General features: G+C 40.4%; 56 protein-coding genes and 4 tRNA genes (1 of these 60 running past the window's edge). 11 read left to right on the top strand and 49 right to left on the bottom strand.

Going from position 1 to position 57671, the window contains the following annotated elements:
• Positions 1 to 817 carry the 3' portion of a LiaG family protein gene (gene liaG / locus AB986_RS10730; RefSeq protein WP_048311161.1) on the top strand. Its footprint begins 38 nt before the window's first position, so the window shows 817 of its 855 coding nt (coding positions 39–855); its start codon lies beyond the left edge, outside the window; its stop codon occupies positions 815 to 817.
• A 112-nt stretch (positions 818 to 929) separates the two neighbouring features.
• Here the strand turns inward: liaG and AB986_RS10725 are convergent, their stop codons facing one another.
• From AB986_RS10725 to nagA, 4 genes are read right to left on the bottom strand one after another with little or no spacing between them, the layout of a single operon-like run.
• On the bottom strand, positions 930 to 1673 hold the full coding sequence (locus AB986_RS10725; RefSeq protein WP_048311160.1) for an SIS domain-containing protein: 744 nt from the start codon (positions 1671 to 1673) through the stop codon (positions 930 to 932).
• 15 nt (positions 1674 to 1688) lie between these two features.
• Entirely contained in the window at positions 1689 to 2411 is a 723-nt protein-coding gene (locus AB986_RS10720; RefSeq protein WP_048311159.1) for a GntR family transcriptional regulator, read from the bottom strand.
• Between the two features lie 32 nt (positions 2412 to 2443).
• The gene (nagB, locus tag AB986_RS10715) at positions 2444 to 3160 is read right to left on the bottom strand and encodes a glucosamine-6-phosphate deaminase (protein WP_048311158.1); all 717 of its coding nucleotides are present in this window, start codon (positions 3158 to 3160) and stop codon (positions 2444 to 2446) included.
• A gap of 12 nt (positions 3161 to 3172) precedes the next feature.
• Positions 3173 to 4351, bottom strand: coding sequence for an N-acetylglucosamine-6-phosphate deacetylase (gene nagA, locus AB986_RS10710; protein WP_048311157.1), 1179 nt, complete (start codon positions 4349 to 4351; stop codon positions 3173 to 3175).
• A gap of 185 nt (positions 4352 to 4536) precedes the next feature.
• Here nagA and nagE point away from each other — a divergent pair, with 185 nt between their 5' ends.
• Positions 4537 to 6393: an N-acetylglucosamine-specific PTS transporter subunit IIBC gene (nagE, locus tag AB986_RS10705; protein WP_048311156.1), complete on the top strand. Its 1857-nt coding sequence runs from the start codon at positions 4537 to 4539 to the stop codon at positions 6391 to 6393.
• A gap of 47 nt (positions 6394 to 6440) precedes the next feature.
• Here the strand turns inward: nagE and AB986_RS10700 are convergent, their stop codons facing one another.
• The 23 genes from AB986_RS10700 to AB986_RS10595 all read right to left on the bottom strand — a co-directional run bounded on the left by AB986_RS10700 (position 6441) and on the right by AB986_RS10595 (position 28338).
• Entirely contained in the window at positions 6441 to 7007 is a 567-nt protein-coding gene (locus AB986_RS10700; protein ID WP_048311155.1) for a hypothetical protein, read from the bottom strand.
• A 12-nt stretch (positions 7008 to 7019) separates the two neighbouring features.
• Complete coding sequence (locus AB986_RS10695; RefSeq protein ID WP_048311154.1) at positions 7020 to 8207, bottom strand: ParM/StbA family protein; 1188 nt, start codon at positions 8205 to 8207, stop codon at positions 7020 to 7022.
• A 439-nt stretch (positions 8208 to 8646) separates the two neighbouring features.
• Positions 8647 to 10188 carry a malate dehydrogenase (quinone) gene (mqo, locus tag AB986_RS10690; RefSeq protein WP_084006516.1) on the bottom strand — a complete coding sequence of 514 codons (1542 nt, stop codon included), beginning with the start codon at positions 10186 to 10188 and terminating at the stop codon, positions 8647 to 8649.
• Between the two features lie 339 nt (positions 10189 to 10527).
• A complete protein-coding gene (gene rlmH / locus AB986_RS10685; RefSeq protein WP_048311152.1) occupies positions 10528 to 11007 on the bottom strand; it encodes a 23S rRNA (pseudouridine(1915)-N(3))-methyltransferase RlmH in 480 nt (159 codons plus the stop codon).
• 110 nt (positions 11008 to 11117) lie between these two features.
• Positions 11118 to 11282 carry a CxxH/CxxC protein gene (locus AB986_RS21695; protein ID WP_084006515.1) on the bottom strand — a complete coding sequence of 55 codons (165 nt, stop codon included), beginning with the start codon at positions 11280 to 11282 and terminating at the stop codon, positions 11118 to 11120.
• Between the two features lie 80 nt (positions 11283 to 11362).
• Positions 11363 to 12571: a S1C family serine protease gene (locus tag AB986_RS10680; protein ID WP_048311151.1), complete on the bottom strand. Its 1209-nt coding sequence runs from the start codon at positions 12569 to 12571 to the stop codon at positions 11363 to 11365.
• A gap of 94 nt (positions 12572 to 12665) precedes the next feature.
• A complete protein-coding gene (locus tag AB986_RS10675; RefSeq protein WP_048311150.1) occupies positions 12666 to 13460 on the bottom strand; it encodes an MBL fold metallo-hydrolase in 795 nt (264 codons plus the stop codon).
• A 24-nt stretch (positions 13461 to 13484) separates the two neighbouring features.
• Positions 13485 to 14387, bottom strand: coding sequence for a two-component system regulatory protein YycI (locus AB986_RS10670; RefSeq protein ID WP_048311149.1), 903 nt, complete (start codon positions 14385 to 14387; stop codon positions 13485 to 13487).
• Entirely contained in the window at positions 14374 to 15750 is a 1377-nt protein-coding gene (locus tag AB986_RS10665; RefSeq protein WP_048311148.1) for a YycH family regulatory protein, read from the bottom strand. Before AB986_RS10665 ends, AB986_RS10670 begins: the two co-directional genes overlap by 14 nt.
• Positions 15747 to 17549, bottom strand: coding sequence for a cell wall metabolism sensor histidine kinase WalK (gene walK / locus AB986_RS10660; protein WP_048311147.1), 1803 nt, complete (start codon positions 17547 to 17549; stop codon positions 15747 to 15749). Before walK ends, AB986_RS10665 begins: the two co-directional genes overlap by 4 nt.
• Before the next feature lie 7 nt (positions 17550 to 17556).
• Positions 17557 to 18264, bottom strand: coding sequence for a response regulator YycF (gene yycF, locus AB986_RS10655; protein ID WP_048311146.1), 708 nt, complete (start codon positions 18262 to 18264; stop codon positions 17557 to 17559).
• 665 nt (positions 18265 to 18929) lie between these two features.
• A complete protein-coding gene (locus AB986_RS10650; protein ID WP_048311145.1) occupies positions 18930 to 19634 on the bottom strand; it encodes a M23 family metallopeptidase in 705 nt (234 codons plus the stop codon).
• Positions 19635 to 19673: 39 nt separating this feature from the next.
• Positions 19674 to 20327: a hypothetical protein gene (locus tag AB986_RS10645; RefSeq protein ID WP_048311144.1), complete on the bottom strand. Its 654-nt coding sequence runs from the start codon at positions 20325 to 20327 to the stop codon at positions 19674 to 19676.
• A 228-nt stretch (positions 20328 to 20555) separates the two neighbouring features.
• A tRNA-Phe gene (locus tag AB986_RS10640) sits at positions 20556 to 20628 on the bottom strand.
• A gap of 4 nt (positions 20629 to 20632) precedes the next feature.
• Positions 20633 to 20708: transfer RNA gene (locus tag AB986_RS10635), tRNA-Asp, on the bottom strand.
• 132 nt (positions 20709 to 20840) lie between these two features.
• Positions 20841 to 20917, bottom strand: a tRNA-Met gene (locus AB986_RS10630).
• A gap of 73 nt (positions 20918 to 20990) precedes the next feature.
• Positions 20991 to 21066: transfer RNA gene (locus AB986_RS10625), tRNA-Lys, on the bottom strand.
• 118 nt (positions 21067 to 21184) lie between these two features.
• The gene (locus AB986_RS10620; protein WP_048311143.1) at positions 21185 to 21622 is read right to left on the bottom strand and encodes a PilZ domain-containing protein; all 438 of its coding nucleotides are present in this window, start codon (positions 21620 to 21622) and stop codon (positions 21185 to 21187) included.
• Between the two features lie 125 nt (positions 21623 to 21747).
• A complete protein-coding gene (locus AB986_RS10615; protein ID WP_048311142.1) occupies positions 21748 to 23034 on the bottom strand; it encodes an adenylosuccinate synthase in 1287 nt (428 codons plus the stop codon).
• A 535-nt stretch (positions 23035 to 23569) separates the two neighbouring features.
• Positions 23570 to 24931, bottom strand: a complete 1362-nt coding sequence (dnaB, locus tag AB986_RS10610; protein WP_048311141.1) for a replicative DNA helicase — start codon at positions 24929 to 24931, stop codon at positions 23570 to 23572.
• 48 nt (positions 24932 to 24979) lie between these two features.
• Complete coding sequence (rplI, locus tag AB986_RS10605) at positions 24980 to 25423, bottom strand: 50S ribosomal protein L9 (RefSeq protein WP_048311140.1); 444 nt, start codon at positions 25421 to 25423, stop codon at positions 24980 to 24982.
• Complete coding sequence (locus AB986_RS10600) at positions 25420 to 27396, bottom strand: DHH family phosphoesterase (RefSeq protein WP_048311139.1); 1977 nt, start codon at positions 27394 to 27396, stop codon at positions 25420 to 25422. The genes rplI and AB986_RS10600 overlap by 4 nt, the downstream gene beginning before the upstream one ends.
• A gap of 15 nt (positions 27397 to 27411) precedes the next feature.
• Positions 27412 to 28338: a YybS family protein gene (locus tag AB986_RS10595; protein WP_048311138.1), complete on the bottom strand. Its 927-nt coding sequence runs from the start codon at positions 28336 to 28338 to the stop codon at positions 27412 to 27414.
• Positions 28339 to 28804: 466 nt separating this feature from the next.
• On the opposite strand from AB986_RS10595, the gene AB986_RS22725 reads away from it, so the two are divergent.
• On the top strand, positions 28805 to 28984 hold the full coding sequence (locus tag AB986_RS22725; RefSeq protein ID WP_048311137.1) for a hypothetical protein: 180 nt from the start codon (positions 28805 to 28807) through the stop codon (positions 28982 to 28984).
• A gap of 570 nt (positions 28985 to 29554) precedes the next feature.
• On the opposite strand, the gene AB986_RS10585 is transcribed toward AB986_RS22725, so the two are convergent.
• From AB986_RS10585 to AB986_RS10550, 8 genes are all read right to left on the bottom strand, one after another.
• Positions 29555 to 29854: an HPr family phosphocarrier protein gene (locus AB986_RS10585; RefSeq protein WP_048311136.1), complete on the bottom strand. Its 300-nt coding sequence runs from the start codon at positions 29852 to 29854 to the stop codon at positions 29555 to 29557.
• A gap of 158 nt (positions 29855 to 30012) precedes the next feature.
• The gene (gene rpsR, locus AB986_RS10580; RefSeq protein WP_048311135.1) at positions 30013 to 30249 is read right to left on the bottom strand and encodes a 30S ribosomal protein S18; all 237 of its coding nucleotides are present in this window, start codon (positions 30247 to 30249) and stop codon (positions 30013 to 30015) included.
• Between the two features lie 63 nt (positions 30250 to 30312).
• A complete protein-coding gene (ssb, locus tag AB986_RS10575) occupies positions 30313 to 30825 on the bottom strand; it encodes a single-stranded DNA-binding protein (protein WP_048311134.1) in 513 nt (170 codons plus the stop codon).
• A gap of 26 nt (positions 30826 to 30851) precedes the next feature.
• Positions 30852 to 31148 (bottom strand): 30S ribosomal protein S6, encoded by a 297-nt coding sequence (gene rpsF, locus AB986_RS10570; RefSeq protein WP_048311133.1) that lies wholly within the window; start codon positions 31146 to 31148, stop codon positions 30852 to 30854.
• 362 nt (positions 31149 to 31510) lie between these two features.
• Entirely contained in the window at positions 31511 to 32611 is a 1101-nt protein-coding gene (gene ychF / locus AB986_RS10565) for a redox-regulated ATPase YchF (protein WP_048311131.1), read from the bottom strand.
• Positions 32612 to 32807: 196 nt separating this feature from the next.
• Positions 32808 to 33005: a DUF951 domain-containing protein gene (locus AB986_RS10560; RefSeq protein ID WP_048311129.1), complete on the bottom strand. Its 198-nt coding sequence runs from the start codon at positions 33003 to 33005 to the stop codon at positions 32808 to 32810.
• 13 nt (positions 33006 to 33018) lie between these two features.
• A complete protein-coding gene (locus AB986_RS10555) occupies positions 33019 to 33891 on the bottom strand; it encodes a mechanosensitive ion channel family protein (RefSeq protein WP_048311128.1) in 873 nt (290 codons plus the stop codon).
• Positions 33892 to 33916: 25 nt separating this feature from the next.
• A complete protein-coding gene (locus AB986_RS10550) occupies positions 33917 to 34939 on the bottom strand; it encodes a YkvI family membrane protein (RefSeq protein WP_048311127.1) in 1023 nt (340 codons plus the stop codon).
• A gap of 130 nt (positions 34940 to 35069) precedes the next feature.
• Here AB986_RS10550 and yyaC point away from each other — a divergent pair, with 130 nt between their 5' ends.
• Positions 35070 to 35696, top strand: a complete 627-nt coding sequence (gene yyaC / locus AB986_RS10545; RefSeq protein WP_048311125.1) for a spore protease YyaC — start codon at positions 35070 to 35072, stop codon at positions 35694 to 35696.
• 350 nt (positions 35697 to 36046) lie between these two features.
• On the opposite strand, the gene AB986_RS10540 is transcribed toward yyaC, so the two are convergent.
• The 13 genes from AB986_RS10540 to rpmH form a co-directional block, all read right to left on the bottom strand.
• Positions 36047 to 36763, bottom strand: a complete 717-nt coding sequence (locus AB986_RS10540; RefSeq protein WP_048311124.1) for a DUF554 domain-containing protein — start codon at positions 36761 to 36763, stop codon at positions 36047 to 36049.
• A gap of 11 nt (positions 36764 to 36774) precedes the next feature.
• The gene (locus AB986_RS10535; RefSeq protein WP_236690369.1) at positions 36775 to 37950 is read right to left on the bottom strand and encodes an aminotransferase class V-fold PLP-dependent enzyme; all 1176 of its coding nucleotides are present in this window, start codon (positions 37948 to 37950) and stop codon (positions 36775 to 36777) included.
• A 55-nt stretch (positions 37951 to 38005) separates the two neighbouring features.
• A complete protein-coding gene (locus AB986_RS10530; RefSeq protein WP_048311122.1) occupies positions 38006 to 38851 on the bottom strand; it encodes a ParB/RepB/Spo0J family partition protein in 846 nt (281 codons plus the stop codon).
• On the bottom strand, positions 38844 to 39605 hold the full coding sequence (locus AB986_RS10525; protein ID WP_048311120.1) for a ParA family protein: 762 nt from the start codon (positions 39603 to 39605) through the stop codon (positions 38844 to 38846). Before AB986_RS10525 ends, AB986_RS10530 begins: the two co-directional genes overlap by 8 nt.
• Before the next feature lie 161 nt (positions 39606 to 39766).
• A complete protein-coding gene (gene noc, locus AB986_RS10520) occupies positions 39767 to 40606 on the bottom strand; it encodes a nucleoid occlusion protein (RefSeq protein WP_048311118.1) in 840 nt (279 codons plus the stop codon).
• A 118-nt stretch (positions 40607 to 40724) separates the two neighbouring features.
• Complete coding sequence (gene rsmG / locus AB986_RS10515) at positions 40725 to 41438, bottom strand: 16S rRNA (guanine(527)-N(7))-methyltransferase RsmG (protein ID WP_048311117.1); 714 nt, start codon at positions 41436 to 41438, stop codon at positions 40725 to 40727.
• 19 nt (positions 41439 to 41457) lie between these two features.
• The gene (mnmG, locus tag AB986_RS10510) at positions 41458 to 43341 is read right to left on the bottom strand and encodes a tRNA uridine-5-carboxymethylaminomethyl(34) synthesis enzyme MnmG (protein WP_048311116.1); all 1884 of its coding nucleotides are present in this window, start codon (positions 43339 to 43341) and stop codon (positions 41458 to 41460) included.
• A 24-nt stretch (positions 43342 to 43365) separates the two neighbouring features.
• On the bottom strand, positions 43366 to 44742 hold the full coding sequence (gene mnmE, locus AB986_RS10505) for a tRNA uridine-5-carboxymethylaminomethyl(34) synthesis GTPase MnmE (RefSeq protein WP_048311115.1): 1377 nt from the start codon (positions 44740 to 44742) through the stop codon (positions 43366 to 43368).
• 529 nt (positions 44743 to 45271) lie between these two features.
• Complete coding sequence (jag, locus tag AB986_RS10500) at positions 45272 to 45892, bottom strand: RNA-binding cell elongation regulator Jag/EloR (RefSeq protein WP_048311113.1); 621 nt, start codon at positions 45890 to 45892, stop codon at positions 45272 to 45274.
• The gene (gene spoIIIJ / locus AB986_RS10495; protein WP_048311112.1) at positions 45889 to 46656 is read right to left on the bottom strand and encodes a YidC family membrane integrase SpoIIIJ; all 768 of its coding nucleotides are present in this window, start codon (positions 46654 to 46656) and stop codon (positions 45889 to 45891) included. Before spoIIIJ ends, jag begins: the two co-directional genes overlap by 4 nt.
• A 58-nt stretch (positions 46657 to 46714) precedes the next feature.
• Positions 46715 to 46936 (bottom strand): membrane protein insertion efficiency factor YidD, encoded by a 222-nt coding sequence (gene yidD / locus AB986_RS21690; RefSeq protein ID WP_084006513.1) that lies wholly within the window; start codon positions 46934 to 46936, stop codon positions 46715 to 46717.
• Positions 46933 to 47307, bottom strand: a complete 375-nt coding sequence (rnpA, locus tag AB986_RS10490) for a ribonuclease P protein component (RefSeq protein ID WP_152670979.1) — start codon at positions 47305 to 47307, stop codon at positions 46933 to 46935. The genes yidD and rnpA overlap by 4 nt, the downstream gene beginning before the upstream one ends.
• 77 nt (positions 47308 to 47384) lie before the next feature.
• Complete coding sequence (gene rpmH / locus AB986_RS10485) at positions 47385 to 47519, bottom strand: 50S ribosomal protein L34 (RefSeq protein ID WP_048311109.1); 135 nt, start codon at positions 47517 to 47519, stop codon at positions 47385 to 47387.
• Positions 47520 to 48157: 638 nt separating this feature from the next.
• Here rpmH and dnaA point away from each other — a divergent pair.
• From dnaA to gyrA, 7 genes are all read left to right on the top strand, one after another.
• Positions 48158 to 49510: a chromosomal replication initiator protein DnaA gene (gene dnaA, locus AB986_RS10480; protein ID WP_048311108.1), complete on the top strand. Its 1353-nt coding sequence runs from the start codon at positions 48158 to 48160 to the stop codon at positions 49508 to 49510.
• Between the two features lie 196 nt (positions 49511 to 49706).
• Positions 49707 to 50849 (top strand): DNA polymerase III subunit beta, encoded by a 1143-nt coding sequence (gene dnaN, locus AB986_RS10475; RefSeq protein WP_048311106.1) that lies wholly within the window; start codon positions 49707 to 49709, stop codon positions 50847 to 50849.
• Positions 50850 to 51047: 198 nt separating this feature from the next.
• Positions 51048 to 51260 carry a S4 domain-containing protein YaaA gene (gene yaaA, locus AB986_RS10470; protein WP_048311104.1) on the top strand — a complete coding sequence of 71 codons (213 nt, stop codon included), beginning with the start codon at positions 51048 to 51050 and terminating at the stop codon, positions 51258 to 51260.
• Positions 51261 to 51274: 14 nt separating this feature from the next.
• Positions 51275 to 52393, top strand: coding sequence for a DNA replication/repair protein RecF (gene recF, locus AB986_RS10465; protein WP_048311103.1), 1119 nt, complete (start codon positions 51275 to 51277; stop codon positions 52391 to 52393).
• 9 nt (positions 52394 to 52402) lie between these two features.
• Positions 52403 to 52681: an extracellular matrix regulator RemB gene (gene remB, locus AB986_RS10460; protein ID WP_048311102.1), complete on the top strand. Its 279-nt coding sequence runs from the start codon at positions 52403 to 52405 to the stop codon at positions 52679 to 52681.
• Positions 52682 to 52751: 70 nt separating this feature from the next.
• A complete protein-coding gene (gene gyrB / locus AB986_RS10455; protein WP_048311100.1) occupies positions 52752 to 54686 on the top strand; it encodes a DNA topoisomerase (ATP-hydrolyzing) subunit B in 1935 nt (644 codons plus the stop codon).
• 156 nt (positions 54687 to 54842) lie between these two features.
• A complete protein-coding gene (gene gyrA / locus AB986_RS10450; RefSeq protein ID WP_048311099.1) occupies positions 54843 to 57401 on the top strand; it encodes a DNA gyrase subunit A in 2559 nt (852 codons plus the stop codon).
• Between the two features lie 48 nt (positions 57402 to 57449).
• Here gyrA and AB986_RS22720 read toward each other — a convergent pair.
• The coding region (locus tag AB986_RS22720; protein WP_236690368.1) for a hypothetical protein at positions 57450 to 57671 on the bottom strand (222 nt) is incomplete at its 5' end.

Here is a 57671-nt window from a genome sequence, read left to right as displayed (position 1 = left end):
AGTTGGTGCTGTTCTATTAATTTTGTACGAGAATACATCACTATTCGCAGGTGGAAGCGCGGAAAACAGCATTCCAACATCAGAACGGATCGATCAAATCAGCATCATTACTCACAGTAGTCATATGACAATTATTCCAGAAAGTCGCAATGACGTTAAAGCCACGTTAAATGGAAAAGGGGAGCTAGCTGTGAGGAAAAAAGGCGATACGATCGAAGTGGAAGTTAAACGCAAATGGTATGAATTCTTTAATTTTCAAGAAGAATCAGATGTTAGCGTCTATTTTCCTAAAGATTTTAATAAGGACCTCAAGCTTGAGGTTGGTTCTGGAAAGGTTGAATTAATGGATGACTCTTCACCTCTCGTACTAAACGAAGTAGATCTTGATATGAGCTCGGGTAAAGTCGAACTCTCTAACGTCAAAACAAAACGCTTCAAGCATGATGGCTCTTCAGGAAAGCTTATAGTCGATCATCTCACAACGGAGGAAGGCGAATTTGATATTAGTTCAGGTGATGTTATTCTAACCGGGTATATCGGTCCTATCATCGGAGAAATGTCTTCAGGTGAAATGAATGTCCAAATGGATAAGCTGATCGGCGATGTATCATTCGACCTAAGTTCAGGTACCGTTGCTTTAGACCTTCCAGATGAAGCTGATTTCACGCTGCAAACAGAAGCTAGTAGCGGAGATATTTCAACCGACTTCACCCTTAAGAATCAAACCGTTAGCAACAATGGCATCACAGGCGTTCACGGCTCTGGTAAATACAGCGTAACTATTTCGCTCTCTAGTGGTGACGCAAGAATCTATTAATAGGTTTGCAACGATTTAGTTTCATTACTAACCGAACAAATTATTCCCGGGGTAATAACACCTTTTCATAAAGGAAAAAAGCTCTCCTAACTATCAAGGGGAGCTTTCACATTTAACTAATGGTTTCTAATAATGGAATACGCTCTTTATAGCGCTGAATGAGTGCCTGATTTGATTCATCAGACCCATCTACATTTCCACTTTTAAAAATTGGTGGTTCAATTCCTCGATGAATTAACTTATTAATCGCTTCAACAACAATAGCATTCATCATCGTTAAACCAAGAATACTTGAGATGGAGCCGAAAGAGATATTATTCGCTTCATCATGCATTACTGCATCCCCTTGTTTAACATGATTATCAAGAACAAGATCGACCACCTCATACAAATAGGAGCCCCGTTCATGACGAGATGGCTGTCCTACTGATGCCTGCCTCGACGTTAAACCGATTACAAAAGCTCCCGTTTCCTTACTGATACGAGCTACATCAATCGGCACTGGATTACGACCTGAAGTCGAGATTACAATAACGATATCGCCTTTTCTTATATCTTGTTCAGTCATGAAAGATTCAGCGTATCCATTCTTCCGTTCATATAAAGTAGACCGTGTTCCACCTTTATGAAGCATTAAATCTTCAACGAGAATGGGATGGATCGGTACAAGTCCACCTGCTCGATAAAAGACTTCTTCAGACATCATGTGCGAATGACCACATCCAAAGACATGGATAATGCTCCCTTTTTCTATACTGTCGGCGATCTCTTCCGCTGCGTGGTTTATAGCGTTCTCTTCTGCTTTTTCTATGACTTCAAGAGCATCCGTTACGTTCGATAAGTATTCATTAATCAAATACCCACCTCCAAATTATCGCTTAAGCGTAATCGTAAATTTATAGCGGTCGCCCCGATAAGAAGATTTAACGATTTCGAGTGAGGTTCCATCCGTAAGTGTTGTATTTCGTTGGATAAGCAGAATTGGAGCACCTTTTTGTATGTTTAGATATTCTGCTTCCTGCTGCGTTGCAACAGACGACTCTAGCACCTGTGTAGCTTCATCTATCTTAATCGATAGCTGGTTTTCAATGTGGTGATACAAGGAGCTTTGCACGATTTCTTCAGTCAAACCCTTCACAAGATTAGCCGAGATGTACGTTTTCTCTAACGCCATCGGAATTCCATCAGCCAGTCGGATTCGTTTAATTTCATAGACAGGAGCATGCTCCTGAATAGTCAATTGTTCAGAAATATATGTAGGTGCAGGAACAATTTCAAAGCCCACTAACTTGCTACTTGGCTCCATTCCACGCGCTTTCATATCTTCTGTAAAACTCGTTAAGCCCATTAACTGCTGCTCAATTTTCTTCTCTGCGACGAATGTACCTACGCCTTTCTGTCGATACAAGTAGCCTGAATTAACGAGCTCTGTTATGGCCTGACGAACCGTCATACGACTAATGCTAAACCGTTCAGCATACTCTCGTTCAGATGGAAGTGAATCACCTGGTTGTAGTACTCCTTGTTCAATTAAACCTTTAATCCATTCGACCAGTTGATAATAGATCGGTAATGGGGATGTCTTATCGATCATCTTAGACATACTCCTTTCAGCTTGCTCATACCTTATAATGCTTTTTGATCAGCAATAATTGTAACATTCGGATGGCGGTTTAACACCGATGCTGGAAACGATTCTCGCACATACCCATTTAGCAGTTCCTTTAAGGCATTTCTCTTCGTTTCACCTGATACTAGTAATAGAATTTCTTTACTTCTCATAATTGTAGCAATTCCCATCGTAATGGCTTCTCGAGGCACATCCTCAATATCTGTGAAAAATCGTGCGTTTGCTTCTCTTGTGGACTGAGTAAGCTCAACAAGGTGAGTATTCGCTTCGAAAGATGTGCCCGGTTCATTAAATCCAATGTGCCCGTTGCTTCCCATTCCAAGAAGTTGGATATCAATTCCTCCATTTTCTTCAATTCGCTCTTCGTAAGCCTTGCATTCTTCCACAAGATCGATAGCGACACCATTTGGGAGGTGAACATTGTTTTCTTGGATATCCAATTCACTAAATAAATTCTTATACATAAACGCATGGTAGCTATTTGGATTATCAGGTGAAAATCCTACATACTCATCTAAATTATACGTTGTGATATCTTTATACGATGTTCCATTCATGCGGTGATCTTCAATTAGTCGTTTATACGTTCCTTCTGGTGTACCACCTGTAGCAAGCCCCAGAATTAACTCTGGATTAGTGGATATTTTTTCAATTAAATACCTTGCTGCAAGTGAACTCATATGTTCATAATCAATTGCTTCAATGATTCTCAACCTAATCACTTCCTATCTAGAATAAGCTAAAGTGCCTTTACAAAATGTCATAACTACATCTCCATCTTCGTTTAGAAGAATGAAATCTGCATCTTTTCCAACTGCAATACTGCCTTTCCGGTCAAACACACCTAGCTGCTTTGCGGGATTCTCTGCAGCCATCTTAACTGCACTCTCGAGTGTACACCCAGTATAAGCTTGAATATTACGAAGCGCATCATTCATGCTTAGTACACTCCCTGCAAGAGTCCCATTCTCTAATAATGCTTTCCCGTCCTTTACATATACATCCTGTCCGCCTAAATCATAACGCCCATTCTTCAGACACTTAGCGCGCATAGCATCCGTAATAAGGATCATTCCTTCATCTCGTTTTTGTTTATAAGCAAGCTTAATCATTTCAGGTCTTACATGATGTCCATCTGCGATGATTTCAGCCTTTAAATGGTCGCTTAATAATACAGCACCTACAACACCAGGTTCTCGATGATGGAGCCCCCTCATTCCATTAAACAGATGTGTAGCATGGGTTGCGCCATTTTCGACTGCCTCTATTACTTCTTCAAATGTTGCATCAGAATGGCCAATTGAAGCTACAATACCCTGCTCAGATAAATAGCGAACGAGGTCTCTTCCCCCTTCTTTCTCAGGTGCTAACGTAACAAGCTTAATCGTTCCTTGTGCAAATTCATTCCATTCCTTAAAAAGGTTTATATTAGGATCTAGAATAGCATGTGGAGGCTGAGCACCTGCACGTTTAGCGTTAAGGAAAGGTCCTTCTAAATGGATTCCTAGAACCTCTGCTTGGCGAGGATGAGCGTTCGATCGTATATAGTCTCCAGCATTCTTAATCGCTTTCTCTAAAAGGTGTGAATCTTGAGTGATGGTTGTCGCCAAAAAGCTTGTAGTCCCTTCTTTTGGAAGTGCTTCAGCCATCACAGTAAGCGCTTCTGGCGTTGCATCCATAGTGTCAGCTCCGTTGGCGCCATGAATATGAACATCAATCATACCAGGTAACAATGTCAGATTGTCCGGTGTTGGGTAAACAGCTTCATGATCTTGTGCTACTCCATGATTCGCTTGGCCAAAGGATTGTATTTTTCCATGTTCTACTTTTATATAACCATTTAGAATGGTTTCTCGTTCAGCATATATCGTTATATTTTCAATAATGAAGGCTTTCTCATTCATTATGTTAACCCCCTTTATGTGAGTGATTGTGTTTTAATAGTATCACCATAAAGTACAGTTGTCTATACCAGAAAAAGATCAAAAAGCTTGATGACTTCCCACATTGGTATAGACAACTATATTTAAGGTTGTTATGATAAACGTGATAAAAGACGTTTTCAAATTTTGAAAGGGGTTGAACGTATATGATAGGAGCTTTACAACGGATTGGTAAGTCATTGATGCTTCCAATTGCTGTACTTCCCGCTGCCGCTTTACTGCTTAGGTTAGGACAAGAGGACTTTCTAGACATACCCTTCGTAGCAGCTGCTGGCGGAGCGATTTTTGATAACTTAGCACTCATATTTGCCATTGGAGTAGCAATAGGCTTCTCAAAGGATGGTAACGGTGCAGCTGGCCTTGCAGGGGCAATTGGTTACCTCGTTCTTACCCAGGGAACAATGGCAATCAATGAGAATATTAATATGGCTATTTTGGGAGGAATTCTATCTGGTATTGTTGCGGGACTTCTATACAATCGCTTTCATGATATAAAATTACCTACCTGGCTCGGATTTTTTGGTGGTCGACGCTTTGTCCCGATCGTCACTGCAACCGTCATGATCGTATTAGCAGGTATTTTCGGGTTCGTATGGCCTCCCATTCAAGAGGGTATTAATGCACTAGGAGAATGGATTATTGGGGCAGGAGCTCTCGGGGTAGGCGTATTCGGATTCTTAAACAGACTACTTATTCCATTCGGCCTACACCATGTATTAAATAGTTTAGTCTGGTTTGTGTTCGGAGAATACGAGGGTGCAACAGGAGATTTGAATCGATTCTTCGCTGAGGATCCATCTGCAGGTATCTTTATGACTGGGTTCTTCCCAATAATGATGTTCGGACTTCCCGCAGCATGCTTTGCAATGATAGCCGCTGCAAAGAAAGATAGAAGAGCAGAAGTAGGCGGAATGTTAATCGGAATTGCATTTGCCTCGTTTCTGACAGGAATTACTGAGCCAATTGAGTTTGCTTTCATGTTCCTTTCACCACTTTTATACGGTATTCATGCACTCTTAACAGCAAGCTCTATGGTTTTATCTTATGTACTTGATATACATCATGGATTCGGTTTTTCAGCTGGCGCAATTGACTTTTTCCTTAATTATGGACTTGCCCAAAAACCAGCCCTCCTTCTAGGCATCGGATTGTTATACGGCATCCTCTATTTCGTTATTTTCTATTTCTTAATTAAGAAACTGAATTTGAAAACGCCTGGTAGAGAAGATGAAGATATGATCGTCCAGACTAACAAAATAGAAGGTGATAAGTACGACATTATGGCTGGACACTTTATAAGAAGTATTGGTGGAATTGATAACATTTCATCTATCGACAACTGCACAACTCGCCTTCGTTTGCAGATGAATGATATGTCAAAAGTCGATGAAGCAGAGTTGAAACGGCACGGTGCTCGCGGGGTCGTTAAAGTGAATAACCGCAACTTACAGATTATTGTTGGAACAGATGTTGAATTCGTTGCAGATGCGATGCGTGGAACAAATTCAAATCCTGCGACTAATCACAACGGCGGCACAACTGCACAAACTGCACTTGGCGAGCAAGACTTCGTAATGCCGGTGCAAGGTAAGATCATCCCCCTTACTGAAGTACCAGACGAAGTGTTCTCTTCAGGTATGATGGGTGAAGGGTTTGCGATCATGCCTGAGAATGGAAACTTCTCTTCACCGGTTGACGGCGAAGTCGTCAGCGTATTCCCTACTAAACATGCAATTGGAATTCGATCAACGCAAGGACTAGAAATATTAATTCATGTAGGTATAGATACTGTTAACCTTAAAGGTGAAGGGTTTACAACCTTAGTAAAAGAGGGTGACACAGTTAAAAAAGGACAAAAACTGATGGAAGTGGACCTAAACTCCATTAGCCGTTCTATTCCTTCACTTGCTACTCCCATCATTTTCACAAACCTAAAAACATTGAAAATAAAGAAATCAGGTAATGTAAAGCAGGGTGAGTCAGGCATACTCTCAATAGAGTAATACCAAATCAAAAAGGCAGCAGGAATGATTCCTGCTGCCTTTTCTTATTATTTATTCATCCGATCTAGAAAGCCGCCAAGTAGATCATCTGCACCCTCTTCTTCCTCTTCTACCGCTGAACTTTGCTCCTGCTTTGCCTGATTCCAATCGAAATTCATTAGATCGTCATCAGAAGCCGCTAGCGGAGCTTCAATAGTATCTGACGCTTCTCTTTGCACAGCCGAGTTTGAGACTTGTTCTTGCAAATAGAGCGCCTGATCGATATCAATCGAATTGCTAGTAAACGATGCAAGGAGTGATGCAGCGCGCAGTGGATCTGATAAAATTTGATATACGATGTTTCCAAGAAGCGCCTCTGAATGCTCATGCTTAAGCCAATCCCTTTGCGCCTTGCTCAACCCTTTTGGTAAAGGAACGGTGATGGCATCGTTGTCGCGTCTTATCGTTTGAGTAACACCATCTAACACATACTCTGCAATGCGGCTTGAGAAGTTACGCTTTTCTTCTTCTTTAAGCTTTTGCAGTTGCTTAAGAATATGATCAGGTGTGTCAGAAGGGAGGCGAAACGTGATTGCCTGTCCCCTCTGAATCCCATTCATCCCCGCCTTTTTCATCAAATCACCCTACTAGTTTTTGACCTTGTGCTTTTCTTCTCTTTTATCTTGAGGCTTATCCTTTGCATTCTTTCTGTTGAAATCAGAAATTAGCTTATAATAAGCGTTTGACATCATCCAGATGCTCTCTTTCTCATCTTCAAAGAAGTCAATGTTATAGCCATCAAGGCTGTTATTTAGTGTTTTAAGATAATCTTTCAAAACAATAGAACCGCCACCGACAAAATAGCAAATCTCAGATTGAGAGTTCTTCTGCCAAACATTACGAAGATGACGATACTGCTTCTTAGCAAGTTCAAATAAAATACGATCTGTAATATCGTGAACGCTCGTACGGCTACCGCGTACCATGATATGGTTACGATCATTCTTCTTCGTAATGATATCCACTACGTCACGACGGCTATCGAGTTCCACACCATGCTTTGAACGAATCTCTTCACGAATGGCTTCAAGCGACTCAGCTACCCCGATATTAAAGCCCTGCGCTTTGTCATCATCAACGTTTCTATTCTTAATTACAGCGATATCTGTTGAAAGTCCGCCTATATCTTGAATGAGAATACGTTTATCAATCAAGTCCTTATTAATGATATTAAGATCATTATCCATCACAAGATTAATGTAAGCAGCAAATCCTTCAGGATATACTTTTACTTCATCAAATTTAATATTTACTTTCTTCCCTTGATACTTAGGTGTCACAAGAAACTCTACCTGATGCACTGATCCTAGTAGTCTTGAGCGATAACCAACGTCCTTACCTTCTTTAACCTCGCGTAATGGAAGACCCGTTCCAAGTGTGTAATTTGCATCAACAACACCGTTCTGGTTCTTGAAGTTAGCGGAGTTCTTCTCATTAACTGCATCTAAAGCAAGGGATGCAAAAAGCATAACGAGGGTTTGATCCTCTTCAGACTTTGCACTTCCTGGATCTAATTCCATTGGGTTGTCACTTTTCGTAGCTAGATTACCAACACGATAAATCGCATTGTTATCTTTTAATGCCGGTGAATGAACACGAATGTGAATTCCGTCTAGCGGATCCTTAGTATCAAGATCCTCAATTCCAATCACTGGACGATCTTCTATATCTCTTGCGATAACGTTTGGTATGTATAGGTCAGATTCAATTTTGCCATAAATTCCTTTTAACGAGTCATTACCTACATCTACAGCCGCAATTCTTGAATTACTCATTTAACGCTCCACCCTTTCATATTTAATAGTCTAGTATTTCTACTATTAACTTCAAAGTTATAGAAATATGTGCCAATCGTCAATAAGTCAATTTATCTAGTTTACAAGTTCGTTTACATGTATACAATCCCGTTTACACGTAAACATATATTGTATACATGTAAACAATATTGTAAACACCTTATGCATCAATGTGTTTACGTTTTTGTATACTTGTAAACAACTAATGTACACAATGTATACAATTTCGTTTACAAGTATACATAAGTTGTAAACTTTTTTTAATTGAGTATTCCGTCCTCCCTAAAACTGTCGCCTCCCCCCCTCTTCTAACAGAAATATTCTCTAATCCTAGAATTCCGCAACCATAAAAAAATACGGTAGAGAGATCTACCGCATTCATCAGTTATTCGATTTTAAGGACTCTACGAAGAGATTATTAACTATGAACCGCTTCTTTTTCATATAGTCCAAGCGTTTGTGCTGTTGAGGAATGAATTTCATCAAAGAGCTCAGGATGATTACCTATTGAGACACCATAGGAAGGAATCATTTCCTTGATTTTAGCTTCCCAATCAGATAGTTGTTGTGGGAAACACTTCTCTAATACTTCTAACATAACGTGAACAGCAGTAGAAGCTCCTGGAGAAGCCCCTAGCAAAGCAGCAACAGAGCCATCTGAAGAGCTAACTACTTCCGTTCCGAATTGAAGTGTTCCTTTGCCAGTCTCCGTGTCTTTAATAATTTGTACACGCTGGCCCGCTACCACAGTATCCCAATCTTCAAGTTTAGCTGTTGGAATGAACTCGCGAACTTCTTCCATGCGTTTTTCATCCGATAGCATAACTTGCTGAATTAAGTATTTCGTGAGTCCCATTTCTTTTAAGCCTGCCGCCATCATCGTTAGTACATTATTCGGTTTCACTGTATTAAGTAGATCCATATTTGAACCTGTTTTTAAAAACTTAGGCGAGAAGCCAGCAAAAGGTCCAAAGAGTAAGGTTTTTTCATTATTAATATACCTTGTATCGAGATGTGGAACTGACATTGGAGGAGCACCAACTTTGGCTTTGCCGTATACTTTTCCATGGTGCTGTTCAATGACTTCAGGGTTTTTACAAACCATAAAGAGTCCACTTACAGGGAATCCACCGATCTGCTTGGCCTCTGGTATACCGGTCTTTTGTAGTAACGGCAGACTGCCTCCACCACCTCCGATAAAGACAAAATCAGCAGTATGATACTCTAGTTTATCGTTAGAGTGGTCATGGACTTTCACTTCCCACACACCGTCTTTACGCTTAATATCCTCTACACTATGCTTATAGTTAATCTGAACGTTATCACTCTTCAAGTGATCAAACATGAGGCGAGTCAGCGCTCCAAAATTAACATCCGTACCAGAATCGATCTTTGTAGCTGCTATCGGTTCATCAGATGTTCGTCCCTCCATAATAAGGGGGAGCCACTCCCTTAGTTTCTCGGGATCCTCAGAGAATTCCATACCCCTAAATAACGGACTCTCTGACAACGCTTCCAATCGCTTTTTCAAAAAAGCTACATTGCTCTCACCATGTACAAGACTCATATGGGGGAGAGGCATGATAAAATCTTGCGGGTTTGTAATCAAACCGTTCTTCACTAAATATGACCAAAACTGTCTTGATAGCTGAAATTGTTCATTAACCTTTACAGCTTTGCTTATATCAATTGATCCATCAGTTTTCTCGGACGTATAGTTCAGCTCGCATAAAGCAGCATGGCCTGTCCCAGCATTATTCCATTCATTCGAGCTTTCTTCTCCTGCAGAGCCTAGTTTCTCAAACACTTTAATTTCCCAATCAGGTGCTAACTCTCTAAGTAATGACCCCAAGGTTGCACTCATAACTCCAGCACCAATTAAAATAATGTCTTTTTTTTGATTGTTACCCATGATACCATTCCTTATCTCATTTATTTGTAAAAAAGAGTAGGCGCTCATGCTAAACTATCGCAAAAAGCTGGCCTCACTTAGGAACATACCTTTTTCTATCTCCATTATAACCTTATCATAGTTCGTTATCATGTTTGAAAATGAAATTTCTGCAATTATTAGATAAGTGTTGATTTTTATAAGAATTTTATAAGCAAAGACCTATTAGAAAATAGCCTTTCTTAAGGACTATTGCTATAAGAGTGGATTAATTTCCGCTCCAGTATGCTAAATGTAGTGTTATACAAATTTGTTTCAAAGACAACCATTTTTTAGAGAAGAGCCATACTAAAAAGGCAAGGAATATGTCCAATGACTTATTCCTTGCCTTTTTACTACTTTTTTAATCTATTTATGATACGGTTCCCCTCTGTTAATCTTAAAAGCCCTATAGATCTGTTCCACAAGAATTAGCCTCATTAACTGGTGAGGGAAAGTCATTTTTGAAAAAGAGAGTGTATCATTTGCTCTCTTAAGCACATTTTCACTTAGTCCAAGAGAGCCTCCAATAACAAATGCCACTTTACTCTTTCCATAGGTAGCAAGCTGATCCAAGTCGTGAGCAAGCTGTTCGGATGTTTTCATCTTTCCATCAATGGCAAGTGCAATCACATGAGCATCTGGAGAGATTTTACCTAAGATTCTGTCTCCCTCTGCTTTTTTTACTTGAATCATTTCAGTTTCACTTAAATTCTCAGGAGCCTTTTCGTCGGATACTTCAATAACCTCTACCTTTGCAAAAGGACCTAAACGCTTTGTGTATTCAGCAATGCCCTGTTTTAAGTATTTCTCTTTCAATTTTCCAACCGTCACGATACTTATGTTCATTTAGTTATCCCCACTTGTTCGCTATTTATTAAATCCACAAAAAGTGAACAGGTTATCCACAGATTTTATCCACATATACACAATTTTTATCCACATATCGTGACCGAATATTAGTTCGACACAATATATGTTGCAGTATTCTTACAGTATTCACAGGTTGTGGACAAACTGTTCTCATCTTTTTGAACCTTTTCTAACACTGGAAAATGACCCGTTTCATCAACTGCTACGTCGAGTGCTAGCTCAACATGATCTTCACAACAAAGTAATTTCATAGTACCCCTCCTTGTTCACTAGTTATCCACTGTGTATATTTTTTCAAAAGGAAACAGGAGAGTTTCCTCTCCTGTTCTTATTAAGATCTTTGCTGTTGCGCTAATTTCAGGTCCACTTCTTCTTTCGTTCCTTCTCGATAAATGGTCAGTTTCACACTATCCCCAATTTTTTTCTTTGTATATAGAAACTTACGTAGTTCTATCGAGTTTTTAATTTCGTTACCATCCATTGCGGTAATCACATCCAGTTCTTTTAAACCGGCTTGATCTGCAGATGAAGTTGGAAAAACACTCATCACAACAACGCCATAATCTATGTCCTTTGGAAGCTTTAGCGATTCACTCCAATGATAAGTTGGAATCTCAGATAGTGATTTCGTTCCAATTCCAATCTCTGGCCTTCTTACTTCGCCATAGGACTCTAGATCACTAATGATTGGCGCAGCAATATTAATTGGAATTGAGAAACCAATACCTTCTACACTCGATTGAGCAATTTTCATGGAGTTAATACCAACTAACTGTCCGGAAATGTTAATCAGTGCGCCACCGCTATTTCCTGGATTAATGGATGCATCTGTCTGAATTACGTCTGCATTCCAATCAATCGTTCCATTTTGATCGGTATCAACGGGGAAAGAACGCTCAGGATTACTGATGATTCCCTGTGTAACAGTCCCTTCAAGGAAACCAAGAGGATTTCCAATTGCGATTGCAGGTTCACCAGGCTTCAGCGTATCTGAATCACCAAACTCTGCAACTGTTGTAACCGATTCAGAAGGGATTTTAAGAACGGCAAGATCCATTAAGGGGTCAGTGCCTACAAGCTCGGCAGGAACGCGTGTCTCGGCGTTTAAACTAATCTCAATCTGTCCTGCACCTTCGACAACGTGATTATTTGTAACAACGAATGCCTGCTTTCCTTCTTTTTTATAAATAACACCCGATCCAGCACCAGCTTCACCATAGTCTTCAGCCCAGAAATCTGTCTTTTGCAAATTAATAACACCAACTACAGCTTTCCCTGCGTTCTCAACTGCAGACGTAATATCATTCGTCACATCGATACTTATGTCTTTCGTCACTACACCCTGGTTGCCCACTCCGCTCTCTTCCTCAGGCTCAGGAGCAACCTCAGGAACGACTCCAAAGTCAGATAGAGCTGGAACCGTGAAAAGAATTAACAATGCGCCTAGAACAGCCCCCAGAAGGCCAGCTATAAAGGCACCTCCACGATTACCTTTCTGCTTCTTTGGTTGATTGTAATCGTCGCCATCATAATAGCCCAATTTCTTCACCTTTCCTTTCGAATAAAAAGGAGACCTGTGCGACCGCTGAAAAGTTGCTTTTAGACAAAAGATACAAAGAGCCTAATGATAGTAGCTATAACCTTGTTACGAGCGTTGGATTCATAGGATCAGTATCGTATAAATCGATTTTATCTCCTATCGAAAAGCCATTTTGTTCAAGCGTCTGCTGGACAGAAAGTCTTGCCAGGTCTTTCATGTTATTATCTTTACTTAAATGGGCTAAATAAATACGCTTTGTTTGATCACCAATAACATCTGCTAGCGCAGCCCCAGCATCTTCGTTTGAGACATGACCCATATCCCCAAGTATTCTTCGTTTCACATTCCATGGATAACGCCCCATCATGAGCATATTAATATCGTGATTAGACTCGAAAATCATCATATCAGAGTCTCGAATGGTCCCTTTTATACGATCACTTACATAGCCTAAATCAGTTGCAATACTTAGCTTCTTTCCTTCGTGATGAAACACATAGAACATAGGCTCGGCAGCATCGTGGGATACACCAAAAGACTCAACATCAAGATCATCAAAAGTTTTAACGGTTTCCATATCGAAATGAAACTTCTGATCAACAGGAACTTCTCCAATGAGTCCACTCATCGCATCCCACGTCTTTGCATTTGCATAGATCGGGAGCTTATAACGCCTTGCAAATATTCCGAGACCTTTAATGTGATCACTATGTTCGTGAGTCACAAGCAACCCATCTAGATCCTTAGGATCAAGATGGGCTTTTGCGAACAATTCTTCTAATTTCTTGCCACTTAAACCAGCATCAACAAGAAGCTTATGCTTCTCTGTACCAACATAAATGGCATTACCTGTGCTTCCGCTTGCAAGCACGCTAAATTCAAGAGACATACTACATTCCTCTCCTACTAACTACTAATCGCCTGTGGATGATTGAGGTGTTGAAGAATCCGGATCTACGGTTTTGTCGTTACTTTCTTCTTCCTCTTCTGTATCATTGTCAGCATTTTCTTCCGTGTCGCTAAAAACCGTTTTTTCGATTGCATTAACGTAATAATACCGCAATCCAGGAAGATCATCCTTCTTATTCTCCACCACAACTCGCCATGTTGGGACAAATACAAACGTATCCCGCTCATCTTCACTTGTCACTGTATAGTAGCCAATTGATACATCTTCGACTTTATCGTAAGCTCGAATATCTTGTTGACTAACTAATAAACCAATCGTTTCAGAAATTGGATCAATCTTACGTTCTTTAACAATTTTCTCCAGATTTAAATACGTCTGAGTGTAAGAAACGACTTTATCATCTTCTAACGTCACGATTACCATTCCAGAATCTTGACTGAAAAGTGGTTTATCCTCATGTGTTTCAGCAAAGTAAACAATATTAGGATCATTTGAATCTTTCCTATAGTACTGATACTTTCCACCTTCGTATACATACGTTTCTAAGAAAATAGAATAGGCTGAAGGTGCATCTGGATCACTAATCGGAAATGGTTTTTTAAGTGTTGAGATAAGTTTCCGACCATTAAGCGTAATATCCTGACTCGTGTTCTCTTCAAGTGTCTTCTCTTCTTTATCTGTAAAGTAATGAACTTTCCCACTAATGAAAGCCATTTTCTTAGACTGAAGAGACGGATCATTATCATACGTTACATGTAAGTCTTTTAGCTGTTCATCAAGCGTAACTTGATTCTGCATCTCAAGACCACTTATATCTGTCTGCTTTTTATATAAGTCACTTGCAAGAAAGATATTAAACACAAGGAAGGTTAGAATTAGTATTGTTTTCGTTCTATTCCAGTCCAAATGCTACCCCTCCTTGTTCATTGCTGAGTGATTGAATAGGGGTCCACGTTTCGTTTAACTTAATGTACCACTGTGGAACGAGAGTGAATTCTTGGGATTGGTTAAGAGAACGATCAATCGTGAAACCGATTGTGATATTTGTTATTTCGCTTTGCTTAAAGCTCCCCTCATTCAAGAGAGATAGCACCTCATCGTAACCTGGCAACGCACGCTCATCTATTGGATGAGCGTATTGAATGTTCTTTAGCATTCGCGTATACGTACTCACTTCGTTGTTCTTAACAATCACATTAATTTCATCAAGGTCTTCAGAAGAAGAACTGAAAACAGGGTACCCTTCTGTATTTAAGCGAAATGTTATTTGATCTGTTTCATTCTTAGAGGAAGAAGCCCATTCACTAAGTAAATAATCCTCTTCGCTAAAATCATTGATGCGAAAACCGAAGTGCTTATTAATAAATCCATAAGCATTTAAAATCGGCGCTTCATTATCGACATTTGTCGTAGACGGTGGATTTTCGAACGTCATGAACTTGTTTTCTAAAAATGTTAATGTACGACTTCCATCTGTATGAACGGTTTTAATATTAAACGAGCTTTTCTCAACACGATCTTGCTCTGGAAAGAGAGCTTCTTTAAAGTTCTGTTCATTCGCTAGTTCGTCTGTGCTTACCTCATAGGTCTGTATCACTGGTTTCTGAATAGGGATGTAGAAAACAGGCAAATCTTCTTTGACTTGAAATGACTTTGCTCTTACAACTTGCTCTTCAGTTGACGCATTCTTTATATCAGAAAAAGCAAAGTTTTCTTCATACCACTTCTTCATTCCACTAGATACTTCAACTGCTGCACGCATCCCTTGCTCGCTTGACGTATTCAAGAATATAATCTCATTATTCTCCCCTGTTGCGACTGAAGGGATAATAATCCGATCAAACTTTTCAAGTGGAATATCGTTTTTTGGAACACTAATTAGCTTCTTTAAAACATTATTTGATAGTAGAGTTGGAAAAATAAGCTCAACACTATTATCGAAATCACTTACAATCTCAAGATTGTTTTCCATCGTTAAGGATTTGATTTTCGTTCCAGAGATGAAAGTTGTGTAGAAAGGGTTAATCGTTTCCGAATTGAAAGAAGTAAAATGTTGATTGTTCTTATGATAAACGATTTGGTTCGGCTTAACGACTTGATTAATGTCAACGTCTTCCACACCTACTGGACTTGCCTCTTTTGGATCGGTTTCTTTCTGATAGTCTGGTTCAAAGGTCCAAATCTGCCACGTTAGGAACAAACTCGTAAACACCAGAATATTTAACAAGATTGCTTTAAAATTCTCTATACGCTTCTTTGTAATTCTCATTTGTCCCCGACCTCCCTTATGCGTTTATAAGGGAGCGTAAAGTAGATCGTTGTACCTTGTCCCCATTTACTCTCTGCCCATATATCACCGTGGTGAGCATGAATCATCTCTTTAGCAATGGCTAGGCCCAGCCCAGTTCCCCCAAGCTCTCTTGAACGGGCTTTGTCCACGCGATAAAATCGATCAAATATTTTTGAGAGGTTGTTTTTAGGAATTCCAACACCTTGATCACTAATGCTAATCCTAATCTTCTTCCCGATCGTCCAACATCGGGCCGTGATTGTACCTCCTTCTGGAGAATACTTAATTGCATTCGAAATAATGTTATCCAGCACTTGTGTCATTTTGTCTTGATCTACTTTTGTATAGATCGCAACACGAGGGAGCTGTCTAACAATCTCAATATTTTCACGTTTAGACATTTCAAAACGATCAAGGACGTGATCAAACATCTCTACAAAATCTACCTCAGTAAACTGTAATTGATATTCTTTTTTGTCCATTTTAGATAGCTGAAGCAAGTCATTTACTAAGCGAATCATTCGCTCGGTCTCGTTCTGAGCAACACCAAGGAAACGAGGAGCAATCTCTGGGTCTTGAAGCGCTCCCTCTTGAAGAGCCTCAAGATAGCTTCTCATCGTCGTAAGAGGTGTACGCAGCTCATGTGATACATTCACAACGAATTCACGACGCTCTTGTTCAAGCTGCTCCTGCTCAGTAATATCATGCAGCACAGCTATTAAACCATTAATAGGTCCGTCCTCTTTATGGATGATTGAAAAGTTAACACGCATGATAAATGTTTGATGATCATCGCTTAAATCTAGAATCATAGAATCAGGTCCATTATAAACATCATCCCACGTCTTATCTTCAGAAAACTGTAGGATTTGATTTAAAGAAGTACCGAGAACCGTTTCACGTGAAACGCTCATCATTTCTTCAGCACGATCGTTCATTAGAATAATCATTCCTTCTCGATCCGTTGCTATAACACCATCTGTCATATAAGCAAGTACAGAAGTTAACTTGCGCCGCTCACCTTCTGTAATTGAATTTGCTTCCTGTAGCCTTCTTGTTAAATCATTAAAAGCGAGGGCGAGCTGACCTATTTCATCTTCACCATATACCTTTACTTTACGTGTGAAGTCTCCACGGGCCATAACAAGAGCTTGTTTTCTCATGTCTGATATTGGACGTGTAATCGTACGTGAAATGATTATACCCAGCAAACCAGTGAGTACTAGTGCAATAAGTGCAGATTGCGCTAGAAGATTGTTCACTTGATCAGCCTGTTCGAATACCTGCTTCATGTCAGCTTGAATGTAAACTGCACCAACTATAGAATTTGTTTCCCCTTTAATTGGGAGACTATAAGCAAAAAAACGATCTCCATCTTTATCGATAAAAATATTATTCTCTGATACTCCGTTAAGAGCACTATTAACAAACGTATTTGTAGAGCGAGACCCCTCAACGCTTTCATCATTAAGGGTTCCTACAATTTGTCCTAACGAATTTACAACGTGAATTTGACGAATTTCATCTTGCCTAAAATTCTCAATCAAATCATTGATTGTATTTTCTTCTTCATCACTTTTACTATTCACTTGACCGGAGGCACTATCAGCAAGTAGCTCAGCTCGATCCATAACGGATGAGATGTAATTGGTCTGAAACTGTTCTTCTAGCTTCTCATTAAAGTAAACAGAGATGAACTGAATAGCAATAAGGATGAGCAATACGTAAATGATGGCAAACTTAAAATGAATGGACTTAAAAAAACCAACCTTTCCCATTTACGCTTTATTGCTCCTGTTCCGGTTCACGCATGTAATACCCTACACCACGTCTTGTAATAATCCACGTCGGATGGCTTGCATTGTCTTCAACCTTCTCGCGCAGTCTACGCACCGTCACATCTACCGTTCTTACATCACCAAAGTAATCATAGCCCCAAACGGTTTGAAGGAGGTGTTCCCGAGTCATAACTTGACCGATATGTTTCGATAGATAATGCAGCAGTTCAAACTCTCTATGTGTAAGCTCAATCGATTCCTCTCGCTTCGTTACGAGATAAGCATCCGGATGAATCGTTAATGCTCCTACTTTAATTAACGAATTTGTAGAAGATTCCTTCTCAGGCTCCTGCTGACGTCTTCTCAAATTGGCTTTCACACGTGCAATAAGCTCACGAGTGCTAAACGGTTTCGTTACATAGTCATCTGCCCCAAGCTCAAGCCCAAGTACTTTGTCGATCTCAGAATCCTTTGCGGTTAGCATAATAATCGGCATCTCATATTTCTTGCGGACTTCTCTACAAACTTCCATGCCATCACGCTGAGGTAGCATAATATCGAGAAGAATCATATCAGGATTCTCCTCTTCTACCTTTGCAATCGCTTCGTCACCATCGTAAGCACAAACAACGGTAAAGCCTTCTTTTTCAAGATTAAATTGCAGAATATCTGCAATTGGTTTTTCATCATCAACAACAAGAATTTTCTTGTCCATATAAAACGCTCCTTCTTTGATATGACAATATCAGTTAAACGTTGAAATTAATCATGCATCTTTTGTCTATTTTATCATATTATGTAGGTTTTATTTACGATCTTCCCTACAGTCGTTCCCTTAACTTATAAAGCAAAAACTTTTTGGGTTGAGATTATTACCAAAAGTGCAGTGGGTGAATTTCCGCTCCAGGTTGCTCGCTTTCCGCGGGGCGGGCGGTGAGCCTCCTCGTCGCTAACGCTCCTGTGGGGTCTCACCTGTCCCGCTAGTCCCGCAGGAGTCGAGCATCCTTCCGCTACAATTAGCGAAGTTTGTCTTTATCCAATACCTCTTTCAAAACCAAAAACCTTTTAGAAAAAGCCTAAAAAATATGTAACTACATTCTCACAAAAAAATAAAAGAAGAGGCCAAAACTAAANATTGAATGTTAAGAGTAAGACCTTAGCGTAGCCAACATACGTAGACTCCTGCGGGAACAGCACGAGTCCGAAGACCCCGCAAGAAAGCGTTTTTTGCTTTCTGAGGAGACTGAGGCCGTGCCCGCGGAAAGCGAAGTATGTTGGCGAAGCGGTTGTTTATCTGTAAATTACGAAAGACCCGATCTGATTCAAATGAATTGTTCGGGTCTTTCTCATGGCTATTTACTTATGTCCCAGCCTCTACGGCTATAGGTATTTCATTGGATTTTGTAGTTTACCGTTTTTATAAACTTCGAAGTGAAGGTGAATACCAGTGGAATTACCCGTTGTACCCATTACTCCGATTTTATCTCCCTTTTGGACAGTGTCTCCAGTCGATACAGACATGGATGCAAGGTGCGAATACGTTGTTGTGAGACCGTTGTTATGGCTGATCGTAATTTGATTACCATAACCGCTTCTCGTACCTGCAGCTGTAACCGTCCCATTGTCCACTGTGCGGATTGTTTTGTTAGACACGCCAGCTATATCAATTCCTTTATGAAAAGACCCCCAGCGTTCCCCCTGCTTGCTTGTAATGGTTCCGCCTACGGCTGGCCACCCAAAAGATCCTGACCCTTTAGACGAAACTTCCTTCGTTCCAACCAATACGACTTCTGTTATAGGCTCGTTTGTTACTTCTTCCTTAATGAGTTCCTTATTAACAACTTTGCCATTTTCACGGTTAATTTGATACGTAACAGACTTCGTTCCAACTTTTCCTTGCTGTTCTACTTTTTTCGTTCCTTCTTCAAGAGAATTGCTTTTCTTGGTTTTCGTTTCATAAGTAAGCTCTTCATCTTCAACTAATTCGATCGTTTCTGCTATCGTTACGAAGCTTTGCTCTTTCAACAAGTGAAGCTTGTCACCGTGTGTAATGTCTTCTTCGTTCGAAAGATCATTACTATCCAAAATATCTTCCTTCTCAATATCGTAGGTAGTAGCGATCTCTTACAAAGAATCTCCAAGTTCTACTTCATGCTCGATTTCTTCTTCGAAGCCATTAACCAGGCGAGATACACCAGTATCCTCAGAAATGACTTCAGAAGGTTCTGTTTCAACCTTCGTAATACTTAAATTTTCTTCGTACTCTAGTGAATCCGCAGGGTGACGCACTTCACCTGTAGCCATAATGTTGTTAGTCGTTCTTTCTATTTCTTTAACTTGTTCTTTAGATAGAAATGGTTTTGCATAACTCCATAAAGCTTCTTTTGCTTGTTGCTCACTTGCAAAGACGCCCACTTTCTTATCGTCAAATGATAGCTCATAACCTTCAGCAACGAACGATAACTCTTCTTCCAAACGATTAAGAGCTTCTTCATGATCATAGGATGATCGAAATTGGGTCGTTGCTACGACTTCTACGTCATTTTCAACAGAGAGTGCGATCCCATTAACATTCTGTTCTTTTTTTAATTTATCTATGTTTTCATTTAGCGTTTCTTCCTGATCAACAATACCAATATCTTCACCATCTATATAAACGTGATAAACTGGCTTCATTAAATTGTGAACTGATGCAGAAGCCGGTTCTATCCATAGAAGCGTGCTAATGCTCGTTACAATTATTGATAGCTGAAAGAAACGACGGACTTTACTTCGCATAGTGCTTCCTCCTGAAATACCTAAAACTAACTTTTTATAAGTCACTTTTCGCACTTTATCACATAAAGGAAGCCGCATGGGTACAAATACTCAACATGTAATCTAAATGTAGTCTTTTTGTCACGATCATGGCAGACCATGGTAAGAAATTGGAATGTTCTTCATTCTGTGGTATTCTGATACAACAAAAAAAGCATATTTCCCGAAGGAAATATGCTTTATCGTAAGTGGCTCCGGACGGAATCGAACCGCCGACACGTGGATTTTCAGTCCACTGCTCTACCGACTGAGCTACAGAGCCAATATGGCGGTCTCGACGGGAATCGAACCCGCGATCTCCTGCGTGACAGGCAGGCATGTTAACCGCTACACCACGAGACCAGTATGTAAGTGTATTTCACTCATTAATGTTAGATAGGAATGATATCTAGCTGTGAGTTTAGGTTGCCCCTAAAGGGACCCCGATTAAAATTTAACGAAGAAGATTATTAGACGTTGTTAAATTTTTTAAATTGGTTGCGGGGGCAGGATTTGAACCTGCGACCTTTGGGTTATGAGCCCAACGAGCTACCGAACTGCTCCACCCCGCGACGGTATGAATAAATTAATGCTGCGCCTGCTTCATTATGCAGTGCACTGTTTCCTCCTACATGAGAAAGAAAATGGTGAGCCATGAAGGACTCGAACCTTCGACCCTCTGATTAAAAGTCAGATGCTCTACCAACTGAGCTAATGGCTCGTCTTAAATGTCTTGTAACGACGACAAGATTTATCTTATCACTGCTTTTCAGAAAAAGCAAGACTTCTTGAAAATAAAATAAAAAAACAGGTGAGAGATAAACGAAGCTGATGTTATTTTACCCCTCTGCCTGTTTTTTTAGCCGTTCTTTCATCATTTCTCGAATTTCTTGCTTGCGTCGATGGCGTTTTATTGCAAAGCGATTCACTTCTTGAAAAATAAGGGAAGATTCTTTATCGGTTTTGAGATAAAATTTCACACCAAAAAAGTGGCTTGCTCTAGTATTAGGATCGTTGGGATCGTTTGGTTTCCCCCAAACCACTTCACCTTTAATATGAAAAGGCTCATCGTTTAGTTTTATCGCAAATTCCATATCTGTATGTATCGGAACTTCCAGGTCAACAGAAAAACCAAGGCCTTCTAGTCCAATATCATGAATATAAATTTTGTGATGGAATTCCAACTCAGCTGATGACGATTTTTCTACGACTCTCATCCTTGCAGCAAGCGGCACATCAAGTTGTTGACGAAAGACCTGTCTTTTATTCCGACTCATACAAACACCTCATCAAAGCATTACAATTCTGATAGTCCAAGTTTACCACAATCTATGCTTTTCTGCAGAATTTTCCAACATCAATTCAATAAAAAAAGCCGGCAGTAATAGCCTGCCGGCATGTATTAGGCAAAAACGCCACGAATCATATTTGTTTGGTTGCGGTCTGGTCCAACCGAGAAGATCGACAATGGAATTCCAGACAGTTGTGATACACGCTCAATGTAATGACGAGCATTCGGAGGAAGATCTCCTAGATTCTTAACGCCAGTAATATCTTCTTCCCAACCTGGCATTTCTTCGTAAACAGGCTCACATTCTGCAAGGACTTTCAGACTTGCTGGAAACTCCTCAATGATTTCACCTTTGTATTTGTAAGCAGTACAAATCTTAAGTGTTTTAATTCCAGTTAGAACATCAACTGAATTAAGAGAAAGGTCAGTAATACCACTCACTCTGCGAGCATGACGGACAACAACACTGTCAAACCAGCCTACACGACGTGGACGTCCGGTGGTTGTACCATATTCATTACCAACTTCACGAATTTTGTCTCCAACTTCATCGTGAAGCTCTGTAGGAAATGGACCATCACCAACACGTGTTGTATATGCCTTAGAAACGCCTACTACGTGATTGATTTTACTTGGACCAACTCCAGATCCAATTGTAACGCCACCTGCGATTGGATTCGACGAAGTAACATATGGATAGGTTCCTTGATCGATATCAAGCATAACACCTTGTGCGCCTTCAAAAAGAACACGGCGTCCTTCATCAATAGCGTCATTTAGGACTACTGAAGTATCTACAACATACTTCGCGATCTGTTGGCCGTACTCGAAGTACTCCTCAAGGATATCTTCTTTCTTAAAACCTTCTACTTCGTACATTTTCTCTAGAAGACGGTTTTTATCAGCAAGGTTACGCTCAAGTTTTTCTTCAAATACTTCACGATCAAGTAAATCACAAATGCGAATACCGACTCTAGCTGCTTTATCCATATAAGCAGGGCCGATTCCTTTTTTCGTTGTACCGATTTTGTTATCGCCTTTGTATTCTTCTTCCACAATGTCTTGTTTTAAGTGATATGGAAGGATAACGTGAGCACGATTGCTAATTCTTAAATTATCTGTGCTGACATTCCGTTCATGTAAATAAGCCAATTCTTCAAGAACTGCTTTTGGATCAACGACCATGCCGTTTCCAATTACACAAATTTTATCATCATAGAAAATTCCAGATGGAATTAAGTGAAGTTTGTATTTAGTGTCATTAAAGACAATTGTATGTCCAGCATTATTCCCACCCTGATAACGAGCAACAACTTCTGCATTTTCAGAAAGGTAATCTGTAATCTTACCTTTACCTTCATCGCCCCACTGTGTACCTACGACAACTACTGATGGCATTTGAGCACCTCCAGATGCTTCCTTCGAATTCATTCGGCGAAGCATGCTTGTTTTTTTAAAAAACCCAGAGTAAGTGTACCAATTCGATCTCCTTAAGTCAACAAACCCGAACAATAATATAGCTAATTATAATTACGTTCGTTATTTTGGGGGTCGTTTTATTAAAATAGTACATGAATAACTTTTAAAAGGCTCTTTTTCATAGACATTGTTTCTATAGCTGGTAATTTCCGCTCTTATAACAACAGTGTCTACGAAAAAGAGATTTCTTAAAAGATTGTCGTTTTTGAAACGATTTCTGGATAAAAGACCACACTTAGCAGAGCGGAAGGANCTCCTGCGGGACTAGCGGGACAGGTGAGACCCCACAGGAGCGTTAGCGACGAGGAGGCTCACCGCCCGCCCCGCGGAAAGCGAGCATCCTGGAGCGGAAATCATTCTCTCTACAGTAAAAGCAACAATGTCTACGAAAAGAGCCTTAAAATGGGCTCTTCTCTCAGTATAGCCAACAAAAAAAGCCTCAAACTGAGGCTTTTTAAGCACCTGGTGGCATATCACTTTCGTCATGACGCCTTTCCAGATTAACAAACTTATTATATTCCTTAACAAAGGCAAGCTCCACTGTTCCTACTGGACCATTTCGCTGCTTCGCAATGATAATTTCAATGATGTTTTTATTCTCAGACTCTTTATCATAATAATCATCTCGGTATAAGAATGCTACGATATCAGCATCCTGCTCGATACTCCCAGACTCACGTATGTCGGACATCATTGGTCGTTTATCCTGTCTTGACTCAACGCCACGTGAGAGCTGTGAAAGAGAAATTAGAGGTACTTCAAGCTCACGTGCTATCCCTTTTAAAGATCTCGATATTTCGGAAACTTCCTGCTGTCTGTTCTCGCCAGATCCATTTCCTCGTATAAGCTGCATATAGTCAATCAAGATCATGCCAAGACCTTTTTCCTGCTTCAACCGCCTACATTTAGCGCGTATGTCGCCCACTCGAATACCTGGGGTATCATCAATATAAATACCCGCATTCGAGAGACTTCCCATAGCCATCGTAAGCTTCTGCCAGTCATCTCCTGTCAATCCACCTGTACGTAGGCGCTGAGCATCAATATTTCCTTCGGCACAAAGCATACGCATGACAAGCTGTTCAGCACCCATCTCAAGGCTAAAAATTGCAACATTTTCATCCGTCTTCGTAGCGACGTTTTGAGCAATGTTAAGAGCAAATGCCGTCTTACCTACAGATGGTCGTGCCGCAACGATGATCAAGTCGTTGCGCTGAAAGCCTGCTGTCATACGATCAAGTTCAGAGAATCCTGTAGGGATGCCTGTAATATCTTCCGTACTGTTCTGAAGCAATTCAATATTATCATAAGCCGTTACAAGAACATCTTTAATGGAGATAAATGCTCCTGTGTTCTTACGCTGAGAGACCTCCATAATGGATTTCTCGGCTTCTGAAAGAAGATTCTCTATCTCATTTTCTTTTGCATATCCGTCAGAAGCAATATCAGTTGCTGCACGTATCAAACGTCTTAATATTGATTTCTCTTCAACAATTTTTGAATAATACTCAACATTGGCAGCTGTTGGTACTGAATTAGCTAAATCACTTAGATAAGACACACCGCCAATTTCCTCAAGAAGTTTGCGATCCTGAAGCTCTGAAGTCACAGTGACCAGATCAACAGGCTCGCCTTTCTCAGAGAGTTCAATCATCACTGAGAAGATCTTCTGATGGGCCGCTCGGTAAAAGTCTTCTGGCTGAAGAACTTCAGTTGCTGTCGTAAGGGCGTCTATTTCTAAGAAAACCGCACCAATTACTGCCTGTTCAGCTTCAATATTCTGAGGTGGCGTGCGGTCAGCAAATAAATCACTCATGTTGTTTTCCCCCTGAGCATATCGCTATTTTCCACCCGTGATTACCTACTATTGCTCAACCACATGTACTTTAACTGTTGCTGTTACATCATGGTGCAATTTAATCGGTACATCTGTGTAACCAAGGGAACGGATTGGTTCATCAAGTTCAATTTTACGCTTATCCACTTTGATGTCCTGCTTCTTTAGCTCTTCTGCAATGTTCTTGCTTGTAATAGAGCCAAAAAGACGACCACCTTCACCAGACTTCGTTTGAAGTTCAACTTCAAGACTTTCAATTGTTTCTTTAAGCGCCTTTGCTTCATCGAGCTCTTGTTGAGCTTTTTTGTCATCGCTCTTCTGCTTCGCTTGCAAGGTCTTCATATTTGCATTATTTGCTTCAACAGCAAGATTATTCTTTAGTAGGTGATTTCGTGCATAGCCATCCGCTACATTCTTCACTTCACCTTTTTTACCTTTACCTTTAACGTCTTCTAAGAAAATTACTTTCATGATTCTTCTTCTCCCCCTTCTAAATAATCATCAATCGTTTCTTTAAGTAAACTCTCAGCTTCTTCAATGGAACCTGAATCAATTTGAGTTGCAGCATTTGTTAAATGCCCACCACCATCAAGTCCTTCCATGATGATCTGAACGTTTACTTCACCAAGCGATCTTGCACTAATGCTTATTTTACCATCAGTTCGCTTAGAAATAACAAATGATGCAATAACGCCGCTCATTGATAACAATGTGTCTGCAGCTTGTGCAATTAAAACCTGATCGTAGGTTTGGTCTTTTTCCCCTAGCGCAATTGCAATTCCGTTGCGATAGATGTGGGCTTTTTCAATTATTCTTGCTCGACGTATATACTGATCAATGTCCTCACGTAAGAATTCCTGTACAAGAACGGTATCCGCTCCATGTGCCCTTAAATAAGAAGCAGCGTCAAACGTCCTCGAGCCTGTCCTAAGCGTGAAGCTTTTCGTATCAACAATAATACCAGCCAGTAGAGCTGTCGCTTCCATAATGTCCATCTTAAGGCGTTTTGGTTGATATTCAAACAGTTCCGTAACAAGTTCTGCCGTAGAAGATGCATAAGGTTCCATATATACAAGAACTGGATCCTTAATGAATTCTTCTCCTCGTCGATGGTGATCAATAACGACAACATGATCGAGCTTTTGTAAAAGTCGCTCCTCCATAACAAGTGAAGGCTTATGCGTATCAACAACCACGAGAAGAGTATTAGGTGTACAACTTTCAATTGCATCCTCTGGATCGATAAAGCGAGCCCATAGCTGCTCGTTCCCTTCAATCTCCTCCATTAATCGTGATACACCACTGGTTTTTTGATTCTGATCGTAAACAATCGAACCTTCCTTACCATTTGCCTGCGCAACTTTTAAGATACCAATTGAAGCACCAATAGAATCCATATCCGGGTTCTTGTGTCCCATAATAATAACCTGGTCACTATCAAGGACAAGCTCCCTTAACGCATGGGAAATCACTCGTGCTCTAACTCTAGTACGCTTCTCAATCGGATTCGTTTTCCCACCATAGAACTTTACCTTACCGGTTGTTGGCTTGATTGCAACTTGGTCGCCACCACGTCCAAGCGCTAAATCTAGACTAGACTGAGCAAGCTGTCCAAGTTCAGTAAGCGTACTATGACCACTACCAATTCCTATACTGAGGGTAATTGAGATGTTTTCTTTAGAAGTAGCCTCACGGACTTCATCAAGAATTGAGAATTTATTTTTCTCTAGCTCGTGAAGAATTTTTTGATTCAGAACAGCGAAGAACTTCTCTGAAGAACTACGTTTCAGGAAAACCCCCTGCTCATCAGCCCAATTATTTAAGATAGACGTTACTGAGCTGTTAAGATTACTTCGCACTTGGTCGCCAAGTCCTTGAGTCACCTCTTCATAATTATCAAGGTAAATAATACCAACAACGGTTTTTTCCTCATTGTAAAGACGTTGAATCTCTACTTTTTCACTAACATCAAAGAAATATAGAAGTCGCTCTTCCTGTTTAAAATACGTTTTGTACTTACGATCGTTAATCGTTAGTATTTCTTCTTTTGCTTCGGATTTAACAAACGGGATAATTTTCTCAGAAATATCATTCAAAGAATGCCCAATTAACTGCTCTTTCTCAATCATGGTTGGTAAAAAGGGGTTAGTCCATTCAATGTGATATTCCTCATCGTACAGCAAGATTCCAATCGGCATTTCCATAAGAGCTTCGTCCCCTACTTTTTTAACACGATGGGAAAGGGTGGAGACGTAATCTCGAAGGGCATCCTGAAAGGTAGACTCAGCGCGAACGGCTGTATAAACAAGAAGCGTCATGACTAGTACGCTCCCGATACCAAGTATCCAATTGTAATAGGTGATGATGCCGATAAACAGGATGGAAATGACGAACAAGGCTACCACATGATAACCATGCCACCGTTTCGTTAAAAACTTTGGCATATTTTCAGCTCCTACCTATGATTTCATTCTTCTACGCAATTCAAAACCGAGATCAATAATCCCAATGATAACAACAAATGTTGTTAATGCGAAACCAAGAAGAGTTAATAGAATTGGCACAACAATTGGCCAACCTTTTTGATGACTAAAAAAGTAAATGACAGCAAGGCCCTGAACGAAAATCAGAGCATTTAAAACAGAATAAACATTAATGGCTGCTACAAAAGCAGTAGATCCTTCTTCTAATCCAACCATCATTAAAATGGTAACAACTAAATAATACCATAAAAAACTCTTCGGAAATGCCCATTCTCGGATTGGTTTAAATACCGGTGGCTTGAAGCCCCCTACCCTTTTCAATACCGGAACAGAAATGAGTTGAGAAATAAGGGCGATTACAACGCCAAGCATAAAAAGAGCGGTGGGAATAAGATAGCGAATCATTTCAACCTGCTGCATTAATTGGTCAAACTGGTCACTATCTTGACCAAGTATATTAGAAAAAGTTTCAGCCTGACGAATTGATTGATTAAACATTTCTATAGCAAGGTCAGCAGGATTCTGTCCAATCAGTAAAATACTTGAGATGAAAACAAGAACAAGACTAATCACATAAGCTACGCTACTACCAATCAAAACAGCTAGTGCTGATTTATGACGATAATAAAGATACCCCGCTGTTAAACCTCCAATTCCAAACATAAGGGAAGCAATAAGAGAGGGAATACCTGCAATCAAAAACCCAAGAACAATCGTAACGCCCCACATCACAAACGAACTACTAGGACCGTTCCTTACCATCATCAAAATAAACGGCACAGGCAACGTCCACAAAGTCAGTGAACCAAGTAGCGGAACATAAGTCGTAATAAGAAATAAAACACCAAACACAGCTGCAAGCGCTGCACCTTCAACTAACTGCCTAACAGTATGATTCTTCAATAGTCTACTCCTTTTCGTAAAGCGGAGCGGGCCCGCCTAAATCCGCAGGATGTTGGAGCCCATGAGAGTGAGACGCTCTTTGTCTCATTCGATTGGGCGAAACAGCCTGCGGATTTGGCCCGCGCAGCTGGATCATGTAAAGCGGAAGTGGCCGGTTAGGCTCGACAAGCACTGGAACCATTACCATTGAACACGCTTTTTGTGTTCAATGGTAATGGTGAAGTGATCGAGAGCCTGGCCACTGCAGCTGGATCTAATGTAAAGCGGAGCGGGCCCGCCTAAATCCGCAGGATGTTGGAGCCCATGAGAGTGAGACGCTCTTTGTCTCATTCGATTGGGCGAAACAGCCGGAGGATTTGGCCCGCGCAGCTGGATCTAATGTAAAGCGGAAGTGGCCGGTTAGACCCGTCAGGCACTGGAGCCTTACAACTTGAACACGTTCTTTGTGTTCGAGTTGTAAGGTGAAGTGACAGAGGGGCTGGCCACTGCAGCTGGATCTAATGTAAAGCGGGAGCGGGCCCGCCTAAATCCGCAGGATGTTGGAGCCCATGAGAGTGAGACGCTTTTTGTCTCATTCGATTGGGCGAAACAGCCGGAGGATTTGGCCCGCGCAGCTGGATCATGTAAAGCGGAAGTGGCCGCTTAGACCCGTCAGGCACTGGAGCCATTCAACTTGAACACGTTCTGTGTGTTCAAATTGAATGGTGAAGTGACAGAGGGTCTGGCCACTGCAGCTGGATCATGTAAAGCGGGAGCGGGCCCGCCTAAATCCGCAGGATGTTGGAGCCCATGAGAGTGGGACGCTTTTTGTCTCATTCGATTGGGCGAAACAGCCTGCGGATTTGGCCCGCGCAGCTGGATCTAATGTAAAGCGGAAGTGGCCGTCTAGGTCCGACAAGCGATGGAGCATTTCATTTGAACACGCTTTTTGTGTTCATTGGTAATGGTGAAGTGATCGAGAGCCTGGCCACTGTAGCTAGATCTCGTAAAGCGGAAGCAGCCGCCTACTCCCACCAAGCAATGGAACCATTATCTATAAATCCTCCATTGATCATCAATAAATTCCCTACTTAATAGATCAATATTTTATGAAATTAAAAACGGGTCGAAATCCCCTTACTACATTGTAAGAATTTCTGCCCGTTTCAGCAAATTTTTCATTTATTTGAATAGTGTGCATTAAAAATAGGCTGCTTAGGAAACAGCCTTATACTTTCTACATTAAAGATAAAGTTGTTTCAGAAACGCTATCCATTTCTTTATTAAGCCAATCCACTAAATGCGTAGATGCCTTATCCGCGTCCTCACCATCTGTAATCATAAGAATCGAATCATTTTCTTTAACTGAAAGATTAAATGTAATAACGCTAGTTAAGTTCTTACCATTGATACTATGACCGTTTCGGTAGAGGGCTACGTTACTCTTGAATGACTTAGCTTCTTTCACAAAAGAAATGAGAGAATTCATATTAAGCTTAGCTGTTAGCTTAATTGAATTGGTTTCAATATTGTTCATTATCCTAGCATCCTCCTTACAGATTCTCTGTAAGGATACATATACCCGACCTACAAGAGGTCGTAAACCACATATTCTGAAGTTACTAGGAACATGAGTCAATAGGTCAAACAAGTATACAAAAAAGCAGCAGGACAAATCCCGCTGCTTTTTAAAGCTTACTCACCAAGTACGTATGGTAATAAAGCCATTTGACGAGCACGTTTAACCGCACGAGTCAATTGACGTTGATATTTAGCGCTAGTACCTGTTACACGACGTGGAAGAATTTTTCCACGCTCAGATACGAAACGCTTAAGAAGATCTGTATCTTTATAGTCGATGTAAGTGATTTTGTTTACTGTGAAGAAACAAACCTTTTTACGACGACCTCTGCGTCCACCTGGTCTTGCCATGGGTAGTTACCTCCTTTGCATTTAAAATTCGTTCTCTGTTTTCACCGCTCGAAACAGAGAGTATTAGAACGGCAAGTCATCATCTGAAATATCGATCGGCTTGCCATCGCTCGCAAACGGGTCATCTCCAAAATTGGAGTGATCACGGTTGTTATCACGATTTTGGTTCTGATTCCCGTAACCGCCGGTTTCTCTGTTTTGGTTGCCGCCACCGTAGTTGCTACTGTTGCTGCTTCCGCCACCGCCTTGGTTTGCACCTTTAGGCTCGAGAAATTGGACGCTTTCAGCCATCACTTCTGTCACAAACACACGCTGTCCCTGGCTATTATCATAAGAGCGAGTCTGAACTCGTCCATCTACACCAGCAAGGCTGCCTTTTTTCAAGAAATTGGCTGCATTTTCTGCCTGTCTGCGCCATACAACAATGTTGATAAAATCAGCTTCGCGGTCTCCCTGCTGATTCGTAAACGGGCGATTCACAGCAAGTGTGAAGTTCGCAACCGCTACGCCACTAGGGGTATAACGCAATTCAGGGTCTTTTGTTAAACGTCCAACTAATACGACGCGATTCAGCATCAGAACCCCTCCTATTTATAGAACAATTACTTTTTAGCTTCTTCTAGGTTGATCGTCATGAAACGAAGAACATCGTCGTTGATTTTCATCAAACGGCTGAATTCATCAATCGCTTCAGTATTACTGTTAATGTTAAGAAGCATGTAGATCCCGCTGTTGAAATTCTCGATTTCATAAGCAAGACGCTTCTTACCCATTTCTTTAGTTTCATTAATTTCCGCACCATTGTCAGTAAGGATTCCGTTGAAACGCTCGACAAGAGCCTTCTGTGCATCCTCTTCAATGTTTGGACGGATAATGTACATAATTTCGTAGTTACGCATTCCGTTCACCTCCTTTTGGTCTAACGGCTCTTAATGGTAATTAAGAGCAAGGAGTAAGTATACAAAGATAATTACTCACAGCTTTAGATTATACCAAATCAATTCTTTATTAGCAAGTCCACGTTTCATTTGGAATTTTTTCTTAGAAAACAATACTGTAGGCTGATTTCCGCTCCAGGATGCTCGCTTTCCGCGGGGCGGGCGCTGAGCCTCCTCGGCGCAAAAGAACATTGCGCCTGTGGGGTCTCACCTGTCCCGCTAGTCCCGCAGGAGTCGAGCATCCTTCCGCTCCAATCAGCTAAATGTGGGCTTTTTTAAGAAAATTAGTTCAAAAACAAAAATCTATTACAAAAAAATCTATCTTATACGTTAAAACGGAAATGGATAACGTCTCCGTCTTTTACGATGTACTCTTTTCCTTCAAGTCGAACTTTTCCTTTTTCCTTCGCGATAGCCATTGTTCCAGCTTCAACTAGGTCATCATAAGCTACGATTTCTGCACGGATAAATCCGCGCTCAAAGTCAGTGTGGATGATTCCAGCAGCTTGAGGTGCTTTCATACCAAGACGGAAAGTCCATGCGCGAACTTCTTGCTCACCAGCAGTGAAATAAGTAGCTAGACCTAGAAGATCGTAAGAAGCGCGAATTAATTTGTTTAATCCAGGTTCAGAAATGCCGATATCTTCAAGAAATGCATCTTTCTCTTCGCCATCAAGCTCTGCAAGTTCAGACTCAATCTTTGCACAAACAACAATAACTTCTGCGCCTTCTTTCGCAGCATACTCACGAACTTTAGCAACATATTCATTGTCAGTCGGATCAAGAAGATCGTCTTCATCAACGTTTGCAACATAAAGAACAGGCTTTTTCGTTAACAAATGAAAGCCGTAAACAATTTTCTCTTCTTCTTCAGTTAGTTCCACACTTCTAGCTGGCTGTTCTTCTTCGAACGCTTCCTTAAGCTTAGTAAGTACGTTGAACTCAGCAAGCGCTTCTTTATCTTTCTGCTTCGCCATTTTTTGAACGCGAGCAATACGCTTCTCTACTGATTCAAGATCTGCAAGAACAAGCTCAAGATTAATCGTTTCAATATCAGAAATTGGATCTACTTTACCAGAAACGTGTGTAATATTCTCATCGTCAAAACAGCGAACAACTTGAGAAATCGCGTCTACTTGACGAATATGAGAAAGGAATTTGTTACCAAGTCCCTCGCCTTTACTAGCTCCTTTTACGATTCCAGCAATATCAGTAAATTCAAATGCAGTTGGAATAGTTTTCTTTGGCTTTACAAGCTCAGTTAATTTCTGAAGACGCTCATCTGGAACTTCAACAATTCCTACGTTTGGGTCAATCGTACAGAATGGATAGTTAGCTGATTCAGCTCCAGCTTGTGTAATTGCGTTAAATAAAGTTGACTTCCCAACATTAGGAAGTCCTACAATACCGGTGGTTAATGCCATCTCGGTCACTCCTTCAATGTATCTGCCTCAAAAGGCGTTATTTTTATAAAAGATGGCTTAAATGAGCCATTTATAGACTGTTTAATTTATCATGTTCAACAAAGGACATACCTTTTCCAATTATAGAGATGCAAGCGTAAAAAAACAAGCGTCTACCTTTTGTTCCCAATGAAAAAGACCGCCCCTTAGTGGACGGTCACGATTCAGCGTGTTCAAGAACCTTCTTCAGTTTCCGAGAAAATTCTTTACGAGGAAGCATGACACTATGTTCACACCCCAGGCACTTAATACGAATATCTGCACCCATTCGAATGACTTTCCAACGATTCTCTCCACACGGATGAGCCTTTTTCATTTCCACCACGTCTTTTAAACCAAATTCTTTATCAGACATAAGGATCCCCCCTTTATGCTTTTTCTTTCACTTCACCCTGCTCGTCACGCTGGTACATGACAACACGCGGGAATGGAATTTCAATACCACTTTCATCAAGTCGTTGTTTCACTGCTTTACGAATTTCTCGTCCAATTACCCAATGCTCCATTGGTTGTACTTCAGAAATGATACGAAGAACGACTTCTGATGCGCCAAGATCCTGTACACCTAGATACTCTGGCTTCACAATCATCGCATCGAACTTCTCATACAACTCGTCCATTAAATCAATAATCACTGCTTCAGCTTCGTGAATTTGCTCTTCATAGGCAATACTTACATCTACAACAGCAATACTATTATGGATCGAGTAGTTCGTCACTTGATTTATATTACCATTCGGCAGAATATGCAGTTCTCCTGTCCAACTCTTAATCTTCGTCACACGTAATCCGATCTCTTCTACGAAGCCTTCAACACCTGAAATACGAACATAATCGCCTACAGAGAATTGTTTTTCAAAAATGATAAAGAACCCTGTAATGATATCCCGAACAAGGTTCTGTGCCCCGAAACCAACAGCTAGACCAACGACACCAGCTCCGGCGATCAAAGTCGTAACATCGACTTCAAACTCACTTAAAATCATGACTAGGGAAATGAAGTAAACAACGTATGTTAGGATATTTTCGATTAATCGAATGAGTGTGGCTTCTCTTCGTTCCGATAAGCGAAGCGGGCTCCTTAAACGAATAGCGAAGACTTTACCCAGTGTAGATTTTGCAATTCGAAGAAAAAGCCACGTCCCGACTAGAATTGCAATAATCTTAATTGTTCTGAGCAACAAATCTGCCCATAGTTCTCGATTGGATAAATAGTCGTATATAGGTTCAAACCAATCCACCCATTATCCCTCCCAGTTTCTAGTGCTATGATAACAAATCATACCTTTTTAGAACTGGGAAAATCAAGATCGATGCTAAAATATAAAGGTTAAGTACACCATACAGAGGGTATAAAAAACCAACTAACGCAGAGAAGCCGAATGTCGTAAAAGGAAGCATGATCGTTACTATTATGACGGCCACCATCCATAAAGGAAGACCGAGCAGATCACGAAAGCGAGAAGTAAGACCAAATACGCCACTTACAGCAGTTGTATAGATCGCTGACCATAATAGCACTGACATAATTAGAATCATGTAATAAGGATAGTTTTTTAAGATTGCAAACAGTGGAATTTCATAAACAAGTAAATCATGTGCAACTTGAATTAATGATTGATTATAGAGAAACGAAACTCCCCCCAATATCAAACCACTACCGAGACTTGCAATCCATATCTCACCTTTTCGCTTAATTTGATGACCTACTGCTGAAAGCACTGCTACGAGAGGCAGAATATTAAGAGCTGTAAAGGTAAAAGCGGATGGCCAGTTAGACTGCTTTGTCCATTCGAATAGCAAAGCTGTTGGACTGGAAAGAATAAATAGAGAAAGCACTGCAAGTAACAGTAGAATAAGAAGAGGAAGAATAATCACATTCATAGATAACATCCCATTTATATCCCAGAAGAAAAGGATAACAACAAGGATAGCGAGAATTCCAATACCCAACCAGTATGGCAGATGAACCACTTCCATTGTTGCCCCGCCGCCTGCAAACATCACAATTGTTGTTGTAAATAAATAGAGAATAATAAGTAAATCATAGATACCTGTCAGCTTTTTTCCTACTAATCGTTCAAGTATTGGAAGGTAATGTGTGGATTTTGTTTCATAACTTATTTTCATAATGACATAGCAACAGATGCTAAACATGACGGTAAATAGCATGATAGCAAGTACGCTTTCGTGACCAAAAAATTGCCAGAGTTCCCTTCCAGAAGCATATCCAGCACCGATCATTGTTCCCAATATGAGAAACAGCCATTTCAATCCACCGCTCCACATGGCATTCCCTCCTTCACCAACTCATTTATACGTTTGAAGTGAAATTACAAATTGTAAAATATCCAGCTTTATGTATAGATCACATCAGAATTCCGTATACTGTTACTACTATTACAAAGGAGAGAATCCTATGAATCTTCGAGACAAGTTTTTTCAAAAAAAGCCTGCTGCGTATCGAATCCATCATGAGGATACTCTTGCTATGCAAACACTTAGTGAGAGGCTTTCAGTTCTTTTACCAGCGCGAAGAATGGATTCAATTGTGATTGTTTGTATTGGGACCGATCGATCAACAGGAGATGCACTTGGACCGCTAGTTGGCACGAAACTGCAACAGTTGAAACCAAAAGCAACAGTATATGGTACGCTCGAATCACCTGTTCATGCCGTAAATTTAAATGATGTTATGACTTCGATTCACCAACAACATACAAAACCATTTATTATTGGAATTGATGCTTGTCTTGGAAGACTGCATTCCGTTGGCATTATTACTGCTGGCGAAGGACCAGTTAAACCAGGTGCAGGTGTAAAAAAGGAACTTCCTGAAGTAGGAGACATTCACTTAACTGGCATTGTTAATGTAAGTGGCTTTATGGAATATTTCGTATTACAGAACACAAGATTAAATCTAGTCATGAAAATGGCTGATGTAATGGCAAATGGCCTCTTCCACTCCATTGAATCACTTTTAGAAACACCAACCGAAAAGAACAGAGTAAGCAACTGGGGGGACGATCTCCTTCAACTCCCATAAAGAATGCCCCTTCCTCAAATGAGAAAGGGGCATTCTTTATATCAGAGCTCTTACCAATTTATGAAAGGCTCTTTTCGTATACATCGTTGCTATAAGCGTGGGTTAATTTCCGCTTCAGGATGCTCGCTTTCCGCGGGGCGGGCGGTGAGCCTCCTCGTCGCTTACGCTCCTGTGGGGTCTCACCTGTCCCGCTAGTCCCGCAGGAGTCGAGCATCCTTCCGCTCCAATTAGCGAAGTGTGGCTTTTTCTATACGAAAATCTTTCAAAAGCAACAATTATTGAAAAAATCACACTTAGCTGATTGGAGCGGAAATTAACCCGCTATAGTAACAATTTCTACGAAAAGAGCCTTATAAAAAGTTAGTTTGTACGAGATAAACACACGTAACAAGAAACGCTGCAATTAAGAGGGCCGGCAGAAAATTGGCTACTCTAATCTTAATAATCCCTAACAGGTTGAGCCCAATAGCAAGAATCATAATGCCACCTGCTGAAGTTACTTCCGCAATAAAAGCATCAAGAAGGCTTTGTGGGACGAACTGATTAATCTGTGATGCAAACAAAGCAATAATCCCTTGATAAATCATCACAGGGATAGCTGAGAACAATACACCATATCCAAGTGTTGCTGTAAACATAATTGCTGTAAATCCATCAATGAGGGATTTAGTAAAAAGAATAGAATGATCATTACGTAGCCCACTATCAAGCGCACCTAGTATCGCCATCGCACCTACAACATAGACGAGAGTAGCGGTTACGAAGCCTTGTGCAACGCTCCCCTCAGATGCAGCGCCTGTTTTCATTTCAATCCATTTACCCAATTGATTAAGCTTACCTTCAAGATTCCAGTACTCACCAAGCATGCCGCCAAGTACTAGACTACCTATAACGATAAGGAACTGCTCACTTTTCATTGCCATCTGTAGTCCGATAACGGCCACAACAAGCGCTAATCCCTGCATAATTGTTGTTTTCATACGCTCTGGAATTCTACTACTCACTGTTCCAACTAATGTGCCTACTACGATTGCAGCTCCATTTACGATTGTCCCTAACAAAACCATCCTACATCTCCTTACCCAAAGTACCCATCCACAATTTCCTCAATCGCTTTGATTACCTTGCGAATCTCTTCTTCAGTATTATAAGGTCCGACGCTCACCCTTACAGTACCCTGACTACTTGTCCCGATTGTTTCATGTCCTAGCGGAGTACAATGAAGACCTGCTCGGACCGCTATTTTATAATGTTGATCAAGAATAATGGCGATTTCATGGCTATCAATTCCTTCTATCGAGAAAGGAACAACGCCTAACCTATCCGTTATTGGTCCATAAGTAGTTACAAATTGAATATTCTCTAAACCGCGAATTAAAAGTTCTGTTAACCTTTTTTCATGTGCTCTTATAGAATCGATCCCCATTGCTTTTACAACTGTTAAACCAGCTAACAATCCAGCAATGCCTGGCGTATTTAATGTCCCACTTTCAAGACGCTCAGGAAGAGAGTCTGGCTGATCGATTAGCTCAGAGCTACTTCCAGTACCTCCATGATGAATTGGCGTTAAGTCAATACCCTTCCCTACAACTAGTACGCCCGTTCCCTGCGGACCAAGTAACCCTTTATGGCCAGGGAATGCAAGAAGATCAATGTTCATATTCGTCATGTGAATAGGAAGAATACCAGCTGTTTGAGCTGCGTCTACTAGAAAAGGAATATCTTGTTCTCGTGCCAATTCACCAATTAATTCAATAGGCATAATTTTTCCAGTTAAATTCGACCCATGCGAAACAACGATCAGCTTTGTGTGAGGTGTAATCTTTTTCGCGAAAGCTTCTAGGTCAAAGACTTCCGTTTCACCTGTATTTACGTAATCGACATGTATTCCTTTTGTTTTCTTAAGATATTCAAGCGGACGTCGGACCGAGTTATGTTCATAAGAAGTTGTTAATACATGATCATCCTTTTCAAATGGGAGACCTTTAATTGCCTGATTTAAGGCAGCAGTTGCATTCGATGTGAAACAAACACGATCTGGATGATCAAAACCAAAGAAAGTTGCCATTGCTTGTCTTGTACGATCAATGATGCTACCTGCTCGCATAGACAACGCATGGCCACCTCGACCTGGATTTGCAGCATATTCTGTCATAACTTCAGTCATAGCATGAATCACTTCAACTGGCTTCGGAAAAGATGATGCAGCTTGATCAAGATAAATCACATTAACACCCCAATTTAGTTGTTTCAATTTACTCTTTCTAAACTTATAAAAAAGCATAAACTGAGTTCAGTTTATGCTTTTGTTAGTTATCTTCTTTTTCTAACACTTCAAGAATACGATTTAAATCTTCTTCTGAAAAGAATTCAATCTCGATCTTGCCTTTTTTCTTCGATTTCTTAATTGAAACGGAGGTACCAAACCGTTCGCGAAGGCTGTTTTCTTTCGCTTTCAAAAATGGATCTGGTTTATCCCCTCTTTTTGTTTCACGTGAAACACTTTGATTAAGTTGGGTAATTAATTGTTCCAACTGTCTAACGTTCATCTTCTCATTCAAAACTCGATCTGCTAGAGCTTTTCTAGCTTCTTTCTTCTTTAAACCAAGGATGGCACGACCATGACCCATTGTCAGCTTACCTTCTGATATGTACTCTTGTACCTCATTTGGAAGCTGTAGCAGACGAAGAAAGTTCGCAAGATGTGAGCGGCTTTTACCAAGACGGCTGGATAGTTCTTCTTGGGTAACATCTGTTTCCTTCATGAGTTTCTGATAGGCAATTGCCTCTTCAATCGGATTTAGATTCTCACGCTGAAGATTTTCAATAAGCGCAATCTCCATCATCTTTCTATCGGTTAATTCTTTTACAACAGCTGGAACTGTTTTTAATCCAGCTTCTAAAGAAGCTCTATAGCGTCGTTCACCTACAACAATTTCAAACCCTTTAATACTTTGTCGTACAATTAAAGGTTGAAGCACACCGAATGTTTTAATTGAAGCACTTAATTCTTCTATCGCATCTGCGTTAAAAACCTTTCGTGGCTGATAGGGGTTTGGACGCAATTCTTTTATCGGGATTTCTTTGACTCTCTCGTCCTCTTTCTGAGAAGGGAAAAATGCATTAATCCCTTTCCCTAATCCACGATTAGCCATTGCCTAACACTTCCTTTGCAAGATCTAAATATACTTCGGCTCCTCGAGATTTTGGATCATATACGATAATTGGCTTTCCATGGCTTGGCGCCTCGCCTAATCGCACATTTCGTGGAATGATCGCACGATATACTTTCTCCTGAAAATACTTCTTCACTTCCTCAATTACCTGAATGCCGAGGTTTGTTCTAGCATCCAGCATTGTAAGAAGTACCCCTTCAATTTCCAAGTCAACATTCAAATGCTTTTGAACTAGACGAACCGTATTTAGCAACTGACTCAATCCTTCAAGAGCATAGTACTCACACTGAACAGGTATAAGTACTGCATTAGCAGCAGTGAGGGAATTGATTGTTAACAATCCTAGGGAAGGCGGACAATCGATAATGATATAATCATAGTTTTTATCAACTTTCATAAGAGCCCTTTTTAACCTAACTTCCCGGGAAATGGTTGGAACGAGTTCAATCTCTGCTCCAGCAAGTTGGATCGTAGACGGTATCACATGAAGATTCTCTACAATTGTCTCTTGTATAATCTCTTCTGCATCTCGATCATCGACTAGAATATTATAGACACAATGTTCAATGTCCCCTTTTTCAATACCTACACCGCTCGTGGCATTTCCCTGTGGATCAATATCAACGAGTAATACTTTTTTTCCAAGATATGCGAGACATGCGCTAACATTTACAGACGTTGTTGTCTTCCCAACGCCGCCTTTTTGATTCGCTATAGCAATGATATTCGCCAAGATGTCACCTACTCTCTTAAACAGCCATTCTTTCTCTCATTTTATCATGTTTAAAAATAATTAGATGTTCTTTTATTATTTTTTCCATATTCTGTATCACTCTATTTCAAGCTATTTCTCAAGAAATAAATCATAAAAAAACTCACCCAGTTTGGATGAGTTCATTTCTTTTTAGGAATGCGAATAGTAAATTGATAATATTCGTCGTGATCTTCTTCATTTGTATCAATTAACAATCCCGTTTCAGTTACCATATCAAGAGACTGTCGTATTGTATTCACCGCTAGACGCATATCCTTACTAACTGATTTCTTTCTAGGCTTCGGTTTTGACGCAGTGCCTTCAAGCATACGAACAACACGTTCTTCAGTCTGCTTAACATTCCATTGTCTTTCAAGCACTTCTGCAAGTAATTTCACTTGATTCTCAGGGTTTTTGAGCGGTATTAAGGCTCTAGCATGCCGCTCAGTAATTTGCTTCTGAAGAAGAGCTTGTTGTACAGGTTCCGGAAGCTTCAACAGTCTGAGCTTATTTGCAATTGTAGATTGCCCCTTACCAAGACGTTGTGCAAGGCTTTCTTGGGTTAAATCGTGAAGTTCAATAAGCTGTGCATATGCCATAGCTTCCTCGACTGCAGTTAGTTCTTCCCTCTGAAGGTTTTCTATAAGGGCTATGGATGCAGTTTGCGAATCGTTAAATTCCTTAACAATTGCAGGGATTCTTTCCCATCCAAGCTTCTTTACAGCTCTCCAGCGTCTTTCCCCGGCAATAATTTCGTACTTACCATCGCGCTCTCTCACCACAATGGGCTGTATTATACCGTGAGTTTTAATCGTTTGAGATAGTTCAGCAATTCTCTCATCTATAAAAACTGTTCGAGGCTGGAAACGGTTCGGAGTAATTTCCTCAACAAGAAGTTGTTTCACTTCTTCTTGTTCTGCTTCCATCGTCTCGTTCTTCTCATCGTTCAAACCGAAAAGACGTGAAAACGTATGCTTCATCGCCTAACACCACCTTTAATCGATTCCTTAACTGATTCGCTGCTCTAAAACAAAATCCTTCTGTCATAGCGAGCGTTCCATGTGAAACAATTATCCGTTCAAATGCAGTCCATTTCTATTATAAAGGATTTTTATTTGGTGTGCCTGGCTTTCTTGGATATTTCTTTGGAGTTGTTTTGATTTTTTGAATCGTTACTATGTTTCGCTCACTCTTTTCACCTGGCAGAGTGAGGGTGTCAAGTTTCTCTACTTCTCCCCCAAGCATCTTGATTGCCTGCTTGCCTGTATCGAGTTCTTCTTCGACGTTAGGGCCTTTTAGAGCAACAAAATAACCATTCTGTTTAACTAAAGGTAGACATAACTCACCAAGAACTGACATGCGTGCTACCGCTCTCGCAGTGACAACATCATACGTTTCACGATGAGATTTGTTTTTACCAAATAATTCAGCACGATCGTGATAAAAGAACACATTTTCTAGTTTAAGTTCTGAAGAAAGATGTTCCAAAAAGCCTATTCGCTTGTTAAGTGAATCGACAATGGTGATCTTCAAGTGTGGAAAGCAAATTTTGATTGGGAGACTTGGAAAGCCGGCTCCAGCTCCTACATCGCAAATATGATAATTAGAAGAGAAATCAAAAGAGAACGCCGCCATAATGGAATCGAAGAAATGCTTTTCATACACTTCTTCTTTTTCAGTAATAGCCGTCAGATTCATTTTCTCGTTCCATTCAACTAACACTTCGTAGTATGTTTGAAATTGTTGAAGCTGCTCGGGAGAAAGAGTAATCCCTTTCTCCATCAGCAACTCCTGAAACTGTTGTTCGTTCATAGCCCCTCCGCTTTAAACATTATTTTGCAATTTTTGCGATCTTACCTTGTTCAATATAGACAAGTAGAATTGAAACGTCTGCAGGGTTTACACCTGAGACGCGAGATGCCTGACCGATCGAAAGTGGACGAACTTCATCCAGCTTCTGCTTCGCTTCAGTTGCAAGTCCACCAATCGCAAAGTAATCAATGCCATCAGGAATTCTCTTCTCATCCATTCTCTTCATACGCTCTACTTGTTGAAGACTCTTGTTAATATAGCCACTGTATTTAATTTGAATTTCAACTTGTTCTGCAACATCTTCAGGAATTTCATAATCAGCTGGTGCTAGTTGATGAATTTCCTGATACGTGACTTCTGGTCTCTTTAAGAGATTAGCCGCGTGCATCGCTTCTTTCAATTCAGTACTATTTTCTGGAAGAACAGCATTAACCTGTTCGCTCGGTTTAATGACAATTTTCTCAAGACGCTTCATTTCTTGCTCAATCATTTCTTTCTTAGCAAGGAAACGATCATAGCGTTCTTTCGGAATCATGCCGATTTCATAGCCTAGCTCAGTTAATCGTAAGTCTGCATTATCATGACGAAGGAGCAAACGATACTCTGCACGAGACGTTAACAGACGGTACGGCTCATTCGTCCCTTTCGTTACAAGGTCATCAATCATAACACCAATGTATCCTTGAGAGCGATCGAGAATGACCGCTTCACGCTCCTGTGCATTCCTTGCAGCGTTAATTCCAGACATAATTCCCTGACCTGCAGCTTCTTCATATCCTGATGTTCCGTTTAACTGGCCTGCAGTAAAGAGGTTTTTAACTGTTTTGGTTTCAAGAGACGGCCACAATTGAGTAGGCACTACAACGTCATATTCAATTGCATAGCCTGCACGCATCATTTCAACATTCTCAAGACCAGGTACTGTTTTTAGAATTTTTTGCTGCAAATCTTCAGGAAGACTTGTTGAAAGCCCCTGCACATAGACTTCCTTCGTATTACGGCCTTCTGGTTCAAGGAAGATTTGATGACGCGGCTTGTCATTAAATCGAACAATTTTATCTTCAATAGAAGGACAGTAACGTGGGCCAGTTCCTTCAATCATCCCTGAATACATTGGAGATCGATGAAGGTTATCATTTATGAGCTTATGCGTTTCTTCACCCGTATACGTTAACCAGCAAGGAAGCTGATCTGTAATGAATTCTGTTGTTTCATATGAGAAGGCACGAGGCTTTTCATCACCTGGCTGAATTTCAGTTTTGCTATAATCAATCGATTTATTATTTACTCGCGGAGGTGTACCAGTCTTAAAACGAACCATTTCAAAGCCTAGCTCCTCCAAGTGATGAGACAGATTAACAGAAGGCTGCATGTTATTCGGCCCACTTTCATACGAAAGGTCCCCAAGAATAACGCGTCCGCGCATAAACGTTCCTGTTGTTAGAACAACTGATTTCGCTTCGAACTCTGCACCAGTTTTCGTAACAACCCCTTTGCAGACACCATCTTCCACAATCAGTTTCTCAACCATTCCCTGCAGTAGCGTAAGGTTGTCTTGCTCTTCGATGGTTCTTTTCATTTCACTTTGATACTGCACTTTATCAGCCTGTGCACGCAGTGCGCGTACAGCAGGTCCTTTACCTGTATTCAACATACGCATTTGAATATGCGTTTTGTCTATATTTCTTCCCATTTCTCCACCAAGTGCATCAATTTCCCGCACCACAATTCCTTTTGCAGGTCCTCCTACACTTGGATTACACGGCATAAATGCGACAGAGTCCAGGTTCAGTGTAAGCATGAGTGTTTTAGCACCCATTCTCGCTGAAGCGAGCCCCGCTTCTACACCTGCATGACCTGCTCCGACAACAATAACATCATAAGAATCGGCTTTGTAACCCATTGCCGTATTCCTCCTTTAATCTACTTATTTCCCAAGACAGAACTGCGAGAATAACTGGTCAATTAAGCTATCTGAAACAGTATCTCCAATGATTTCGCCTAGAAGCTCCCACGTGCGCGTTATATCGATTTGCACCATATCAACTGGCATGCCCGCTTCTACAGCGACTAATGCATCTTCTAGTGTCTTCCTTGACTGTTCAAGCAATGCAATATGTCTAGAATTCGATACATACGTTAAATCCTGTGATTCCACTGAACCAGCAAAGAAAAGTTCAGAAATAGACTTTTCAAGCTCATCTACTCCTTCTTCATTCTTTAAAGAAGTCGTAATCATTGGGTGTTCTTCTGCTAACTCTTTCACTTTTGATAAATCTAGTTTCTCATCAAGATCCGTTTTATTAACAATGACAATAACATCCATACCTGCAACAGCTTCGAATAGCTTTTTATCTTCATCGGTTAATTCATCGTTATAATTAAGAACAAGTAAGATAAGATCCGCTTGTTTTAGGCGTTCACGCGAGCGCTCAACCCCAATTCGTTCAACAAGATCCTCTGTTTCACGAATACCTGCTGTGTCAACGAGTCTGAGCGGCACGCCCCTTACATTAACATATTCCTCGATAACATCGCGTGTCGTGCCAGGTACATCTGTCACAATCGCTTTATTTTCGTGAACAAGACTATTCAGTAGAGAAGACTTCCCTACGTTTGGTCTTCCTACAATAACAGTCGAAAGTCCTTCACGAAGAATCTTACCCTGCCTTGCTGTAATAAGGATACTCCTTATTTCTTCTTCTACTTCTTTTAGTTGACTTGTTAATAAATTCTGTGTCATTTCTTCTGCATCATATTCAGGGTAATCAATATTAACCTCTACATGCGCTACCGTCTCTAGCAACTGTTGTCTGAGTTTCGCAATAAGCGTCGAAAGTCTACCTTCCATTTGATTCAATGCGACATTCATTGCTCGATCCGTTTTAGCGCGAATAAGATCAATCACTGCCTCAGCCTGTGATAAATCAATTCTTCCGTTTAGAAATGCTCTTTTTGTAAACTCACCCGGCTCAGCTAGGCGAGCTCCACTCCTAAGAACAAGCTCCAGAACCCTATTAACTGATACAAGTCCACCGTGACAGTTAATTTCCACAATGTCTTCTCTTGTAAATGTTCGTGGTCCTCTCATGAGAGAAACCATGACCTCTTCTGCTACCTCATCTGTATCCGGATCAATAAGATGCCCATAATGAATGGTGTGAGAATCCACTGAGTTCAGTGCTTGCTTTCCTTTATACAATCGATCGGCAATCTCCACCGCTTCTGAACCGCTAAGACGGACAATCGCAATCGCACCTTCTCCCATTGGAGTCGATATCGCGGCAATTGTTTCATATTCCACTTGTATTCACCTCTCTTATTTAAAAAATAGTGTGCTATCTATTAACAACTTTCTTATATAATAAAGAGTGCTAGTATTAGTTTAACCAATTATCCACAGTGGATAACTCTAATCATTAACATGACAGACTAATCCACAATACCTTTTAGTGTAACCCATTTTCATCAAAAAAGAAATAAGTATGCCCAGCGGGGAATGAACCTTTTCCGACTAAAAAACGAAACTCTTTTCGTAGACATTGTTGCTATAAGAGTGAGTTAATTTCCGCTCCAGAATGCTCGCTTTCCGCGGGGCGGGCGGTGAGCCTCCTCGTCGCTTACGCTCCTGCGAGGTCTCACCTGTCCCGCTAGTCCCGCAGGAGTCGACCATCCTTCCGCTCCAATTTGCGAAGTGTCGTTTTATATTGAATAATTGTTTCAAAAGACACAACCTTTTAGAAAAGAATCTTTTATAAAAGAGCCTAAAATAAGTAGAATCCATCTTCTTTTTCCTCAAAAAAACCTCCGGGCACATGCCCGAAGGTTTAACATTATTTATTACGTGGAACGATTACCACACGGCGATGTGGATCATTTCCATCAGAGTGAGTTGAAATCCCCTTTTTGTCTTTCAGATAAAGATGGATAACTTTTCGTTCAAGCGACGGCATCGGTTCTAGCTGTATGTCCCTTTTCGTAACCATCGCTTTGTCCGCAAGACGATCAGCGAGTTTCTTCAACGTCTCTTCTCGTCTTTCACGATAATTCTCTGCATCGAGAACGACACGAACAAATCGGTCAGAAAATCGATTTGCGGCAAGATTCGTTAAATATTGCAGTGAATTAAGAGTTTGGCCACGTTTCCCTATTAAAATGGCTATTTTTTCACCAGAAAGAGTAAAGTAAAGGTCTCGATCTTCTCTTCTACCCTCTATACTGGCTTCAACTCCCATGTTGCTAATGACTTCTTGTAAAAAAGTACTCGTTTGCTCCATGATGTCTAGTTTCTTAGTCACTTTGATGCGGGCTGGCTTTCCTCCAAAACCTAAAAATCCTTTTTTAGGTTGCTCTAGCACTTCAATATCAACATTCTCTTGCACAGTTCCGATTTGATTCAGCGCATCTTTCATTGCTTCCTCAATCGTTTTCCCCGTTACCGTAACGCTTCTCACTTTTTCGCTCCCCCCGTATCCGTTTCAGCGGTTTTTGTGGCAGGTTTCGTAATAAAGTAAGTTTGTATAATCATAAAGATGTTACCGACTACCCAGTAAAGCGCAAGTGCTGCAGGGAAGTTGATAGCAAAAACAATAATCATAATCGGCATAACGTATAGAAGCATCTTCATTTGTGGCTGAACAGCTCCACCGCTACCCATCATAATTTTTTGTTGAATAAACGTTGTTATACCTGCAGTCAATGCCAGAATAATATCTGGAGATCCAAGGCTAAACCAGAGGAAATTATGTGTTTCAATTGCTTGAGTACGCATAATAGCATGATAAAATCCTAATAGAATCGGCATTTGAACCAGAATTGGTAAACAACCTGCAAGTGGATTAACTCCATTTTGTTGAAAGAGCTGCATCGTTTCTTGCTGAAGTTGCTGCTGCGTCTTCTGGTCTTTACTGCTGTATTTTTCTTTAAGTTTCTGCATTTGTGGCTGCAGTTCTTGCATTGCTTTCGAACTTTTCGTCTGTTTAATCATTAATGGAAGTAATAGAAGTCGAATTAAGATTGTAACAATCATAATAGACAGACCGTAATTCCCATCACCAGTTAAATCCGCGAAATATGTTAAAGTCGCGGAAAGTGGATATACAATATACACACTCCAGAATCCAGTGCTTTCTGCATCAATTGGTTCGTTAACATTACAGCCTGAAAGCACTGCAATGAGACCAATTAATAGAAATGCGAGGGTTACTTTTTTCCTCACGCTTCATCCTCCTTGCAATCATATCTCAACAACTATATATGTAGGTAAAGCAATGCCACTATTTCTTACGATCTGGCACAGGATCAAATCCCCCAGGATGAAATGGATGGCATTTTGAAATTCTTCTAACCGTCAACCATGAGCCTTTCAAAAACCCATGTTTTTGATATGATTCGAAGCTGTAATGAGAGCAAGATGGGTAAAAACGACACGATGGAGGGGTTAAAGGAGAAATGAATTTCTGGTAGACGCGAATTAGCATCATAGACAGCTTCTTCATTTAACATCCCTTCCTTTTCCAACGTGTTTACTACCCCTTAAGACACGAGCCCGATTGAGCACATGTATTAAACTGCCTTTTACCTCTTCAAAACTCATATCAGATGTAGGCTTTCGAGCAATAACGACAAAATCATAAGGAAACTTGATTTGATCAGATAGCTGATGAAATGATTCGCGTACAAGTCGCTTTACACGATTTCTCGTTACAGCATTTCCAATTCGCTTACTTACTGAAAGACCAAGTCTGAACTGAGGTTGATCATTTCGCTTTAAAACATACACAACAAATTGTCTGTTTGCAGTTGAGCTTCCGTTTTTAAATACGTTTTGAAACTCAGAATTCTTTTTAATCCGGTAGTTGCTATTCAATCCGCACACTCCCAGTGTTACTTGGATAAGCATATTATAAACCTTATCTTAAAAAAAGACCACTGATGATCAGTGGTCTATGCAGACAATACTTTTCTACCTTTACGGCGACGACGAGCTAGAACTTTACGTCCGTTAGCTGAGCTCATACGTGCACGAAAACCGTGAACTTTTTTACGTTTACGCGTGTTTGGTTGAAACGTTCTTTTCATTCTATTACACCTCCCTGAGGATAAACTGTATAAAGACAGTCCAAGTCATTGTAATAAAAAAGGGTACTAATTGTCAAGTTTCTTCTTGAATTTCTCTACTAACTCTAACAGGCGTAGTTTCTCTCCCCGATCTATCAACTTGGCTAGAATCTGAACAACCATTGAATAACCACAGTTCCAAAAATTGAGTGTGGATAACTTTTTTCGACATTTTTCAGTTATGCACATCAGTTATCGACAGGTTCTACACAAAATCTAGTACTGTGGACAGTTTAAATCCACAAGATATGTGCTCTGTGGATAACTTCCCCGAAATCATTGCAATAACGCGATTCATTTGTTATGATATTTGTGTTTTAACTCGTGAATAAGATTAGTCATGTTATTAAAAGTCCACAGACTGTGGATAAACATGTGGACAGTTATTCAGGGGTGTTTATGCCTAAGTCCACAACCCTGTGAACTCAGTCGATAATTCGACTTTCTTCTATATTATATGATTCACTTCGATTCTGTGGATAGTATAATTATTAATGAATATTCAAACGGCTATACAAAGGTTGTACGTTGGCGTATTAGGCGAATATCGTCAGCGGTTACAGCCTGTTTTTATTTTGGGAACAAAAGGAGGGACTTCGTTGGATAACATCACGGATCTCTGGCAGCAAGCCTTATCAGAAATCGAAAAAAAACTAAGTAAACCCAGTTTTGAAACGTGGTTGAAATCAACTTCAGCAAACAGAATGGAAGGCGACACCATTATCATTACTGCACCCAACGAGTTCGCGCGGGACTGGCTCGAGTCCAGATATTCAAGTTTAATCACTGAAACACTCCTGGAGCTTACAGGTAGTGAATTAAGAGCAAAGTTTATTATTCCCCAGAATCAGTCGGATACTGACCTTGATATCGAACAGTCTATGAAGAAGAAGCCTAAGGCTAACCCAGCCCAGGAAGAACACCCGCAAAGTGTTCTTAACTCTAAATATACGTTTGACACGTTCGTTATCGGATCTGGAAATCGCTTTGCGCATGCCGCTTCTCTTGCAGTAGCCGAAGCGCCTGCCAAGGCCTATAATCCACTCTTTATTTATGGGGGAGTAGGACTTGGAAAAACTCACTTAATGCATGCTATTGGCCACTATGTAATTGAGCATAATCCAAATGCAAAAGTAGTTTATTTATCATCTGAAAAATTCACGAATGAGTTCATTAACTCGATTCGCGACAATAAAACCGTTAATTTCCGCAACAAATATCGGAATGTAGACGTGCTATTGATCGATGATATTCAATTTCTAGCCGGAAAAGAACAAACACAAGAGGAATTCTTCCATACATTTAATGCCCTGCATGAAGAAAGCAAACAGATTGTAATCTCCAGTGATCGACCACCTAAAGAAATTCCAACGTTGGAAGATCGTTTGCGCTCACGTTTTGAGTGGGGATTAATTACGGATATTACACCTCCTGATCTTGAGACAAGAATCGCAATTCTTCGAAAGAAGGCAAAAGCAGAGGGATTAGATATTCCAAATGAAGTTATGCTGTACATTGCTAATCAGATTGATACAAATATAAGAGAGCTTGAAGGTGCACTTATAAGAGTTGTTGCCTATTCTTCCTTAATCAATCAAGATATGAACGCAGATCTTGCAGCAGAAGCATTGAAGAACATTATTCCTTCTTCCAAACCGAGAGTTATTACGATTCATGATATTCAAACCGTTATCGGAGATCATTATTCTGTAAAGCTTGAGGATTTTGCGGCAAAGAAAAGAACGAAATCTGTTGCTTTTCCTCGTCAGATTGCGATGTACCTCTCAAGAGAGCTTACAGATTTCTCACTTCCTAAGATTGGGGAGGAGTTTGGCGGACGAGATCATACAACTGTAATTCATGCTCACGAGAAAATCTCAAGATTAGTTGATTCTGATACTGAACTTCAGAAAAAAGTACACGATATTGTGGAACAACTAAAAAATGGTTAATCTTCTTTTTGTGGATATTAGTTAATAGAGTGTGTACAATTATCACTAGTTACTAACATAGTATCCACAGGTAGATAGCAACAGTGCCATGGGTTTGTGAACACTTATCCACACATTCACAGCCCCTACTAGTAAGACTACGACTTTTTTTAAGTAATAAATACATTATTAGGGTCATTTATTTAGGAGGTTAATTATGCGTTTCACGATTGAAAGAGACCATCTTGTTTCAAACGTATCGGATGTAATGAAAGCTGTATCTTCAAGAACAACAATTCCTATTCTAACGGGGATTAAAATTGTTGCGAGTGATGAAGGGGTGACTCTTACAGGCAGTGATTCTGACATTTCAATCGAATGTTTCATTCCCTCAGAGGAAAATGATAAACAAATCGTTGAAATTTCTAAGATGGGAAGTATCGTTCTTCAAGCACGTTTCTTTTCAGATATTGTAAAAAAACTACCTGGTGATCAGGTTGAAGTAGAAGTATTTGATAGTTTAACAACTAGAATTCGTTCTGGTTCTTCAGAGTTCAACCTAAACGGATTAGATCCTGAAGAATATCCACGTCTACCAGAAGTAGAAGCACAAGAAGGTTTCCAAATTCAAGCAGACCTTCTCAAAAACATTATTAGACAAACCGTTTTCGCTGTTTCTACTTCAGAAACTCGACCGGTGTTAACAGGTGTAAACTGGAAGTTAGAAGATGGTGAGTTGAACTGTACTGCAACAGATAGTCACAGACTTGCACTTCGAACTGTGAAGGTTGAACCAAATAGCAACGAGCTTTCATTCTCGAATGTTGTGATTCCTGGTAAAAGCTTGAGTGAACTATCTAAGATCATTGACGACAATGAAGAACTTGTGGATATTACGGTGACGGAGAACCAAATTCTATTTAAATCCAATCACATCTTATTCTTTTCAAGACTTCTTGATGGAAACTATCCTGATACCAGCCGTCTGATTCCAAATGATAATAAAACAAACGTTACAGTTTCGGCTAAAGAGCTTTTACAAGCGATTGATCGTGCATCAGTTCTTGCTCGTGAAGGTAGAAACAACGTCGTGAAACTCGCAAGCATTGAAGATTCTACTTTGGAGATTTCTTCAAACTCGCCTGAGATCGGAAAAGTTATTGAACAAGTTCAATCCCATTCATTTGATGGTGAAGAACTCAAAATCTCTTTCAGTGCGAAGTACATGATGGACGCATTAAGATCAATGGATTCAAACGAAGTGACGATCAGTTTCACAGGAGCTATGCGCCCGTTCTTAATTAAGCCGATCGAGGGTGCGGCTATTATGCAGTTGATTTTACCGGTCCGCACTTATTAATATTTGCTAGCATGAAAATCAAATAAAATTAAGCTGCTGAGGAGTATACTTCCAGCGGCTTTCTCTTTTTCGTAAAGCTTTTGAAACTTTTCGTGCCAATACTCATGCGTTTTACGAAAAAAAGAGGTATAATAAACTATTGTCATCCTTCAGATTCGATTAAGAAAAGTTGATAGAAGGAGAATGAGGTGAACGAGTATGAATGAAATTAAATTAATAAAAGAATACATTACTCTTGGGCAGCTTCTTCAAGAAGCGGGAGTAATCAATACAGGCGGTATGGCAAAGTGGTTTCTGTCAGAGTATGAGGTCTATGTAAACGGAGAATTGGAAGACCGACGTGGCAGAAAGTTATTTGATCAGGATGAAATTATGATTCCTGGAGTCGGGGAGTTTGTTGTATCTAGCTGAATGGGGGTTTCCCGTTGCATCTAAACACATTAAAAGTTACCAACTATCGAAATTACGGTAAGCAGGAACTTCAGTTTGAAAATAACGTTAACGTTTTTCTTGGGGAGAATGCCCAAGGCAAAACAAACATCATGGAAGCCATCTATGTACTGGCTATGGCCAGATCGCATCGTACACCAAGAGATAAAGAATTAATCAATTGGGACGAGGAATATGCTAAAATAGAAGGTAGAATAGAAAAGCGAAACGGTCCCCTTTCCCTCCAACTGGTTATTTCCCATAAAGGTAAAAAAGCCAAGTTAAATCAATTGGAACAGCAGAAGCTCAGTAATTACATCGGTGCACTGAATGTTGTCATGTTCGCACCTGAAGATCTCAACCTTGTTAAAGGTAATCCAGGTGTGCGTCGTCGGTTTATTGATATTGAAATTGGCCAGGTTCAACCAGTATACCTGTATTATCTTGGTCGATATTTGAAGCTTCTACAGCAAAGAAACAGTTTGTTGAAAACTCTTCGTTATCAAAAAAAACCAGATTATGTGATGTTAGACATTTTGACCGAACAATTGATTGAAGCAGCAGCGAATATCTATATACGTAGAGTTCGATTCGTTCAACTCCTTCAAAAATGGGCTGAACCGATTCATTATGGAATCAGTAGAGGTCTCGAAAAACTTGAGATCCATTATAATCCTACGGTTGAGGTATCAGAACCAACAGATTTGTCGAAAATAGTAGATGGATATAAGCAAAAGTTTGATAAAATTAAAGAGAGAGAAGTTGAGCGTGGCGTGACGCTTGCGGGTCCTCATCGCGATGATTTGTCGTTTTTTGTAAACGGCAAGGATGTTCAAACGTATGGATCGCAAGGACAACAGCGTACAACTGCTTTATCGCTTAAGCTAGCTGAGATTGAATTGATTCATAGTGAAGTAGGCGAATACCCATTGCTTCTACTCGATGACGTACTGTCAGAATTAGATGACTTCAGACAGTCGCATCTTTTAAATACAATTCAAGGGAAAGTCCAAACCTTCGTTACTACGACAAGCGTTGAAGGGATTAATCATGAAACACTTGAGAAAGCAACGACTTTTCAAGTGCAGGCTGGTCTAATCGAAAAGGTGAAATGAGGTGAAGTGGTGTTTATACACTTAGGAGAGGACGTTGTCGTTCAATCGAGAGATGTCGTCGGCATTTTTGATTGGCAGGTTATGGAGGAAGCAGAAATTACTAGTGAATTTTTGTATCGCCACCAGAAAGACAAGCTGGTTGAAGACATCGGCGGTGATTTAACTAAATCGATCGTTATAACTACTGACACGGTTTATTTGTCTCCTTTATCTTCACTTACGCTGAAAAGACGAGCTTATACAGTTTCAGAAAGTGTTGAAACAACAATAAATGGAGAATCATCTTAAAAACCAGGATGGCTGATATTCAGCAAACTGGATTGAGTCTATCTTTGATAGAGAAATGTAGGTGAACATTATGACATTAGAACAACAGTCTAATAAAGAAAGAGAAAGCTATGATGAAAGTCAGATTCAGGTCCTTGAAGGTCTGGAGGCTGTTCGGAAGCGTCCGGGAATGTACATCGGTTCTACGAGTAGCCGTGGACTGCATCATCTAGTCTGGGAAATAGTCGATAACAGTATTGATGAAGCATTAGCAGGTTACTGTTCGGAAATTACCGTAAGTATTGAGAAGGACAACAGCATTACCGTTGAAGATAACGGACGTGGGATCCCAGTAGGTATTCAAGAGAAAATGGGTCGTCCTGCAGTAGAAGTTATTATGACCGTACTGCACGCAGGCGGGAAGTTCGGCGGAGGCGGTTATAAAGTATCCGGTGGTCTGCACGGCGTTGGGGCCTCTGTTGTTAACGCCCTTTCTTCTAAGTTAGAAATTACAGTTGAACGTGAAGGGAACGTTTATTACCAGAGCTATACACGTGGTGTACCTGATGAAGACCTTAAAGTTGTTGGAGAAAGTGATATTACTGGAACAACAATACACTTCATTCCTGATACTGAGATCTTCACAGAGACCATTGAATATGAATTCGATATCCTTGCACACCGTTTAAGAGAACTTGCTTTCTTAAACAGAGGCATCAAGATTGTTGCACAGGATAAGCGTCCAGAAGAGAAGAAGCGTAATGAATACCATTATGAAGGTGGTATTAAATCATACGTTGAGCACCTAAATAGAACTCGTGAAGCGCTACATGAAGAACCGATTTTTGTAGAAGGCGAACGAGAAGGTATTTCTGTGGAAATTGCCGTTCAGTACAACGATGGATTCGCTAGTAATATCTATTCATTTGCGAATAACATTAATACCCATGAGGGCGGAAGTCATGAATATGGTTTCAAAACAGCTCTTACACGCGTTATAAACGATTATGCTAGAAAGAATAGTCTTTTCCGTGAAAGTGACCCTAACTTGACCGGTGATGATGTCCGAGAAGGGCTAACGGCTATCATTTCAATTAAGCATCCAGATCCACAGTTTGAGGGTCAGACAAAGACAAAGCTTGGAAATGCAGAGGCACGTACAATCACAGAATCAATCTTTGGTGAAAAGTTCTCTATGTTCCTTTTCGAGAATCCACTTGTTGCTAAACAAATTGTCGAAAAAGGTCTTATGGCTTCTCGAGCTAGAGCTGCTGCAAAGAAAGCAAGAGAACTGACGAGAAGAAAAGGTGCTCTTGAAGTAAGTGCCCTTCCTGGTAAGTTAGCAGACTGCTCATCTAAAGATGCATCGATTTCAGAACTTTATATCGTTGAGGGTGACTCAGCCGGTGGTTCTGCAAAACAAGGACGAGATCGTCATTTCCAGGCCATTCTGCCATTGAAAGGTAAAATCCTGAATGTCGAAAAAGCTCGCCTTGATAAAATTCTTTCAAACAATGAAATTCGCGCGATTATCACTGCTTTAGGAACAGGAATCGGTGAAGATTTTGATTTATCAAAAGCGCGTTACCATAAGCTAATTATTATGACTGATGCCGACGTTGATGGTGCACACATTAGAACGTTACTTCTAACATTCTTCTATCGTTATATGCGCCCATTGATTGAGAATGGCTACGTTTATATTGCACAGCCACCACTTTATAAGATCTCACAAGGTAAAAAAGTGACGAATGCTTATAATGATCGTGAGCTTGATATTATACTTGAAGATATTCCCAAAAGCCCTAAACCAGGTATTCAGCGATACAAAGGTCTAGGTGAGATGAATCCGACTCAGCTTTGGGAAACCACAATGGATCCTGAGTCTCGTACAGTGCTGCAGGTCGAACTGCAAGACGCCATTGAAGCAGACGAAGTTTTTGATATGTTAATGGGAGACCGAGTAGAGCCAAGACGGAACTTTATTCAGGATAATGCCCACTACGTAAAGAACCTGGACGTTTAAGAATAAGAGATAAGGGGGGCAATCCCCCTTTTCTGCTGTTAATGGATGAAAAGTCAGTGGTAGTAGATTAAATGTTCCCTTTAAAATCTGGCCATTCATACCCCCCTACGATTTATTGTTAGTAGATGAACAAGAGTATAATTGGAGGTTTTCCGTATGTCTGATATGGAAAGATCGAGAGTTAAAGAAATAAATATTAGTCAGGAAATGCGCACCTCCTTCATGGACTATGCGATGAGCGTTATTGTGAGTCGTGCCCTTCCTGATGTACGAGATGGACTTAAACCTGTTCATCGTCGTATTTTGTATGCCATGAACGACCTAGGAATGACTTCTGATAAAGCTTACAAGAAGTCTGCACGTATTGTCGGCGAAGTTATCGGTAAGTATCACCCGCACGGTGACTCTGCAGTGTACGACACAATGGTGCGCATGGCTCAGGACTTCAGCTATCGTAATATGTTGATAGATGGACACGGTAACTTTGGTTCGATTGATGGTGACTCAGCAGCTGCCATGCGTTACACAGAAGCAAGAATGTCAAAGATCGCAATGGAAATGGTGCGAGACATTAATAAAGACACCATTGATTATCAAGATAACTATGATGGTTCTGAAAGAGAACCAATCGTACTTCCGGCAAGGTTCCCGAACCTTCTCGTAAATGGTGCATCAGGAATTGCGGTAGGGATGGCAACTAATATTCCTCCTCACAATCTAGGAGAAGTTATTGAAGGTCTTCTTGAATTAAGTGTGAATCCTGAAATTACGATTCCAGAATTGATGGAGTTCATACCAGGTCCTGATTTCCCAACTGCAGCTGAAATCCTAGGTCGTGAAGGAATTCGTAAAGCGTATACCACTGGACGAGGATCGATCATCCAACGTGCTAAGGCGGATATTGAAGAATACAGCAACGGTAAGAAAACAATTATTGTATCTGAGCTTCCTTATCAAGTTAACAAAGCACGTCTCGTCGAAAAAATCGCAGAGCTTGTTCGTGATAAAAAGATTGAAGGAATCACTGATCTTCGCGATGAATCTGACCGTAATGGTATGCGTGTCGTCATCGAAGTTCGTAGAGATGCAAATGCTAATGTACTATTAAATAACTTATATAAGCAGACTGCTCTTCAAACGAGCTTTGGAATTAACACTCTTGCTCTAGTTGATGGACAACCAAAAGTACTAACGCTTAAAGAGTGTCTTGAACATTATCTTGAGCATCAGAAAGTCGTTATTAGAAGAAGGACGCAATTTGAGCTTAATAAAGCAGAAGCAAGAGCACATATATTAGAAGGTTTACGAATTGCACTTGATCATTTAGATGAAGTAATTAAATTAATTAGAGCTTCTGAAACAACAGATATTGCTAGAGAAGGACTCATGAGTAAGTTCTCTCTTAGCTACGATCAGTCTCAGGCCATTCTTGATATGCGTCTTCAGCGTCTTACAGGACTTGAGCGAGATAAGATCGAATCCGAGTACCAGGAATTAATGAAGCGAATTGCTGAATTAAAAGCTATTCTTGCAGATGATGAGAAAGTTCTTGAAATCATTCGCGAAGAGTTGACTGAAGTGAAAGAAAGATTCGCTGATAAGCGTCGTACTGAAATTACTGTCGGATTCGACATGATTGAAGATGAAGATCTTATTCCAAAACAGAACATTGTCATTACGCTAACCCACAAAGGTTATATTAAGCGTCTTCCTATTGATACGTATAGGAGTCAGAAACGCGGTGGTCGTGGTATACAAGGAATGGGAACCAATGATGGTGATTTTGTGGAGCATTTATTTACCACACTCACTCATAATACGATTCTCTTCTTTACGAATAAGGGTAAAGTATACAGACTTAAAGGTTATGAAGTTCCGGAGTTGAGCCGTACCGCAAAAGGAATTCCAATTATTAACCTTCTTCAGATTGAGAAAGACGAATACATTACTGCTATTATTCCTATAGAAGAATTTGTTGATGACTGGTTCGTTTTCTTTGCAACGAAGCAAGGTGTTGTTAAACGATCACCACTATCTGCATTTGCAAACATTCGTAAAGGCGGCTTAATTGCAATCAACTTCAAAGAAGATGATGAGTTAATGGGCGTTCGTCTTACTAATGGATCAAAAGAACTTATTATGGGAACAAAACAGGGGATGGCTATTCGATTCCATGAAGAAGATGTTCGCTCAATGGGACGGACAGCTACTGGCGTTAAGGGTATCTCTCTTCAAGAGAACGATCAGGTTGTAGGGATTGGTATTCTAGACGAAGATCAGGATGTCCTGATTGTCACGGATAAAGGATTCGGTAAACGCACACCTATTGAAGAGTACCGCGTTCAAACTAGAGGCGGTAAAGGAATTAAGACGTGTAACCTTACAGACCGTACAGGCATACTAACCGCGCTTAAGACGGTTACTCTTGAAGAAGAGTGTATGATTATCACTGAAAGCGGAGTGATTATCCGTATCGATGTACAGGATATTTCACAAACCGGACGGAACACGCAAGGTGTACGATTAATTCGTATAGGTGAAGGTGACTCCGTTGCCACTGTAGCGAAAGTAGAAATTAATGAAGAGGGTATTGAAGGCGAAGACAGTGATGAGGATGCAGTTACTGAAGAAGTTGGTGCAGAAGAGATCATCGATGTTGAAGCTCAAGAAGTCCCTGATGAAGATAATACTAGCGATTCAAATGACGAAGAATAAGACTGTTTAAAAAAGAAGAGGAGAAATCCTCTTCTTTTTTTTGTTTTACTATTGCAAGCCGATAATCATAATGGTAAGATGGAATTCCGTCGCTTTGACGGTGTCTCCAAAACCTTCTAAAACTGGTTTTAAAAAACTTATTAAAAAGTGTTGACGAGGCAAATTGAAACATGATATATTATTTAAGTCGCCGTTACGAACTGGTCGACACGCAAAAAAAGAATTTAAAAAGTTGTTGACGCCAACTGAGTTAATATGGTATATTAATAA

Source organism: Guptibacillus hwajinpoensis (assembly GCF_001039475.1).
Lineage (GTDB): Bacteria > Bacillota > Bacilli > Bacillales > Guptibacillaceae > Guptibacillus > Guptibacillus hwajinpoensis.
Note: the sequence above shows the minus strand (reverse complement) of the source record. Positions and strands in the feature narration are given on the sequence as shown.

Excerpts from the sequence above, each read along its gene's own strand:
- rlmH (WP_048311152.1), bottom strand. The coding sequence starts at position 11,007 with ATGAACATAAGTATCGTGACGGTTGGAAAATTGAAAGAGAAATACTTA.
- noc (WP_048311118.1), bottom strand. The coding sequence starts at position 40,606 with ATGAAGCATACGTTTTCACGTCTTTTCGGTTTGAACGATGAGAAGAAC.
- AB986_RS10540 (WP_048311124.1), bottom strand. The coding sequence starts at position 36,763 with ATGGTTTTGTTAGGGACAATCGTAAATGGAGCTGCAATCGTAGTAGGC.
- AB986_RS10530 (WP_048311122.1), bottom strand. The coding sequence starts at position 38,851 with ATGGCTAATCGTGGATTAGGGAAAGGGATTAATGCATTTTTCCCTTCT.
- rpsF (WP_048311133.1), bottom strand. The coding sequence starts at position 31,148 with ATGCGTAACTACGAAATTATGTACATTATCCGTCCAAACATTGAAGAG.
- AB986_RS10665 (WP_048311148.1), bottom strand. The coding sequence starts at position 15,750 with ATGAGAATTACAAAGAAGCGTATAGAGAATTTTAAAGCAATCTTGTTA.
- AB986_RS10585 (WP_048311136.1), bottom strand. The coding sequence starts at position 29,854 with ATGAACAATATTGAAACCAATTCAATTAAGCTAACAGCTAAGCTTAAT.
- yyaC (WP_048311125.1), top strand. The coding sequence starts at position 35,070 with ATGAATCTTCGAGACAAGTTTTTTCAAAAAAAGCCTGCTGCGTATCGA.
- AB986_RS10560 (WP_048311129.1), bottom strand. The coding sequence starts at position 33,005 with ATGTCTGATAAAGAATTTGGTTTAAAAGACGTGGTGGAAATGAAAAAG.
- ssb (WP_048311134.1), bottom strand. The coding sequence starts at position 30,825 with ATGCTGAATCGCGTCGTATTAGTTGGACGTTTAACAAAAGACCCTGAA.
- gyrB (WP_048311100.1), top strand. The coding sequence starts at position 52,752 with ATGACATTAGAACAACAGTCTAATAAAGAAAGAGAAAGCTATGATGAA.
- dnaB (WP_048311141.1), bottom strand. The coding sequence starts at position 24,931 with ATGAGTGATTTATTTGCTGACCGCACGCCACCTCAGAATATTGAAGCT.
- yaaA (WP_048311104.1), top strand. The coding sequence starts at position 51,048 with ATGAATGAAATTAAATTAATAAAAGAATACATTACTCTTGGGCAGCTT.
- gyrA (WP_048311099.1), top strand. The coding sequence starts at position 54,843 with ATGTCTGATATGGAAAGATCGAGAGTTAAAGAAATAAATATTAGTCAG.
- dnaN (WP_048311106.1), top strand. The coding sequence starts at position 49,707 with ATGCGTTTCACGATTGAAAGAGACCATCTTGTTTCAAACGTATCGGAT.
- AB986_RS21695 (WP_084006515.1), bottom strand. The coding sequence starts at position 11,282 with ATGAAATTACTTTGTTGTGAAGATCATGTTGAGCTAGCACTCGACGTA.
- AB986_RS10620 (WP_048311143.1), bottom strand. The coding sequence starts at position 21,622 with ATGAGTCGGAATAAAAGACAGGTCTTTCGTCAACAACTTGATGTGCCG.
- ychF (WP_048311131.1), bottom strand. The coding sequence starts at position 32,611 with ATGGCATTAACCACCGGTATTGTAGGACTTCCTAATGTTGGGAAGTCA.
- AB986_RS10615 (WP_048311142.1), bottom strand. The coding sequence starts at position 23,034 with ATGCCATCAGTAGTTGTCGTAGGTACACAGTGGGGCGATGAAGGTAAA.
- walK (WP_048311147.1), bottom strand. The coding sequence starts at position 17,549 with ATGGGAAAGGTTGGTTTTTTTAAGTCCATTCATTTTAAGTTTGCCATC.
- rsmG (WP_048311117.1), bottom strand. The coding sequence starts at position 41,438 with ATGAACGAACAACAGTTTCAGGAGTTGCTGATGGAGAAAGGGATTACT.
- rplI (WP_048311140.1), bottom strand. The coding sequence starts at position 25,423 with ATGAAAGTAATTTTCTTAGAAGACGTTAAAGGTAAAGGTAAAAAAGGT.
- AB986_RS10695 (WP_048311154.1), bottom strand. The coding sequence starts at position 8,207 with ATGAGTAATTCAAGAATTGCGGCTGTAGATGTAGGTAATGACTCGTTA.
- rpmH (WP_048311109.1), bottom strand. The coding sequence starts at position 47,519 with ATGAAAAGAACGTTTCAACCAAACACGCGTAAACGTAAAAAAGTTCAC.
- AB986_RS10645 (WP_048311144.1), bottom strand. The coding sequence starts at position 20,327 with ATGCGAAGTAAAGTCCGTCGTTTCTTTCAGCTATCAATAATTGTAACG.
- nagA (WP_048311157.1), bottom strand. The coding sequence starts at position 4,351 with ATGAATGAGAAAGCCTTCATTATTGAAAATATAACGATATATGCTGAA.
- rpsR (WP_048311135.1), bottom strand. The coding sequence starts at position 30,249 with ATGGCAAGACCAGGTGGACGCAGAGGTCGTCGTAAAAAGGTTTGTTTC.
- AB986_RS10550 (WP_048311127.1), bottom strand. The coding sequence starts at position 34,939 with ATGTGGAGCGGTGGATTGAAATGGCTGTTTCTCATATTGGGAACAATG.
- AB986_RS10700 (WP_048311155.1), bottom strand. The coding sequence starts at position 7,007 with ATGAAAAAGGCGGGGATGAATGGGATTCAGAGGGGACAGGCAATCACG.
- yidD (WP_084006513.1), bottom strand. The coding sequence starts at position 46,936 with ATGAAGAAGCTGTCTATGATGCTAATTCGCGTCTACCAGAAATTCATT.
- mnmG (WP_048311116.1), bottom strand. The coding sequence starts at position 43,341 with ATGGGTTACAAAGCCGATTCTTATGATGTTATTGTTGTCGGAGCAGGT.
- AB986_RS10675 (WP_048311150.1), bottom strand. The coding sequence starts at position 13,460 with ATGTCTCTTGAATTTAGCGTGCTTGCAAGCGGAAGCACAGGTAATGCC.
- nagE (WP_048311156.1), top strand. The coding sequence starts at position 4,537 with ATGATAGGAGCTTTACAACGGATTGGTAAGTCATTGATGCTTCCAATT.
- AB986_RS10720 (WP_048311159.1), bottom strand. The coding sequence starts at position 2,411 with ATGATCGATAAGACATCCCCATTACCGATCTATTATCAACTGGTCGAA.
- AB986_RS10600 (WP_048311139.1), bottom strand. The coding sequence starts at position 27,396 with ATGCCAAAGTTTTTAACGAAACGGTGGCATGGTTATCATGTGGTAGCC.
- yycF (WP_048311146.1), bottom strand. The coding sequence starts at position 18,264 with ATGGACAAGAAAATTCTTGTTGTTGATGATGAAAAACCAATTGCAGAT.
- mqo (WP_084006516.1), bottom strand. The coding sequence starts at position 10,188 with ATGAGCGCCTACTCTTTTTTACAAATAAATGAGATAAGGAATGGTATC.